The organism is Paenibacillus montaniterrae (genome assembly GCF_018403185.1).
GTDB classification, from domain to species: domain Bacteria; phylum Bacillota; class Bacilli; order Paenibacillales; family Paenibacillaceae; genus Pristimantibacillus; species Pristimantibacillus montaniterrae.
This window is the reverse complement of the sequence record NZ_BOSE01000001.1, coordinates 920,066-977,086: the sequence shown is the minus strand read 5'-3', so window position 1 is coordinate 977,086 and position 57,021 is coordinate 920,066. Positions and strand designations below refer to the sequence as shown.

At 46.6% G+C, this 57,021-nt stretch carries 62 protein-coding genes (2 of these 62 only partly in view); 53 read left to right on the top strand and 9 right to left on the bottom strand.

Going from position 1 to position 57,021, the window contains the following annotated elements:
- The 12 genes from KJS52_RS04690 to KJS52_RS04635 form a co-directional block, all read left to right on the top strand.
- Nucleotides 1–464, top strand: partial view of a DUF3907 family protein gene (locus KJS52_RS04690; protein WP_213513523.1) — the 3' portion only. Its footprint begins 37 nt before the window's first position; 464 of the gene's 501 nt are visible here — the last part of the coding sequence; the start codon falls outside the window, past its left edge; the stop codon is at nucleotides 462–464.
- A gap of 52 nt (nucleotides 465–516) precedes the next feature.
- Nucleotides 517–729 (top strand): DUF1540 domain-containing protein, encoded by a 213-nt coding sequence (locus tag KJS52_RS04685; RefSeq protein ID WP_213513522.1) that lies wholly within the window; start codon nucleotides 517–519, stop codon nucleotides 727–729.
- Nucleotides 730–732: 3 nt separating this feature from the next.
- Entirely contained in the window at nucleotides 733–1,173 is a 441-nt protein-coding gene (locus KJS52_RS04680) for a hypothetical protein (RefSeq protein ID WP_213513521.1), read from the top strand.
- A gap of 99 nt (nucleotides 1,174–1,272) precedes the next feature.
- The gene (locus tag KJS52_RS04675; RefSeq protein WP_213513520.1) at nucleotides 1,273–3,270 is read left to right on the top strand and encodes a stalk domain-containing protein; all 1,998 of its coding nucleotides are present in this window, start codon (nucleotides 1,273–1,275) and stop codon (nucleotides 3,268–3,270) included.
- A gap of 181 nt (nucleotides 3,271–3,451) precedes the next feature.
- Entirely contained in the window at nucleotides 3,452–4,231 is a 780-nt protein-coding gene (locus KJS52_RS04670) for an ABC transporter ATP-binding protein (protein ID WP_213513519.1), read from the top strand.
- Entirely contained in the window at nucleotides 4,207–6,762 is a 2,556-nt protein-coding gene (locus KJS52_RS04665) for an alpha/beta hydrolase (protein ID WP_213513518.1), read from the top strand. Before KJS52_RS04670 ends, KJS52_RS04665 begins: the two co-directional genes overlap by 25 nt.
- Nucleotides 6,743–9,040 carry an RNA polymerase recycling motor HelD gene (gene helD / locus KJS52_RS04660; RefSeq protein WP_213513517.1) on the top strand — a complete coding sequence of 766 codons (2,298 nt, stop codon included), beginning with the start codon at nucleotides 6,743–6,745 and terminating at the stop codon, nucleotides 9,038–9,040. The genes KJS52_RS04665 and helD overlap by 20 nt, the downstream gene beginning before the upstream one ends.
- Before the next feature lie 198 nt (nucleotides 9,041–9,238).
- Nucleotides 9,239–11,170, top strand: a complete 1,932-nt coding sequence (glgB, locus tag KJS52_RS04655; RefSeq protein WP_213513516.1) for a 1,4-alpha-glucan branching protein GlgB — start codon at nucleotides 9,239–9,241, stop codon at nucleotides 11,168–11,170.
- Nucleotides 11,160–12,320, top strand: coding sequence for a glucose-1-phosphate adenylyltransferase (locus KJS52_RS04650; RefSeq protein WP_213513515.1), 1,161 nt, complete (start codon nucleotides 11,160–11,162; stop codon nucleotides 12,318–12,320). Before glgB ends, KJS52_RS04650 begins: the two co-directional genes overlap by 11 nt.
- Nucleotides 12,320–13,435: a glucose-1-phosphate adenylyltransferase subunit GlgD gene (glgD, locus tag KJS52_RS04645; RefSeq protein WP_213513514.1), complete on the top strand. Its 1,116-nt coding sequence runs from the start codon at nucleotides 12,320–12,322 to the stop codon at nucleotides 13,433–13,435. Before KJS52_RS04650 ends, glgD begins: the two co-directional genes overlap by 1 nt.
- 78 nt (nucleotides 13,436–13,513) lie before the next feature.
- Nucleotides 13,514–14,947, top strand: a complete 1,434-nt coding sequence (gene glgA, locus KJS52_RS04640) for a glycogen synthase GlgA (RefSeq protein ID WP_213513513.1) — start codon at nucleotides 13,514–13,516, stop codon at nucleotides 14,945–14,947.
- A gap of 45 nt (nucleotides 14,948–14,992) precedes the next feature.
- The gene (locus KJS52_RS04635) at nucleotides 14,993–16,957 is read left to right on the top strand and encodes a glycoside hydrolase family 15 protein (protein WP_213513512.1); all 1,965 of its coding nucleotides are present in this window, start codon (nucleotides 14,993–14,995) and stop codon (nucleotides 16,955–16,957) included.
- Nucleotides 16,958–17,900: 943 nt separating this feature from the next.
- Here KJS52_RS04635 and KJS52_RS04630 read toward each other — a convergent pair.
- The 5 genes from KJS52_RS04630 to KJS52_RS04610 are packed head-to-tail and all read right to left on the bottom strand — an operon-like array spanning nucleotide 17,901 to nucleotide 19,935.
- The gene (locus KJS52_RS04630; RefSeq protein WP_213513511.1) at nucleotides 17,901–18,329 is read right to left on the bottom strand and encodes a spore germination protein GerPE; all 429 of its coding nucleotides are present in this window, start codon (nucleotides 18,327–18,329) and stop codon (nucleotides 17,901–17,903) included.
- Entirely contained in the window at nucleotides 18,322–18,612 is a 291-nt protein-coding gene (locus KJS52_RS04625; protein ID WP_213513510.1) for a spore germination protein GerPD, read from the bottom strand. The genes KJS52_RS04630 and KJS52_RS04625 overlap by 8 nt, the downstream gene beginning before the upstream one ends.
- The gene (gerPC, locus tag KJS52_RS04620) at nucleotides 18,609–19,472 is read right to left on the bottom strand and encodes a spore germination protein GerPC (RefSeq protein ID WP_213513509.1); all 864 of its coding nucleotides are present in this window, start codon (nucleotides 19,470–19,472) and stop codon (nucleotides 18,609–18,611) included. The genes KJS52_RS04625 and gerPC overlap by 4 nt, the downstream gene beginning before the upstream one ends.
- Before the next feature lie 32 nt (nucleotides 19,473–19,504).
- Nucleotides 19,505–19,714: a spore germination protein GerPB gene (locus KJS52_RS04615; RefSeq protein WP_213513508.1), complete on the bottom strand. Its 210-nt coding sequence runs from the start codon at nucleotides 19,712–19,714 to the stop codon at nucleotides 19,505–19,507.
- The gene (locus KJS52_RS04610) at nucleotides 19,714–19,935 is read right to left on the bottom strand and encodes a spore germination protein (RefSeq protein WP_213513507.1); all 222 of its coding nucleotides are present in this window, start codon (nucleotides 19,933–19,935) and stop codon (nucleotides 19,714–19,716) included. Before KJS52_RS04610 ends, KJS52_RS04615 begins: the two co-directional genes overlap by 1 nt.
- Nucleotides 19,936–20,070: 135 nt before the next feature.
- Between KJS52_RS04610 and KJS52_RS04605 the strand changes: the two genes are divergently transcribed.
- The 11 genes from KJS52_RS04605 to mntR all read left to right on the top strand — a co-directional run bounded on the left by KJS52_RS04605 (nucleotide 20,071) and on the right by mntR (nucleotide 28,465).
- Entirely contained in the window at nucleotides 20,071–20,490 is a 420-nt protein-coding gene (locus tag KJS52_RS04605) for a hypothetical protein (protein ID WP_213513506.1), read from the top strand.
- 62 nt (nucleotides 20,491–20,552) lie between these two features.
- A complete protein-coding gene (locus tag KJS52_RS04600; RefSeq protein ID WP_213513505.1) occupies nucleotides 20,553–20,753 on the top strand; it encodes a hypothetical protein in 201 nt (66 codons plus the stop codon).
- A 14-nt stretch (nucleotides 20,754–20,767) separates the two neighbouring features.
- Entirely contained in the window at nucleotides 20,768–20,992 is a 225-nt protein-coding gene (locus KJS52_RS04595; protein WP_213513504.1) for a hypothetical protein, read from the top strand.
- Between the two features lie 72 nt (nucleotides 20,993–21,064).
- Nucleotides 21,065–21,493, top strand: a complete 429-nt coding sequence (locus KJS52_RS04590; protein WP_213513503.1) for a Fur family transcriptional regulator — start codon at nucleotides 21,065–21,067, stop codon at nucleotides 21,491–21,493.
- Between the two features lie 6 nt (nucleotides 21,494–21,499).
- Entirely contained in the window at nucleotides 21,500–21,760 is a 261-nt protein-coding gene (yidD, locus tag KJS52_RS04585; protein ID WP_213513820.1) for a membrane protein insertion efficiency factor YidD, read from the top strand.
- 405 nt (nucleotides 21,761–22,165) lie between these two features.
- Nucleotides 22,166–24,115, top strand: a complete 1,950-nt coding sequence (gene metG, locus KJS52_RS04580) for a methionine--tRNA ligase (RefSeq protein ID WP_213513502.1) — start codon at nucleotides 22,166–22,168, stop codon at nucleotides 24,113–24,115.
- Between the two features lie 183 nt (nucleotides 24,116–24,298).
- Complete coding sequence (locus KJS52_RS04575; RefSeq protein WP_246563122.1) at nucleotides 24,299–25,525, top strand: metal ABC transporter solute-binding protein, Zn/Mn family; 1,227 nt, start codon at nucleotides 24,299–24,301, stop codon at nucleotides 25,523–25,525.
- A gap of 61 nt (nucleotides 25,526–25,586) precedes the next feature.
- On the top strand, nucleotides 25,587–26,375 hold the full coding sequence (locus tag KJS52_RS04570; protein ID WP_213513501.1) for a metal ABC transporter ATP-binding protein: 789 nt from the start codon (nucleotides 25,587–25,589) through the stop codon (nucleotides 26,373–26,375).
- A gap of 1 nt (nucleotide 26,376) precedes the next feature.
- Nucleotides 26,377–27,186, top strand: a complete 810-nt coding sequence (locus KJS52_RS04565; protein ID WP_213513500.1) for a metal ABC transporter permease — start codon at nucleotides 26,377–26,379, stop codon at nucleotides 27,184–27,186.
- Between the two features lie 21 nt (nucleotides 27,187–27,207).
- Nucleotides 27,208–27,921, top strand: a complete 714-nt coding sequence (locus tag KJS52_RS04560) for a cytochrome c biogenesis CcdA family protein (RefSeq protein WP_213513818.1) — start codon at nucleotides 27,208–27,210, stop codon at nucleotides 27,919–27,921.
- 118 nt (nucleotides 27,922–28,039) lie between these two features.
- Nucleotides 28,040–28,465 carry a transcriptional regulator MntR gene (mntR, locus tag KJS52_RS04555; protein WP_213513499.1) on the top strand — a complete coding sequence of 142 codons (426 nt, stop codon included), beginning with the start codon at nucleotides 28,040–28,042 and terminating at the stop codon, nucleotides 28,463–28,465.
- 110 nt (nucleotides 28,466–28,575) lie between these two features.
- Here the strand turns inward: mntR and KJS52_RS04550 are convergent, their stop codons facing one another.
- Together KJS52_RS04550 and KJS52_RS04545 are read right to left on the bottom strand one after the other, a co-directional pair.
- Nucleotides 28,576–28,875, bottom strand: coding sequence for a hypothetical protein (locus KJS52_RS04550; RefSeq protein WP_213513498.1), 300 nt, complete (start codon nucleotides 28,873–28,875; stop codon nucleotides 28,576–28,578).
- Nucleotides 28,876–28,896: 21 nt separating this feature from the next.
- Nucleotides 28,897–29,823: a DUF1385 domain-containing protein gene (locus tag KJS52_RS04545; RefSeq protein ID WP_213513817.1), complete on the bottom strand. Its 927-nt coding sequence runs from the start codon at nucleotides 29,821–29,823 to the stop codon at nucleotides 28,897–28,899.
- A gap of 227 nt (nucleotides 29,824–30,050) precedes the next feature.
- Between KJS52_RS04545 and KJS52_RS04540 the strand changes: the two genes are divergently transcribed.
- The 5 genes from KJS52_RS04540 to KJS52_RS04520 all read left to right on the top strand — a co-directional run bounded on the left by KJS52_RS04540 (nucleotide 30,051) and on the right by KJS52_RS04520 (nucleotide 34,187).
- Nucleotides 30,051–30,545 (top strand): YqhR family membrane protein, encoded by a 495-nt coding sequence (locus KJS52_RS04540; protein WP_213513497.1) that lies wholly within the window; start codon nucleotides 30,051–30,053, stop codon nucleotides 30,543–30,545.
- Nucleotides 30,546–30,679: 134 nt separating this feature from the next.
- Complete coding sequence (aroQ, locus tag KJS52_RS04535; protein WP_213513496.1) at nucleotides 30,680–31,117, top strand: type II 3-dehydroquinate dehydratase; 438 nt, start codon at nucleotides 30,680–30,682, stop codon at nucleotides 31,115–31,117.
- A 33-nt stretch (nucleotides 31,118–31,150) separates the two neighbouring features.
- Entirely contained in the window at nucleotides 31,151–32,221 is a 1,071-nt protein-coding gene (locus tag KJS52_RS04530; RefSeq protein ID WP_213513495.1) for a M24 family metallopeptidase, read from the top strand.
- Nucleotides 32,222–32,251: 30 nt separating this feature from the next.
- The gene (efp, locus tag KJS52_RS04525; RefSeq protein WP_213513494.1) at nucleotides 32,252–32,809 is read left to right on the top strand and encodes an elongation factor P; all 558 of its coding nucleotides are present in this window, start codon (nucleotides 32,252–32,254) and stop codon (nucleotides 32,807–32,809) included.
- Between the two features lie 124 nt (nucleotides 32,810–32,933).
- Nucleotides 32,934–34,187, top strand: coding sequence for an aspartate kinase (locus tag KJS52_RS04520; protein WP_213513493.1), 1,254 nt, complete (start codon nucleotides 32,934–32,936; stop codon nucleotides 34,185–34,187).
- Nucleotides 34,188–34,296: 109 nt separating this feature from the next.
- Here the strand turns inward: KJS52_RS04520 and KJS52_RS04515 are convergent, their stop codons facing one another.
- Nucleotides 34,297–35,034, bottom strand: coding sequence for a 2-phosphosulfolactate phosphatase (locus tag KJS52_RS04515; RefSeq protein WP_213513492.1), 738 nt, complete (start codon nucleotides 35,032–35,034; stop codon nucleotides 34,297–34,299).
- Nucleotides 35,035–35,207: 173 nt separating this feature from the next.
- Here KJS52_RS04515 and spoIIIAA point away from each other — a divergent pair, with 173 nt between their 5' ends.
- The 25 genes from spoIIIAA (at nucleotide 35,208) to spo0A (ending at nucleotide 56,641) form a co-directional block, all read left to right on the top strand.
- On the top strand, nucleotides 35,208–36,203 hold the full coding sequence (gene spoIIIAA, locus KJS52_RS04510; RefSeq protein WP_213513491.1) for a stage III sporulation protein AA: 996 nt from the start codon (nucleotides 35,208–35,210) through the stop codon (nucleotides 36,201–36,203).
- Between the two features lie 44 nt (nucleotides 36,204–36,247).
- The gene (spoIIIAB, locus tag KJS52_RS04505) at nucleotides 36,248–36,787 is read left to right on the top strand and encodes a stage III sporulation protein SpoIIIAB (protein WP_246563118.1); all 540 of its coding nucleotides are present in this window, start codon (nucleotides 36,248–36,250) and stop codon (nucleotides 36,785–36,787) included.
- Nucleotides 36,788–36,798: 11 nt separating this feature from the next.
- Nucleotides 36,799–37,002: a stage III sporulation protein AC gene (gene spoIIIAC, locus KJS52_RS04500; protein ID WP_213513490.1), complete on the top strand. Its 204-nt coding sequence runs from the start codon at nucleotides 36,799–36,801 to the stop codon at nucleotides 37,000–37,002.
- Nucleotides 37,003–37,011: 9 nt separating this feature from the next.
- Nucleotides 37,012–37,410, top strand: coding sequence for a stage III sporulation protein AD (spoIIIAD, locus tag KJS52_RS04495; protein ID WP_213513489.1), 399 nt, complete (start codon nucleotides 37,012–37,014; stop codon nucleotides 37,408–37,410).
- A gap of 71 nt (nucleotides 37,411–37,481) precedes the next feature.
- The gene (gene spoIIIAE, locus KJS52_RS04490) at nucleotides 37,482–38,684 is read left to right on the top strand and encodes a stage III sporulation protein AE (RefSeq protein ID WP_213513488.1); all 1,203 of its coding nucleotides are present in this window, start codon (nucleotides 37,482–37,484) and stop codon (nucleotides 38,682–38,684) included.
- 35 nt (nucleotides 38,685–38,719) lie between these two features.
- The gene (gene spoIIIAF / locus KJS52_RS04485) at nucleotides 38,720–39,448 is read left to right on the top strand and encodes a stage III sporulation protein AF (protein WP_213513487.1); all 729 of its coding nucleotides are present in this window, start codon (nucleotides 38,720–38,722) and stop codon (nucleotides 39,446–39,448) included.
- An 11-nt stretch (nucleotides 39,449–39,459) separates the two neighbouring features.
- Entirely contained in the window at nucleotides 39,460–40,092 is a 633-nt protein-coding gene (spoIIIAG, locus tag KJS52_RS04480) for a stage III sporulation protein AG (protein WP_246563116.1), read from the top strand.
- Between the two features lie 20 nt (nucleotides 40,093–40,112).
- Nucleotides 40,113–40,733 (top strand): SpoIIIAH-like family protein, encoded by a 621-nt coding sequence (locus tag KJS52_RS04475; protein WP_213513486.1) that lies wholly within the window; start codon nucleotides 40,113–40,115, stop codon nucleotides 40,731–40,733.
- Nucleotides 40,734–40,881: 148 nt separating this feature from the next.
- Nucleotides 40,882–41,385: an acetyl-CoA carboxylase biotin carboxyl carrier protein gene (gene accB, locus KJS52_RS04470; RefSeq protein WP_213513485.1), complete on the top strand. Its 504-nt coding sequence runs from the start codon at nucleotides 40,882–40,884 to the stop codon at nucleotides 41,383–41,385.
- A gap of 48 nt (nucleotides 41,386–41,433) precedes the next feature.
- The gene (gene accC / locus KJS52_RS04465; protein ID WP_213513484.1) at nucleotides 41,434–42,789 is read left to right on the top strand and encodes an acetyl-CoA carboxylase biotin carboxylase subunit; all 1,356 of its coding nucleotides are present in this window, start codon (nucleotides 41,434–41,436) and stop codon (nucleotides 42,787–42,789) included.
- A 153-nt stretch (nucleotides 42,790–42,942) separates the two neighbouring features.
- Nucleotides 42,943–43,347: an Asp23/Gls24 family envelope stress response protein gene (locus tag KJS52_RS04460; protein ID WP_213513483.1), complete on the top strand. Its 405-nt coding sequence runs from the start codon at nucleotides 42,943–42,945 to the stop codon at nucleotides 43,345–43,347.
- Between the two features lie 80 nt (nucleotides 43,348–43,427).
- Nucleotides 43,428–43,985: an alkaline shock response membrane anchor protein AmaP gene (amaP, locus tag KJS52_RS04455; protein ID WP_213513814.1), complete on the top strand. Its 558-nt coding sequence runs from the start codon at nucleotides 43,428–43,430 to the stop codon at nucleotides 43,983–43,985.
- 14 nt (nucleotides 43,986–43,999) lie between these two features.
- Entirely contained in the window at nucleotides 44,000–44,230 is a 231-nt protein-coding gene (locus KJS52_RS04450) for a DUF2273 domain-containing protein (RefSeq protein ID WP_213513482.1), read from the top strand.
- 100 nt (nucleotides 44,231–44,330) lie between these two features.
- Entirely contained in the window at nucleotides 44,331–44,771 is a 441-nt protein-coding gene (gene nusB / locus KJS52_RS04445) for a transcription antitermination factor NusB (RefSeq protein WP_213513481.1), read from the top strand.
- Nucleotides 44,772–44,866: 95 nt separating this feature from the next.
- Nucleotides 44,867–45,721: a bifunctional methylenetetrahydrofolate dehydrogenase/methenyltetrahydrofolate cyclohydrolase FolD gene (gene folD, locus KJS52_RS04440; RefSeq protein WP_213513480.1), complete on the top strand. Its 855-nt coding sequence runs from the start codon at nucleotides 44,867–44,869 to the stop codon at nucleotides 45,719–45,721.
- Between the two features lie 7 nt (nucleotides 45,722–45,728).
- Nucleotides 45,729–47,078: an exodeoxyribonuclease VII large subunit gene (gene xseA / locus KJS52_RS04435; protein WP_213513479.1), complete on the top strand. Its 1,350-nt coding sequence runs from the start codon at nucleotides 45,729–45,731 to the stop codon at nucleotides 47,076–47,078.
- Nucleotides 47,079–47,149: 71 nt separating this feature from the next.
- Entirely contained in the window at nucleotides 47,150–47,398 is a 249-nt protein-coding gene (xseB, locus tag KJS52_RS04430; RefSeq protein ID WP_213513478.1) for an exodeoxyribonuclease VII small subunit, read from the top strand.
- Nucleotides 47,399–47,404: 6 nt separating this feature from the next.
- Nucleotides 47,405–48,319: a polyprenyl synthetase family protein gene (locus KJS52_RS04425; RefSeq protein ID WP_246563114.1), complete on the top strand. Its 915-nt coding sequence runs from the start codon at nucleotides 47,405–47,407 to the stop codon at nucleotides 48,317–48,319.
- Nucleotides 48,320–48,447: 128 nt separating this feature from the next.
- Nucleotides 48,448–50,340, top strand: coding sequence for a 1-deoxy-D-xylulose-5-phosphate synthase (gene dxs / locus KJS52_RS04420; RefSeq protein ID WP_213513477.1), 1,893 nt, complete (start codon nucleotides 48,448–48,450; stop codon nucleotides 50,338–50,340).
- A 23-nt stretch (nucleotides 50,341–50,363) separates the two neighbouring features.
- Nucleotides 50,364–51,194, top strand: a complete 831-nt coding sequence (locus KJS52_RS04415) for a TlyA family RNA methyltransferase (protein ID WP_213513476.1) — start codon at nucleotides 50,364–50,366, stop codon at nucleotides 51,192–51,194.
- Nucleotides 51,195–51,337: 143 nt separating this feature from the next.
- The gene (locus KJS52_RS04410) at nucleotides 51,338–51,805 is read left to right on the top strand and encodes a hypothetical protein (RefSeq protein WP_213513475.1); all 468 of its coding nucleotides are present in this window, start codon (nucleotides 51,338–51,340) and stop codon (nucleotides 51,803–51,805) included.
- A gap of 18 nt (nucleotides 51,806–51,823) precedes the next feature.
- Nucleotides 51,824–52,276, top strand: coding sequence for a transcriptional regulator AhrC/ArgR (gene ahrC / locus KJS52_RS04405; protein WP_213513474.1), 453 nt, complete (start codon nucleotides 51,824–51,826; stop codon nucleotides 52,274–52,276).
- A gap of 42 nt (nucleotides 52,277–52,318) precedes the next feature.
- Complete coding sequence (gene recN, locus KJS52_RS04400) at nucleotides 52,319–54,025, top strand: DNA repair protein RecN (protein ID WP_213513473.1); 1,707 nt, start codon at nucleotides 52,319–52,321, stop codon at nucleotides 54,023–54,025.
- A gap of 111 nt (nucleotides 54,026–54,136) precedes the next feature.
- A complete protein-coding gene (gene spoIVB, locus KJS52_RS04395; RefSeq protein ID WP_213513472.1) occupies nucleotides 54,137–55,465 on the top strand; it encodes a SpoIVB peptidase in 1,329 nt (442 codons plus the stop codon).
- A gap of 360 nt (nucleotides 55,466–55,825) precedes the next feature.
- On the top strand, nucleotides 55,826–56,641 hold the full coding sequence (gene spo0A, locus KJS52_RS04390) for a sporulation transcription factor Spo0A (RefSeq protein ID WP_213513471.1): 816 nt from the start codon (nucleotides 55,826–55,828) through the stop codon (nucleotides 56,639–56,641).
- A 143-nt stretch (nucleotides 56,642–56,784) separates the two neighbouring features.
- Here spo0A and KJS52_RS04385 read toward each other — a convergent pair whose 3' ends face one another.
- Nucleotides 56,785–57,021, bottom strand: the final stretch of a protein-coding gene (locus tag KJS52_RS04385) for a LysR family transcriptional regulator (protein WP_213513470.1). It continues 645 nt past the right edge of the window; 237 of the gene's 882 nt are visible here — the last part of the coding sequence; its start codon lies beyond the right edge, outside the window; its stop codon occupies nucleotides 56,785–56,787.

Here is a 57,021-nt window from a genome sequence, read left to right as displayed (position 1 = left end):
CACGTGAAAAGCTAAAAGAAGCGATTGACATTTTGGAGCAATTTTTGAACGCGCAATCTTTGGAACAGCTTGTTAGTGAGGAGAAAAAGGAAGAAGAGGAGCAATTTTACAAAGGCTTTTTGTCTGACCTTCGTCATTTGCTTGTTTTCTCTGAGGTTTCTTATGAAAAGCTCGGCGTATTATTAAGACGACCTAATTTTGATATTGATTTTGCTGAACGCGCACTTTATGAAGTTTATCATAATTGTGTCAATGCATTTTTCTATCCGAAGAATGAATGCTACTCTGAAGATGGACGTTACGCTTATACTGGACAAGATGCGATCCGCTTCCGTTACAAGCCGAAGCGCGAGGCGAGAAACATCATTATGAACATAACGAAGTACTATGAAGAGCTTCGTGATGAGCTGTCATATTATGAAAGCGACTATATGACGCAGCGTCGCATGATGGGAAAAAAATAACGGAATAGATCACCTCGTCATCAGGGGAAACTGTTGATGGAGGTGATTTTTTATGCCAGAAGGCGTAGCTTGTACTGTGTCGAACTGTCAATACTGGGCAGAAAACAACCAATGCGCAGCAGCAAAAATTTTAATTGAAATTGATGCGCATGCCAATAAGCATTATAATTCGGAATTTTCGTCTGACCTTGATCAACAGCACAAAGATGTTGCTAAAAAATCTGCAGAAACCTGCTGCCTAACCTTTATTCCCAAGGAGGAATAGACAATGGGCAAAGGCAACCGTTTTTCGCGAGGCAATAAGAAGTACAGGCAAACGCCTGTCATGAGACACAAGCAGCTTCCTCGTGATGATGCAGCAGTGCTGCAGCATGAGCCGCTGCCTCCACTAGAGCATGGCGGCGTTAATACGGAAATGGGTGCAGATCTTACCTATGAAGAGCTGCATGCCAATCAAAGCAATCGCTTGACCGATTTCGCTGAAAATCAAGAGGGAAGGCGGGCAGCAGTAAGCTGGTATGCCGGCATGCTGGCACTTGTCGTCTCGATTTTCGCCTTGTTTGTTTGGCCATTTTGGACTGGCTTGTCAGGATTAATTTTGTCGGGCTATGCATACAACCAGGGAACGCGTGCCATTGCATGGGTTTCAGCCACACTATCGGTGGTGGCGATTGTAATGTCCATTATTGAATATTTTTACAGATTATAGCGATAAAATCCCGTCTTTCAGCAATGGAGGACGGGATTTTATTTTGTCTATTCAGCATGGCAAATTTATACTATAATGTCTCCATGAAAGGATGATACGATGAATAGCTTACAGTCAAAAACATTCAAGGTGGCACTCATTATGTTTCTGGTCATCGCATTAATGCCTGGCCTGACCGTACAGGCTGCGACTACTCATCATTGGAAGCATTACACCAATGGGGTCGAGCTTATGAAGCAAGGAAAGTATAAGCAAGCGATTGTTCAGCTGCAGGAAGCAGTCAAGCAAACAAGCAACGCCAGCTATTTGCGCAAGCTGGCCGAAGCCTATGAGAAGGATGGACAATTTCAACGCGCTGCAGACACCTACTATGCAGAGGCCAAAATCCATTATGAGCTTGGCTTGAAGAGTGGGGACATGAATACTTATTTTGCTGTACTGGCGATGGCCGATGCGCTCAACACTGAAATTGAGCTTTATATCGAGGATCAAACGCCAATTCAGCAAAATACAAGCACACTTGGCAAGTTCGAGCCTGCTAACGGGATGTATATCGGCGCATTTGTAGAAAAGGACAGTGGCGTCGAGAACAAAAAAGGAGAAAAATTTGCCGCATTCAATGAGTTGACCGGCAAGCAGCACGCGGTATATTTTAACTATCATCGCTATGGAGCAAGCTTCCCCAATGTTTGGGCTTCTCAGGTTAAAGCTGCAGGCGGCGCGATCCATCTTGCAGTTCAGCCGGAAGGCGGCTTGTCTGAGGTAAAGGATGATGCAACGCTTCGCAAATTTGCCCGCGATGCTCAAGCTGCAGGAGTGCCGATCTTTCTTCGCTTCGCGTCCGAGATGAACGGAAGCTGGGTAACCTGGCATGGCGATCCGAAGCTTTATATTGAAAAATTCCGTCTGGTGGCAAAGGTAATGAAGGAAGAAGCGCCTAATGTCGCGATGGTGTGGTCGCCGGCGGCAAATCCGAAGCGAAATATACATGATTATTATCCGGGAGATGAATACGTCGATTGGGTAGGGCTTAGCATCTACAGCGTCAAATATTTTAATGGCGATGTAAAAAGCCCGGCAGATCAGGTCAATCCGCTGGACTCGCTGGATTATGTTTATGAGGCATATGCCGACAAAAAGCCGATCATGGTCAGCGAGTACGGGGCAACGCATTTCAGCAAGGCAGGCAATACATCAACGGTCAACTTTGCGATTACGAAAATGAATATGATGTATCATGGGGCCAAATTAAAGTATCCAAGGTTAAAAGGAATTAACTGGTTCAGTCTTAATACGTTAACGGATTCGCACAGCGCAGAACGGAGCTTGAACAACTTCAGCTTAACAGAAAACAGCTCCGTGCTGAATGCCTACAAGGCGATGATTAAAGACCCTTATTACTTGAGCAGCGTACCGCAGCTTTCTGCGGGCAGGGCGGCTGCCAAGCAAAGTGTTGTAGCGCTCGCTGATCAAGCTGTGCGCGGCAAGCAATCGAAAATCATTGCCTGGGTGAAAACATATGATCCCTACATTAGCAAGGTAGTATTCGCTATTGATGGCAAGCAGGTAGCTGAAAAAACACAGTACCCGTATCAGTTCACCGTAGATGCCGGCAACTATGCAATCGGCAATCATAAGCTTACAGTCACCGTTTATGACTCCAAAGGACGCGTTGCATCAAGCAAGCAGTCAACCTTAAAAATTGGCGCCGATATTAAGCCGCTGGAAAAAGGGCAGCTTATGATGCACATCAACGAAAAATACGTTTATACAGCGAACGGTAAAATCGAGCTGGCTGTTGCTCCGTTTACGAAGCAAGGACGCACCTTGGTGCCGCTTCGCTTTATAAGCAATGAGCTGGGAGCCGATGTAAAATGGAATAGCGCCAACAAATCGATTACGATTACAGGTGCATCGAAGATCGTATTAACAGAAGGCAGCCGGACGGTTACAGTAAATGGCGTCAAAAGCGAGTTGGACGTAGCGCCCGTTACGGTGCAGGGCAACACCTTTGTACCGCTGCGTTTCGTTAATGACAAGCTTGGCGGGCAAGTGAGCTATGATGCTTCCGCAGGCAGCATAACCATTACAAAATAAATGCAGCAAGCTTAATAAGAAGCAACTTAAACGAATAGTCAGGGCTATGCAGAACAGTCAGATTGATGATCAGGGCTTGCATAGCCCTTCATTTATTTAATCATTGCACAAAAGTAGTGGCGAGCAGCACGATCGTGTTAAAATGAAGAAGTTAGACATGGCTATAAACGGAGGATGAATCATGATCATTGACTTACAGCATATTATTTGGGAAAGAGACGACCGTACAATATTAAATGATATAAGCTGGCAGGTGGAGAAAGGGCAGCATTGGTGCTTGCTAGGCCTGAATGGTTCAGGCAAAACCTCGCTTTTAAATATGGTTAATGGCTATCAATGGCCAACAAGAGGCAGTATTTCCGTGCTCGGTCATCAGTTCGGCACTTATGATTTGCGTGAGCTGCGCAAAGAAATCGGCTGGGTCAGCACTTCACTGCAGCAAAAGCTGTACGGCACAGATTCAGCGTTAAATATTGTGCTTAGCGGGCGCGAATCTTCGATTGGAATTTATGATACTCCAAGTGAGCAGGAGCGCGAGCAGGCTTATGCGATATTAGAAACGCTAGGCTGTGAAAGACTGGCCGATCGCATTTACCAAACGCTGTCGCAGGGTGAAAAACAGCGTGTTTTAATCGGCAGAGCATTAATGAACAAGCCGAAGCTGCTTATTCTGGACGAGCCATGCACAGGGCTTGATCTTATTGCAAGAGAGCATTTGCTGGAGCGAATCACTGCATTGTCGGAGCAGGAGGACTGTCCGGCACTCATTTATGTGACGCATCATGTGGAAGAAATTTTGCCTTGCTTTACCCATAGCTTATTGCTTAAAAATGGAGAGGTATTTGCGCAGGGTCGAACCGAAGAGGTGCTGACTGCGCCGCAGATGAGCTCATTTTTTGAGGTTCCGATCCAATTGGATAGGGAGAATGACAGGTATTGGCTAACGATCAAGCAGCGCTAAATGAACTTGATCAATCCATAGCGCCAGGTTTGACGCGCAAGCAAAGGCTGTTTGAATGGGTGAAGCAACGCTTTAATATTGCCATTTCACTGCCGGGCAAAGTAAATCAAGCTGCAATAGCGATTTTCTTTGCTGGCCTTTGTGTAGAGATGGCATTGACGATTCCAGGGATGCCAACGGGAATCGGCTTATGGTTTGACTATATTATTTTTGGCTTTGGCTATATGCTGGCAATTGCTGTTGTATATGCGGTTTTCGTCATTTTACTTTCATTTTTTTATATGCGCCATGTTGCGGGCTGGCTGACAGGAATTGCTGCTGTAACGATACAAAGCTGCATTATTTTGCAAAAAAGCAATTGGGGCTGGAAGGCAACGGGCTTGATGACTGCAATCATTTTGGCTATACTAATTATCCTTGCCTTATTCGTCGCATATTTGCATGCTTTCAAAAGAAAGTCTCCGCGTTCGATTGTATTGACGCTAGCCTCATTATTGCTGCTTGTAGCATGCGGCTTAATCGGCAAAGCCTATTGGAACAATGTGCAGCAGCAATCGTATTTGGCGCAGTACTCGGCGTTATTGCTGCAGGATACAGCTGATGGAACGGACCAAGCGGAGGATCGGGCAGACAGCGCATATGATGCAGACGCTGATACGGCAGACCATGCGTCAGAAGATGCAGCTCCTGCGAGTGAAAATGGGCTAAAGCTGCAAACGTTAGCCTCTAATTTGTCGGAGCAGGGAAGCTATTCATTCCAGCATTACATGTACAGCTCGGATGAAAAATGGCTCGAGGATGGCGATGACTCAACGATTTATACGACGCCCACCGACGGGTCGACGCTGCTGAAGGATTGGTCATGGACGAAGGAGCAGTTCTGGGGTTTTACCGAGCAGGAGATTGCGATTAAAGGCCAGCTATGGGTGCCGCAGGGCGAAGGCCCGTTTCCAATTGTATTCATTATGCATGGCAATCACTTAAGTGAAGCGGATTCTTCGGATGGCTATCATTACTTGGGAGAGCTGCTAGCGTCGCATGGGATGATCGTCAGCTCAATCGATGCCAACTTTTTAAATTATTCCGTATGGTCAGGCATTGTTGATGATGATCAGCTGCTGCGTTCGTGGCTAATGCTGGCCCATATCGCCAAGCTGTACGAGGAGCAGCAGGAGCTGCTGCATGCAGATTGGGACAATGTAGCGCTAATCGGGCATTCGCGCGGCGGGCAGGCAGCGGCGATGGCTGTCGATGCGCGAAAGTGGATTGCCAACGAGCCGGTCACAACGATTCTCGATGAAATCGACATCAAGGCGGTTATCGCGATAGCTCCGACTGACTACCGAGTAGACAGCAAGCAGGCTTATTTGAGCAATGTCAATTATTTAACGCTGCACGGCACGATGGATTCGGATTTGACGGAATCGTTTGGCGAGCGGCAGTATGAGCGGACTAATTTTACACGAAGCGGTCATTTTAAAGCGACGGTCGAGCTTTATCATGCGAACCATGGTCAGTTTAATACGGTATGGGGCAAATATGATGAGCAGTTTCCCGGTGCGCTTGCTTTAAATACGGCTGATTTAATGAGCGGTGACGATCAGCGGCTCGCTGCCAAGCTGTTTATTCACAGCTTTCTGCAAGCAAGCTTTACAGGAGAAGCGCGCTACGAAGCGGTGTTTCAGGATTTTAGAACAATCGGCGAATATTTGCCGCTGACCGGCTATGTAAGCCGTTACTCGAGCTCAAGCACTAAAATGTGGTTCGATTTTGAAAAGCCGCAGCAGGCGGAGGAACAGGTTACAGCAGCTGATGGAATGATCGTGAAGAGCATTGACCTGAAAGGCCGCAGTGGCGGGGACAAGCAAAATCGCGTATTGTATGCTTCCTGGGAGCAGGCGAACAGCACGCTGCAGTTTCCTGTTAAGCCGCAGCAGCGTAGTCAAGATCGGCAAATTGGAGCGCTCGTCGTGTCGCTAGCGCGAGCTGAGCGGTTAGTGTTGGAGGAGGAAGAAGCGGATCAAGATCAGGCGCAACAGGAAGATGCAGCGACTAATGAGCAGACGCAAGAGCTGGGAGCACAAGCTGAACGCGAGTCTGAGCCAGCCGAGCGCGAGCTCGATCAGGAAGCTGGGCAGTCGTCTGATCAGGAAGCTGAGCAAGCGGAGGAAGAGCCGTATACAGGTCTGCAGCTTATGCTGCAGCTGAAAGCGACGCAGTGGGGAACTGAGACGATAGATCTGGAGCCTTATTTTCATATTTTGCAGCCAGCTGCTCATGATTTTACGAAGCTGGAATGGCTGGAGCAAAACATTAAAAAGGGCAAATATGATGTGTCGGTTGAGCCTTTACTGCAAACATATGTTATACCGATTTCCTTAATTGAGCAAAACCATCCGCGAGAGGGCGCTTTGTTTGCGTCAGATGTAGAGTCGATTTCGTTCATATTCAAGCAGGAACAGGGAAGCATGATAATAGATGCGCTAGGGTATATCACAGAAGGAGGTACTTATGTCGAATATCGAAGATGATTATGCACAAGAGGAACGGCGCGTGCAGGCCGTAACCGAGCTGATTCGCGAGCGCTTGGGACGGCTTACGGATGAAACGGGAGATATAAAATCGGAGATTGTCGATATCAAGCGTAACTTTTGGGATGATGTGACGGTCAATTTTGAGGATGCCGCAGAAACGGCTGAAACGTATGCGAGCATGAAGCAGCAAGCAGAGCTGCTGTCGGAGCGTGAGCGCAGCCACCGTGTGCTGCATAACGAGGTCAAGCTGCTGCAGAAGCTGGAGATGTCGCCTTACTTCGGCAGAATTGATGTGGCAGAGGAAGGGGGACAGGCCGAGACGATTTATCTCGGCGTCGGATCACTGCTCGATGATACTAATGAAAACTACCTGGTCTATGACTGGCGTGCACCGATTTCCAGCGTCTATTATGATTACGGCCCTGGCCCAATCGCCTATAAAACGCCCAATGGCACAATAACAGGCGAAATGACGTTAAAACGCCAATATATTATTCGCTATGGCAAGCTGCTGAGCATGTTCGATACAGGTGTAACAATTGGCGATGAAATATTGCAGGAGGTGCTCGGCAAGCACTCGGATGCGCAGATGAAAAGCATCGTCGCGACAATTCAGCAGGAGCAAAATGCGATTATTCGCAATGAGCAGGCGAAGCTGCTCGTTGTGCAGGGGGCGGCAGGCAGCGGGAAAACATCAGCCGCGCTGCAGCGAGTAGCCTATTTGCTCTATCGCTTCAGAGAGTCGCTTACCGCTGAGCAAATCGTGCTGTTTTCACCTAACCCGATGTTCAACAGCTATGTATCGACCGTACTGCCAGAGCTTGGCGAGCAAAATATGCAGCAAACAACCTACGGCGAATATTTGGAGCATCGCTTAGGAAAGGCCTTCCAGCTTGAGGATCAATTTCAGCAGATGGAATATTGCCTGACCTCCTATGATGATCCACAATATGCCGCCAAATTAGCGAGCATTAAGCTGAAGGGCACAGCGCAGTTCATGGATGTGATCGACCGCTATGTGGAAAAACTGGCGCATGAGGGCATGCAATTTAAAAATATTGTATTCCGCGGCAAGGTACTCATTTCGAAAAAGCGGATTGCTGAGATGTTTTATGAGCTGGACCCTTCTCTTAATATTCCGCTGCGCCTGCAGGAGCTTACAGGCAAGCTGCTTAAAGAGCTGACAGTCTTAAGCAAGGAGGAGCAAAAGGAAAGCTGGGTTGATGAGGAGCTGGAGCTGCTTGGCACAGAGCAATTTGTTGAGGCGTTTCAGCAATTGAAGCAAAAAAATCAGTTCCATGACAATTCCTTTAATGATTACGAAGCTGAGCGCAATTATTTGGCTGCCCGCATCGTGCAGGATCAATTTAAAAAGCTGCGTCGTCAGGTGAAGCTGCTGAAATATGTCGATACGACAGCGATTTATATCGCGATGTTCCAGCAGGAGCAAGCGCCGGAAAGCAGTGAGCACTGGCAGCAAATTTCAGAATTAACGCTTCAGGCTATTATGAATAAGGTTATGCCGTATGAGGACGCTACTCCGTATTTATATTTGAAGGAACGGCTAGAGGGCTTCCATACGAATACGACAGTCAAATATGTATTTATTGACGAGGGGCAGGATTATTCTCCATTCCAGCTTCATTACTTAAAACGAATTTTTCCACGCAGCCGCATGACGATTGTGGGCGATATTAATCAATCGATTTTTGTTCATGCCAGCTTGCAGGAAAATTTCAATCCTTTCGAGAATGTATATGATAAGAATGAGACTGAGCGCATTACATTGCTGCGCAGCTATCGTTCCACAAAGGAGATTGTCGAATTCACCGCGAAAATGATTGAAGGCGGCGATCAAATTATTCCGTTCAACCGTCACGGCAAACAGCCGGTTGTAACAGCTTTAGCCTCTGAGGCAGAGTATGATCAGCATGTGGATGAAATTTTGCACAGCTGGCTGCGCGAAGGGTATACGTCAATCGCGATTATTTGCAAGACAGCGAAGGAAAGCAAGGCGGTATACGCTCGCTTTATTGAACGCTGGAAAACGCTGCGCCTTATTACGCAGGAGACGGTTACCTTTGAGCAAGGCATTATGGTCATTCCGGCTTATTTGGCCAAAGGGGTAGAATTTGACGCAGTTATCATTTACGATGCGAGTGACGACAATTACCATTTGGAAAGCGAAAGAAAGCTGTTTTATACGGCTTGCACAAGAGCGATGCATGAGCTGCATTTGCTGCTGGTAGGCAAGCCAAGTCCATTTTTGCCGTAATAGCCTGTGACGATACAGAGACAGGTGCTGGGAAGCAGATTTGCTTTTACAGGCTTGTCTCTGCAAAGGCTTGCTGCTTGCACTAATTTCCTCTTAAATAAGAAGTAGAATGCAAAATTAATGTACATACCTTCATGTATCCACGCAAACGTACATAGTATACTTCATGTATCAGATCCGCATCCTGGAGGTGAAGTGATGAAAAAATCGTATTGGGGCATTAAGCTGCAAGACCTTTTCCTCTTTAATTGTGGTTCATCACATCACAGCTACCGATTTATGGGCGCTCATCCGTTGAAATGGAGAGGCAAGCAAGGCGTTCGCTTTGCAGTATGGGCTCCGACTGCACAAGCAGTTTCGGTAGTGGGCGACTTTAACGGCTGGAACAGCGCTGGGGCTTCGCTGGAGCGAGCGGGCGAAACCGGTATTTTCGTCGGGTTCATTGAAGGGCTTGAGCAAGGAGCACTTTATAAGTACCGTATTGTATCCAGTGAGGATGAGGTCCTCCTGAAAAGCGATCCTTACGCATTCTATAGTGAACGACGACCGAATACCGCCTCCATCGTGTACGGCTTGCCCGAATTCGAGTGGAGCGATGCAGCATGGTACTCGTCCCGGCAAAAAATTCCCTCCTATGAGCGACCGCTGCTCATTTATGAAGCTCACGCAGGTTCCTGGAAAATAAAAGGCAAGGAAGACTACTATACGTATGCCGAGCTGGCAAATATGCTCGTTCCTTATGTTGTGGAATGGGGCTATACTCATATTGAATTTTTACCGCTTATGGAGCATCCGCTTGATCAGTCATGGGGCTATCAGGTAACAGGCTTTTATAGCCCGACAAGCCGCTACGGCTCGCCAGAGCAGCTTAAGCAGCTGATCAATGAATGCCATATGCAAGGAATTGGCGTCATTCTCGACTGGGTGCCCGGACATTTCTGCAAGGATGAACACGGCTTGAGGCGCTTTGACGGCAGTCCGCTGTATGAAGGCGCGGATTGGAAGCGAGCCGAGCTGCCATTGTGGGGCACGCTAAGCTTCGACTATGCGCGAAGCGAGGTGCGCAGCTTTCTAATTTCCAATGCGATTTACTGGCTTGAGCAGTTTCACTTTGATGGATTGCGCGTTGATGCAGTCGCAACGATAATCGATCTTCACATGGATAAGCCGCCAGAGCTGCACACTTTAAATGCAGATGGCGGGCATATCAATTTGCACGCAATTGCCTTCCTCAAAGCTTTAAATGAAACAGTTTTTCATTATTACCCCAACCTCTTGATGCTGGCTGAGGATTCCTCCTCCTACGCATCGGTTACGAAGCCGACTTATATGGGTGGCCTAGGCTTTAACTACAAATGGAATATGGGCTGGATGAACGATATGCTGCGCTATATGGCATTGTCTCCAGCAGACCGCACACAACAACATCACTTACTTACATTTTCAATTTGGTATGCATTTTCAGAAAATTTTGTTCTCCCTTTATCGCATGATGAGGTCGTGCATGGCAAGCGCTCCTTGCTTAATAAAATGTGGGGCAGCTACGAGCAGAAATTTGCCCAGCTTCGCATGTTTTATGGCTACTGGATTGCACATCCTGGCAAAAAGCTGCTCTTTATGGGCGGTGAATGGGGCCAGTTCGACGAATGGAAGGACCAGGATATGCTGGACTGGGATGTGCTGCAGTACGATTCCCATCAAAGCATGCATCAGTACGTCAAAAAATTAAATCATATGTATCGCAATCAGCCGATTTTGTGGGAAAACGACTTTGATCCTGCTTGCTTTCAATGGATTGACGTCAACAATAGCGAGCAATCACAAATTTCCTTTATCCGCAGAAGCAAATCAGGACTGCTGCTTGCAATTGTTAATTTTTCAGGAAATGATTACTCCCATTATCGGATTGGAGCTCCAGAATATGGTATTTATTCCTTGCTAATGCATAGTAATGAAGTTGAGCATGGCGGGACAGCAACGGCTGTAACCAGGGAGATTCATAGTGAAGAGATACCGATGCATGGACAGGCTTTCAGTATCTCGCTTGAGCTTCCTCCCTTTACCTTTATGCTTTTTTCCTTCACAGCGAAGGACATTGAACCAAGAGGGGATGATGTTGATGGCTCGTAAAGAGATGATTGCAATGCTGCTCGCAGGTGGAGAGGGCAAGCGGCTCGGTGTGCTGACCAAGGATTTGGCGAAGCCGGCTGTCTATTTTGGAGGAAAGTATAGAATTATAGATTTTACGCTAAGCAATTGTGTTCACTCAGGCATTGACACGGTAGGCGTCTTGACGCAATACCAGCCGCTTGAGCTGAATCGCTATCTAGGAATCGGTACGCCTTGGGGGCTTGATCGCCGAGATGGGGGAATGACGATTTTGCCGCCCTATATGCAGAAGGAAGGCGGCGTATGGTATAAAGGCACTGCGAATGCGATCTATCAAAATATCCCTTACATCGAACGCTATGAACCGGAGTATGTGCTTGTCATTTCTGGCGACCACATTTACAAGATGGACTATGAATTGATGCTGCAGCATCACAAGGAAACTGGCGCAGCTGTGACGATTGCCGGCTTCGAGGTTGACTGGAAGGATGCGAGCCGCTTCGGCCTTATGCATATTGATGAGCAGCAGCGGATTACCGGCTTTGAGGAGAAGCCGGTCATTCCAAGCAGCAATTTGGCATCAATGGGCGTATATATTTTCAACTGGCAGCTGCTCAAGCAGTATTTGATTGCTGATGAAGCTAATCCGGCGTCGAGCAACGATTTTGGCAAGGATCTCATTCCGGCGATGATGAACGATAATTTGCTGCTAAGCTGCTATATTTTCAACGGCTACTGGAAGGATGTCGGGACGATTGACAGCCTGTGGGAAGCGAATATGGATTTGCTGGAGCTTAGCCCTTCACTTGATCTTGGCGATCCGGAGTGGAGAATTTATTCCGTCAATCCGAATCAGCCAGCTCAATTTGTAGCAGAGCATGCCAAGGTTGCGTCCAGCTTAATTTCCGAAGGCTGCTTTATTGAAGGCGAGGTTAAGCGCTCCGTTTTGTTTTATGGCGTGGAAACGGGAGCAGGCTCGATTGTGCACGAGTCAGTTATTATGCCGAAGGTTAAAATCGGCAGCAATGTGAGCATTTATCGGGCAATTATCGGAGACGGCGCAATCATTGAGGACGGAGCAACAATTGGCAAGCCAGACAGCACGGAAATAACGGTAATCCCGGTTGGCAAGCATGTTTATGCGCAGGATCAATTAATGGGGGTGGAGTAATGAATAAACAGAAAATTATGGGCGTCATTAATCTTATTCATGAAACAGATGAGCTGGACAAATTAACGCATGGACGCTGTACCGCTACCGTTCCATTCGGCTCACGCTACCGGATTATTGATTTTACGCTGTCCAATATGGTCAACTCGGGTATTCAAGAGGTTGGCATATTTGTCCATAAAAAATACCGTTCCCTGATGGACCATATAGGAAGCGGGAAAAGCTGGGATTTGCAGCATCGCCAAAGCGGATTATTTATATTGCCGCCCATCACTGACGATGTGCAGGAGCTAAGCCGCGGCGATCTGTTCCATTTCTATCAAAATCGCGATTACTTTTTGCGCTCCAAGCCCGAGTATGTGCTCATTACGCGCAGCCATATGGTATGCAACATTGATTTCCGCAAGGTGCTCGACTTCCACCTGGAGAAGGAAGCCGACATTACGGTCGTCTGCCACCAAAGCACAGAGCCTGTGCTCGGCAAAGCTCGCAAGGTGCGAATGGATGGCAGCGGGCGTATTGTGGAAATCCAGGATTCATATGGACGAATGCTGAGCGATTACTCCAATATGGAAATGTATTTGATGAAAAAGGATTTACTAATGGATTTGGTGGAAACGTCCTTGGCAAAAGGGCAGGATCATCTTGTGCGCCATGCGATTTTTTCCAAGCTCGAGCAGCTAAACGTGTACGGCTATGTGCATGATGGCTTTCTGGCTGTGGTCAATACGATCAACAGCTACTACGGCAACAGCATGAAGCTGCTCGATTCAGACGTTTGGCGCAAGCTGTTTTATGAGCCAGGCCCTATTTTTACAAAGGTAAAGGATGGTCCCCCTGCCCGTTATTCGCCTGATGCAATCGTTTCTCGTTCGATTATAGCCAATGGCTGCTTGATTGAAGGAACGGTACGCAACAGCATTCTGTTCCGCGGCGTGCATGTCCACAAGGGAGCTGTCGTCGAGGATAGCATCATTATGCAAAATGGCGTCATACTGCCAAACAGCATCGTGAAATGCAGCATTTTCGACAAGGATGTTGTAATCGAGGAAAATCGCGAAGTAAAAGGCGTCAGCTCTGGCCCTTATTTGGCAGGCAAGCGCAAGGTGATTTGATCGCAGTTGCTGACTGGCGAGCTTGCTCAGGCGAGCCGCCAGCTCAAATATATAGAAAAATGATAGGAGGTAGAGAGGATGAATGTTCTGTTTGCTACTTCTGAGGCTGTACCTGTTGCCAAAACTGGCGGCCTCGCCGATGTGGCGGGGGCACTTCCGAAAGCGCTGGAGGAGCTTGGCGTCCATACGGCTGTTGTTATGCCCAAGTATGGTCTGATCAAGCAGGAAATGCTGCAAGATTTCACCCGTATTGCAGAGTTTGAGGTAGCCTTTGGCTGGCGAAGTCAATACGTTGGCTTATGGAAGGGAACGCTGAATGGCGTAACCTATTACCTCATTGACAACGAGTATTACTTCAAGCGCGGCGGGCTCTACGGCTATGGCGACGATGCTGAGCGTTTTGTATTTTTCAGCGTAGCCGTTCTTGCCGCGGCATATTTCTATGAGGAGGAAGGGTTTGAGCTTGTGCACTGCAATGATTGGCAGACGGGGCTCATTCCTTTTCTGTTGAAGCAGCGCTTTGCGGATCACGATTATTGGCGCGGCACCGGCAGCATCTTTACGATTCATAATTTAATGTACCAGGGGATTTATGGAATTGAGCAAATGAAGGAGTTGCTCGGCGCAGGCGATGAATGCTTTACCGCTGAAGGGCTGGAGTTTTACGGCGATGCGAGCTGTATGAAAGCCGGCGTACAATTTGCGGACAAGCTTACAACGGTTAGTCCAACCTATGCGCTGGAAATTCAGACACCCTACTACGGCGAGCGAATGGACTCCTTGCTGAGCTATCGGCGCGAGGATTTGTTCGGCATTATTAATGGCATTGATACCGAGCACTATGATCCGATGAAGGACCCGCATATTAAGATGCCTTATCGTAATTCCTTGCCTCGCAAGCGTAAAAACAAGCTGGATCTGCAGGAGGAAATGTCGCTGCCGCTTGATGAGCGCATTCCTTTGATTGGGCTGGTGTCGAGGCTGGTCGAGCAAAAAGGGCTTGATCTCGTTATTGCAACGCTCGATGAGCTGCTGCAGGAGCAGGTGCAGATGATTGTGCTCGGTTCTGGCGATGAAAAATACGAGCGTTATTTTTATGAGGCTTCGCTTCGCCATCCGGACAAATTTCGCTTTTGGCTGGGGTACAGTGATCGCATGGCCAGCCGTATTTATGCCGGTGCTGATATGTTTGCGATGCCATCGCGGTTTGAGCCATGCGGCTTGAGTCAGCTAATTTCATTGCGCTATCGCACTGTGCCGATTGTTCGCGAAACAGGCGGACTTAAAGATACTGTCACGCCATACAACGAAGCTGCATATGAAGGAAATGGCTTTACTTTTGCAAATTATAATGCCCATGACTATTTGTTTACTGTAAAACGCGCCCTGCATTTCTATCAAGCGCAGGAGACTTGGCAGCGCATTGTAGATAATGGCTCGCGTGATGACTATAGCTGGCGCAGCTCAGCCAAGCAGTATAAGGCACTATATCAAAAACTAGGGCGTATCTGAACGGGTATCAGACACGCCTTAAGGAAATAGGAGAGGGGAATCTTCATGGCTCGTCATTTAGTTGTAGGAAACGGTAAGCTGCTCATCAACCTTGATCAACATGGCTTTATTCGCGATATTTATTATCCGTATGTTGGTCAATTGAATCATGTAGGTGGACACTATTGTCGTGTCGGGATATGGGTGCAGGGCGAATTTTCCTGGCTGGATCATCCTGAATGGAAGTTCAAGCTCGATTATTTGGAGGACTCGCTTGTTACGAACGTATTTGCCAGTCACGAGCGCCTAGGCATCCAGCTCCAGATTAATGATGGTATTCATCAGCGCGAATGCATTTTCTTAAAGCAGGTTACAATTCGTAATCTCCGTGACGACGCACGTGAAGTAAGGCTTTTCTTTCATCAGGATTTAATGATTGAAGGAACCGAGGTTGGCGACACAGCGGTCTATTATCCGGACAATCATACGATTTTCCACTACAAGCGCTCCAATTACTTTATGTTTAACGGCTTTTCCGATGAAGGCGGGATCAAGCAATATTCAACCGGGGTCAAGCGGTTCAATACCGCGGAAGGCACGTGGCGTGATGCTGAGGACGGTACATTGATGGGCAACAGCATCGCACAAGGCTCGGTAGACAGTACGTTAAGCTTTGGCACAACCGTTGCAGGGCAAAATAGCAAGACAATTTACTACTGGATGTCAATCGGAGAAAATCTTGAGGAAGTGAAGCGGCTTGATCAATATGTGCGCGAGCATCATCCCGAGCGCTTGCTCAGCAGAGTTGTAATTTACTGGAACCACTGGCTGCAGCGCGCCGAATCCGATCTAGGCGACTTAACACCCGAGGTTCGCAAGCTGTTTAAGCTAAGCCTGCTGCTTGTTCGAACGCAAACGGATGAGCGCGGCGCCATTCTTGCAGCCAATGATACGGATATTTTACAATATAATCGCGATCACTACAGCTATATGTGGCCGCGTGATGGCGCGCTTGTCGCGGACGCGATGTCGCTGGCGGGGTATCAGAGCATGATCGCTCCATTTTTTCAGTTCTGCGCCAATGCAATTTCCAGTGAAGGCTATTTGTTTCATAAATACAACCCTGACGGGACGGTTGGCTCAAGCTGGCATCCGTATATTGTACAGGGCAGCCGCCGATTGCCGATTCAAGAGGATGAGACAGCGCTCGTTCTGTTTGCGCTATGGCAGGACTATTCACGCCATCAAGTAATCGAGCTGCCGCAGGGCTTATACTCCAAGCTCATTCGCAAAGCTGCAAACTTCCTTAGCAGCTTTATCGAGCCAGAGCTGAATTTGCCAAAGCCAAGCTATGACTTATGGGAAGAGCGTTACGGGATTTGGACGTATACCGCAGCAAGCGTTTATGGCGGTCTAATGGCAGCGGCTTATTTTACCGATTTGTTCGGCGACTATGAGCGCAGCGATCATTACCGCAGCACAGCAGAGCGCATTAAAAACGGGATGCTTGAGCATTTGTGGGATGAGGAAGCGGGACGCTTTGCACGGGGCCTTATTCAAAAGGACAATGTCTGGGTCAAGGATATGACGCTGGAAAGCAGCATGTTTGGCGTACTGGACTTTGGCGTTCTGCCCGTCGAGGATGAGCGGGTGCAGAAGACAATGCTGTCAATTAAGCATGGCTTGCAGGTCAAGACCGAAATCGGCGGGATTGCCCGTTATAAAAATGATTACTATTTCCAGCAAACCGGCGATATAGAACGGATTCCGGGAAACCCCTGGATCATATGCACGCTGTGGGTAGCAAATTTTGAAATCGAATCGGCCAAGTCGCTTAGTGAGCTGGAAAGTCCGAAGAAAACATTGGAGTGGGTAACAAGACATGCCTTATCCAGCGGATTATTGCCAGAGCAACTAAACCCATTCGACGGCAGTCCGTTATCGGTAGCACCGCTAACGTGGTCGCATGCAACAGTTGTGCAAACCGTATGTAAATATGCAGCGAAATATAAGCAGTTAATGAGCAATTAATGAGCGAGAGCGTAGTTTTTCGCTCGTAAGTGCAGCGCTGCGGATCAAACCACCCTCCAGCCGCTTTTTAAATCGTAATGCTATCTTATTTGAATTTTTAAGGTTGCATTACGATGTTAAAGGCGGCCCACTTCGTTTTTCGGATGCTTTGCTCCTCCGCTGGTGCTTTTTTTGTTTTGAGTATGCTACGCTGCTCTGCAGCGTCATCAAAGAAGTTGAGCTTTATCAGCGCTGCGGAGCAAAGCACCTCCAACCGCTTTTTAAATCGTAATGCTTTCTTATTTGAATTTTTTAAGGTTGCATTACGATGTTAAAGGCGGCCACTTCGTTTTTCGGATGCTTTGCTCCTTCGCTGGTGCTTTTGAGTGCAGGACCAAGAAGATGGCACGATACTAGAAGGCAAGGAGCACAGCGTAGGCGATTGCTACGTGAGCACCTACAATGTTTCCGTAGGAAACATACTTCGGAAGCATAATCTCTTCGGTAGCGTGCCATATTCGCCGTCGACTACGCTACAACGAAACCACTTCGTCATCAAAGTTGAGCTTTTTGAGCTTCCATTCCAATAAGGTTCAAAAAGCTTGGCTTTCAGGACCAAGAAGATGGCACGATACTAGAAGGCGAGGAGCACAGCGTAGGCAACAAGCTACGTGAGCACCTACAATGTTTCCGTAGGAAACATACTTCGGAAGCATAATCCCTTCGGTAGCGTGGCATATTCGCCGTCGACCACGCTACGATAGCAACAACCTCGTCATCAAAGTCGAGCTTATTGAACTTCCATTCCAATAAGGTTCAAAAAGCTTGGCTTTCAGGACCAAGAAGATGGCACGATACTAGAAGGCGAGGAGCGCAGCGTAGGCAACAAGCTACGTGAGCACCGGAGCCTTCGGTAGCGTGCCATATTCGCCGTCGACTACGCTACAACGAAACCACTTCGTCATCAAAGTTGAGCTTTTTGAACTTCCTCTTCCCCAGACAAATATTGTTTGAAGCTTTTTTCCCTGTTAATAATCGCCAGTTTGCCGCCGTTGCCGATTTGGATGTTGGAAGCATCGGAGTTCGATATAATATTGATGCTGTCGATTTCGATCGTATGCGTTTGCTGCGGCAGTGGTACGAGCTTTCCAAGCATGCAATGGTCAACCTTTCCCGCAGGGAGCATCCAATCGAGCGCTGGCACAGCGGAATAAAACAACGGGTAGCTTTCGAAATATGGCTCATCTGTGCCGTAAATGGTTTTGTCGCGTTTTATCGTGATCGCCTGGTTGTATAGGCAAGTATGTTCACGGTCGCCGATTTGCACAATCGAAGCGGTGGAGTTATCGACGACATTGAGTCGACACACCGAAACGAGCGTATCTCTACTCACGCGATCCCGCCTTTCTTGATGCTGACGAAGCTTTTTTCCGCTGAAGAGCATCCAATCCCATTGTAAATGGCGCGTTGTTCCCGCCGACTTTTGTTAATCCGCCCGAATTATGGTTAGGCAGACGGGGAAATGGTCCGATTTGAATGCCATTCGGCGGGACCTCAAGTGTTGAGTAAAGCAGCACCTGATCATTGTCTCCAACCTGAAAATTGGAGCCCGAAGAAACCGCAATGACTTCTACCTGTCCGACTTGAAGCAGCTGCTGATGGATATGAATGTTCATCCTTTTTGCTCCTCCTCATGCTGATTGCTTAAGCTTAGCTGATAAATATATTGATCAACTGCACTTTCTATATCATCCTTCGTCAAGCGCAGCACTTGCTCGCGCAGCTGTTCAATGCTGGAAAATTCACGCTTTGCTCGCTGGCTCTCGATGTAATAATGGATGCGGGCGGGCAGCTGACGTTCAATATCGTCAACAATAAGCTTGATATGCTCATCATCAAGTGCAACCTGCATCAGCGAGCCCTGTCTGCTAATATAGCTGACAAATTGCTGGTACAGCTCGCTGCGCAGCATGCTCAAACAAGAGTCGGCTAGCTCGCTATGCTCTGACCAGCGATTTGTTGCTACATCATAATGAGGCTGCGGAGCTGCCAGCTTATTGTGCTCAGCATCCTTCCTTGGTCGTTGAAAGCTATTCAAGCCATTGTAATTAGAATTGGAATTGGGCTTGGCTACATATGGCGCTGCATTTGCTTGGGCGTTGGCATTGGCAAAGGGAGAGTTGGATGTTGAGTAATGCGGCCCGTTCATTTGATCATAGGGTGAAGGCTTGCCGCCCTGCTGCATCATAATATCCTCGATCATCATTGGCAGCTGCTCGGGATTGCTGGTGGAAAGGCCGATTTGCAGCGAGCCTTCTAATGTATCTACCTTTAACTGATCAAAATGATATTCAATTTTTTCAACATGCAAGGTTGGCGCAGGCTCTTGCCTGCTAAGCTGCTGTTTGAGCAGCTCCAGCTCTCGCTGCAGCTGCTCAATTGTATCTTGCTGCTCCTGCATGCGCTGCTCGATACGAAAAGCCCATTGCTGCCAAGCATTCAAGTGCGTATTAGAAGGAGGATCAGAATTATACATAGTGATCAGAGCCCTTCATTATGGATTTGAATTTAAGTTGGATTAGGCAGAGGCACGATTGAAGGACTGAAAAATTCAGTAGGATAGGTTCCATCAGCAGGAGTACCCGCTGCCGCCTGGTCAGTTGTATAGGAAGTCGCATTCACCCCTCCGGAAGTTCCGATCTGCAGCATAGAGCTGTTGCTGATCGCCTCAATTCGCAAGCTTCCAATGTAAATATGCTGTTGAACATTGATTGTCATTATGATGTAGCTCCCCCTAGATTACCAACAACCTCGTTATCCAAGGAATTTGTAGCACTCGCGCCAGTATTGGAATTGGCCAGGCTGCCAGTTAAAAAGGATCCAGCACCTGCAAATGTTTTTGAGGAGCTGGTTGGTGTGACTCCTACCGCATCACCGAATTGTACAACTGCCCCTGAACCATTGCTGACGATATTAACAAATCCTACAAAGGCCGGCATAGCCTCACCTGCTTTCAACGTTTTATAGTAGTCTATGCAGCATTCGCCCAGACGTGACAATGCAAAGCATCGTAGCCCATGGGCAGATCATTGCATATGCTGTATCAGTTAAAATATGAATGCGAAGGTGAGCGTATGAATAGATGGTCTGATATTGAAAAATGGTTGAATGCAACCAATTTTGAAAAAGGAATGGAGGCGTTTAAGGACATTCCTGTTGTTGAGCAGTTTTTCAGCAGCTTAAAAAATGCCTCAAGGGATAGCAAGGAACGAACAGCGACGCAAAACTACCGGTTTAAAGAAGGAAAGGAGCATATTGATGTACTATATGCGTTGCCGCTCCATTACGAGCCTGAGGAGCTGAAGCTTTTCGTTAGAGAGGACTATATTCGAATCGAAGGACTGCCTGATGAAACGATTGAAATGATCAAGCTGCCCAAGCTGGTAAAGCCCAAATATTGCCGCGCCAAAATAGTAGAGCACGAGCTTCAGGTGCGGCTGGCAAAGCGCCCGCGTCCGAGAAAATTTTTCGAGCATTATATTCAAACTAGCTAATAGAGCTGCGATTTAGTATAATGACAAGAGATTGCGATATGTAACGTGAGGGAGTGTAAACATTGTCTGTAGTAGATGTCAGTAATGTTTCAGCGGATTTCTTTATATTTGCTGTCGTATTTATTCTGCTTGTTTTTGGTCTGCTAAGCTTCGGGATTTTAAAAATGTTTCAGCAGCGCTATCGTGCTGGCTGGATGAGCTTTGGTGGTGCAGTTGCAAGCTCCATACTATTTGTCATTATGCTTAACATATGGTATATCTAGTTGGAGGTGACAGCATGAATTTGACGGCAGTTTGGTTTGTAATCAACATCTTTTTTGTGGCATCCTTCATCGTAACGCTATTTATGCAGCGTGCTGTCACAATGGCGGCTCTGGAGCAATCTAACCCGCAAAAAGTTGGCAAGTTCAAAAGGATTCGCAACATGTTTATTGCCGTAACCGCAGTTCTGTTTATTGCAATGAGCGTGGCATTTTTAAGCAATATGCGTATTAATGGCTAGGCTCTCTTGAAAATAGAGAGCTTTTTGATACCGCAAGAAGAAATAGAATTTGTATAGTTTGGAGGAGCGTTTATGCAAACGATCGACGAAATCGTCTCGCTCATGTCTTCCAATGGCTTAAGAGTAACCGATCAGCGCAGAACGTTGGCGAAGCTGTTTTTTGAGACAGATGGCTACTTATCGCCTAAGGATGTTTATGAATATATGGGCAGAACGTATTCTGGCCTCAGCTTCGATACCGTGTACCGAAATTTGCGCGTCATGGAGGAGCTTGGTGTGCTTGAACAGGTAATGTTTGAGGAAGGAGTCAAGTTCAAGCTTCATTGCCGTGAGCATGATCATCATCATCATATGATTTGCCTCGGCTGCGGCAAAACGTATCCGATCAAATTTTGCCCGATGGAGCAGACGGACGTGCCTTCCGATTTCAAGGTGCTTCGGCATAAATTTGAAGTGTTCGGACATTGCCAAAGCTGTGCAGCAGAAGAAGGAGCGCAATAATTGGCTATGGCTAGCGCATCCACAAAACAATCATGGCCCAAAAAAATAGCTAAGGCGCCGATTCTTGCTTATCGCCATATCATATCGCCGCACACGCCGCCGTCCTGTCGTTTTTATCCGACCTGCTCCGCGTATGGGCTGGAAGCGATAGACAAGCATGGAGCGTTGAAAGGCGGCTGGTTGACTGTGAAGCGAATTTGCAAATGCCATCCGTTTCATCCAGGCGGCGTAGATTTTGTGCCTGAGCCAAAGCCGAAGAAGCGATGAGCGCCGGTGAACAACTGGAACGGCAGCAGTGCTTCATGTTGCTAGGGGAATGCCTTCTCGACTTGACTTTGCCAGTCAGTTTTTTTATATTATAGGTAATATAGTAAGCCAAGGAACAGATGAGTACTTTAGTCGAGTCATATAGAGAGCACGACGAAGGGTGGAAGTCGGCGGACAAAGCTATTGGAAGATGGTCTGGGAGGCACTTTTTTCGAGCATTCTCGAGCAGGATGTAAGGGAGAAGCGTAGGTCTGCGATAAAGACATTGCCTGTTGGCATAATGAAGCAAGCCCGCTTAGTTTAACCTGCGGCTTGGAATTTGGGTGGTACCACGTGAGCAGAGCTCTCGTCCCATGTTGGACGGGGGCTTTTTTGCATTTAAAAATGATTTTGGGAGGTCTTGAGATGAGTAATAAAACGTTTTACATTACAACACCAATTTACTATCCGAGCGACAAACTGCATATCGGGCATGCGTATACAACCGTTGCTGGCGATGCGATGGCTCGCTATAAACGACTGCGCGGCTATGATGTATGGTATTTGACAGGAACAGATGAGCATGGGCAAAAAATTGAGCGCAAGGCTCAGGAAAAAGGACAAACGCCAAAGCAATTTGTAGATGAAATTGTGAAGGGCATTCAAGAGCTGTGGAAGAAGCTTGAAATTTCCAACGATGATTTTATTCGCACGACGGAAGAGCGCCACAAAACGGTTGCTGCGAAAATTTTTCAACAGCTGCTTGATCAGGATGATATTTATAAGGGAACGTATGAAGGCTGGTATTGTACTCCGTGCGAATCATTTTTCCTTGAGCGCCAGCTGCAGGACGGAAACTGTCCGGACTGCGGACGTCCAGTCGAGCTAGTTAAAGAGGAAAGCTATTTCTTCAGAATGAGCAAATACGCCGATCGCCTGCTTAAATATTATGATGAAAATCCGGGCTTTATTCAGCCGGAGTCAAGACGCAACGAGATGATCAACAACTTTATTAAGCCTGGGCTAGAAGACTTGGCAGTTTCACGTACAACGTTCGATTGGGGTATTAAAGTGCCTGGTGATCCGAAGCATGTCATCTATGTATGGATCGACGCACTGACAAATTACATCACAGCAATTGGCTATGGCGATGAGCAAAAGCAAGCGATGTTTGAAAAATATTGGGCTGCAGATGTTCATTTGGTCGGCAAGGAGATTGTTCGCTTCCATACAATCTACTGGCCGATAATGCTAATGGCGCTCGGCTTGCCGTTGCCGAAAAAGGTATTTGCGCATGGCTGGCTGCTTACGAAGGAAGGGAAAATGTCCAAGTCCAAGGGTACGGTTGTCGATCCGGTTGTGCTGATCGATCGATATGGTCTTGATGCTTTGCGCTACTATTTGCTGCGCGAGGTCCCTTTTGGCGCGGATGGCGCTTTTACGCCTGAAAATTTTGTTGAGCGGATCAACTTTGATTTGGCAAATGACCTCGGGAACTTGCTCAATCGTACTGTTGCGATGATCGATAAATACTTTGATGGCGTCATTCCGACGCAGGCCAAGCAAACTACAGCATTCGACGGCGAGCTGGAGCGATTTGCAGCTCAAACGCTACAGCAGGTAGAAGATGCAATGGAAAACATGGAGTTTTCCGTAGCGTTGACGGCTATATGGCAATTTGTTAGCCGCACCAACAAATATATTGATGAAACACAGCCGTGGACGCTTGCCAAAAGCGAGGAAAATCGCGAGCAGTTGGCTTCAGTGATGAGCCATTTGGCAGAGTCGCTGCGCTCTATCAGCATTATGCTGCAGCCATTTCTTACCCATGCTCCACAACAAATTTGGCAGCAGCTCGGCTTGCAACAGGGAGAGCATACCGCTTGGGACACTGTTGGCAGCTATGCGATCATTCCTGCAAATACGAAGGTAGCAAAGGCGGATCCGATCTTCCCGCGCCTTGATCTGGAGCAGGAGACAGCTTATATTGCCGATTCAATGAGCGGCGGGACAAAGCCTGCAGCGCTGGAGGAAAAACCGGCAGACGCCAAAGATGAAATTACGATTGATGAATTTGCCAAAGTAGAGCTGCGCGTAGCACAAGTTGTCGCTGCAGAGCCGATTCCTAAAGCAGATAAGCTGCTTAAGCTGCAGCTTGATCTTGGCTATGAGCATCGCCAGGTTGTTTCTGGCATCGCCAAGTATTACAAGCCGGAAGAGCTTGTTGGCAAGAAGGTTATATGCGTCGTAAACCTGAAGCCGGTCAAATTGCGTGGAGAGCTGTCACAAGGAATGATTCTTGCAGCATCCAAGGATGATCAATTGACACTTGCCACCGTTCCAGACGCAATGCCGAATGGCGCGATTGTAAAGTAAAATAATATATGTGGGGAAATTGGGATTGCTCAGATGGTCAGTTTTCACTGACTTTCTGACAATCTCATTTTTTATGGAATCGAATTGCAAGTAAATAGTTGACATTACGATTAACAGATCATATAATAGTTTTCGTAATTGTAACGATTACTATTAATCTATGAAAATAGGAGTCAGAGAAAAATGATGAACAAAAAGATCTTTTCTGTACTGTTGATTGCTTGCTTGCTGTTTGTGGCTGCATGCGGCAATAATGAAAAAAATTCGGCTGAAAATAGCAGCGACGCACGACTAAATGTTGTGACCAGCTTTTATCCTATTTATTATTTGACACAGCAAATTGGCGGAGACCAGGTTAAGGTGACGAACCTGATTGCTACTGGTGTTGAACCGCATGATTGGTCGCCAAAAAGCAAGGATTTGCTAACGGCTTCTGCAGCTGATTTGCTGCTATACCATGGAGTTGGCCTGGAAACATGGATTGACAGCTTTGTCAATGGCCTGGAGAAGGATAGCAAGGTTGTGATCAAGGAAGTGAGCGGCGGCATTGATATTATTGATACGACTGCCGCTGAAGAAGAGCATGACCACGCGCATGAAGGCGAAGCTGCAACCGAGGAGCATGACCATGCACATGAAGGCGAGGCTGCAACTGAAGAGCATGACCATGCACACGAAGAGGAAGCTGCAACTGAAGAGCATGACCATGCCCATGAAGAGGAAGCTGCAACCGAGGAGCATGACCATGCACATGAAGGCGAGGCTGCAACTGAAGAGCATGACCACGCGCATGAAGGCGAGGCTGCAACTGAAGAGCATGACCATGCCCATGAAGAGGAAGCTGCAACTGAAGAGCATGACCATGGGCACTCTCATGACCACAGTCATGGATTAGATCCGCATACATGGGTATCTCCAAAATCAGCACTTATACTTGCAAGCAACATTAAGGACAGCTTGGTTGAAGTTGACCCGGAAAATTCCGCTGTTTACGAGCAAAACTATGAGACGCTAAGAGAGAAGCTGGCAGCGTTGGATGAGCGATACGAGCAGGAGCTTGCTAATGTGTCGCTGCGCACCATCGTTGTATCGCATCAATCATTCGGTTATGTGGCGCGTGATTATAATTTGAAGCAGATTTCGATTATGGGGCTGTCGCCAAGCGCTGAACCAAGAGCACAGGATATTAAAAATATTGCTGATCTTGTAAAAGAAGAGGGAGTCAGAGTCATTTTCTTCGAAGAGCTGGTATCTGATAAATTAGCTAAAATGCTGGCGAGCGAAGCGAAGGTGGATACGAATGTCATCCATTCTCTAGAGGGCTTGACTACTAAAGAGGAGCAGGACGGTCAAGATTATTTGACACTTATGGAACGGAACTTGCAAAATTTAGTTGAAGCATTACAATAGATATAATGGAATTGGCTGCGGAGCTTGCGAAAAGCTCCGTTTTGCTGTGAAGGAGGAAAAAATGAGCATAGGAACAGCAGATTGTCACCGGGACATCATTACAGTAGATTCGGTATCGTTCTCCTATCAGCAGAGAAATGTGATCAGCAATATTAGCTTTAGTGTTAAGGAACGCGACTTTATCGGCTTGATCGGCACGAATGGCGCTGGCAAAACGACGATGCTTCGAATAATTGTTGGCTTGCTTAAACCGACCACAGGAGAGGTAAGGCTGTTTGGCGAGCCGATTTCACAGTTTAAAGCATGGAATAAAATCGGCTACGTTCCACAGAAAAATAACTTGAATCCTCTTTTTCCAGCGACAGTCAAGGAGGTTGTGCTTTCCGGTCTGGTAGGAAAACGCAAATGGTTTGGCCGTCATTCACGCGAGGATGAAATAAAGTGCAGCGATGCATTAATGGCTATGGGCGTTGAGGATCTTGCAGGCAAGCGGATCGGCGAGCTTTCGGGCGGGCAGCAGCAGCGTGTTTTTCTTGCACGAGCGCTTATTAATAATCCTTCCTTATTAATTTTGGATGAACCGACTGTTGGGATCGACTATGAAACACAGGAAAGCTTTTTTCATATGATCAAGCATATGCATCAGCATCATAATATGACGTTTTTAATGGTATCGCATGATATGGAAATGATTAAGGGGTACTTGGGGGAAGAGCCAGTCTCAAGTGCAGGAAAGCTTAATTTTTATATTCGCCATTCTCATGAAACACAGGATTGCGTTGAGCAAAATCTAGCGCATAGTCTGAAGCATTTGCGTGCCCAGATGGAAAGCCAGAAAGAAGGAAATTAGCTTGGATATCATAATGAGTGGATTTTTTCAGCGGGCTTTGATTGGCGGCCTGCTAATCGGCATTACCGCCCCGTTGATCGGTATATTTTTAGTGCTGCGCCGACTGTCGATGATCGGCGACACATTGAGCCACGCTGCGATAGCTGGGGTAGCATTAGGCTTTGTCATCGGTGATTTTCCGATTGTGTTTGGACTTATCTTTTCGCTGCTTGCATCATTTGCAATTGAAAAGCTGCGCAAATCATATAAAAGCTATGCAGAGCTGTCGCTAGCGATTATTATGTCGGGCGGAATTGCGCTCGCCTCGATATTTTTTACACTTGGACGGGATTTGAGCATGGATCCGAACAGCTTTCTATTCGGCTTTATCTATACGTTAACACCAACTGATTTGTGGGCGATGCTGGCAGTTACAGTTGTTGTTCTACTTATTGTCGGCAGACATTTGCATGGCTTGTTTTTAATTACCTTTGATGAGGAAGCGGCTTCGGTAAGCGGCTTGCCTGTCAGCTATTATAATGTTATGATCAGCGTGTTAACTGCACTTGTCATTAGCATTTCCATTAAAATTGTCGGTGGTCTGCTCGTATCGGCGCTGCTGACGATTCCGGCTGCATGCAGTTTGCTGCTGGCAAAAAGCTTCAAGCAAAGCATTGTTATCGTTGTACTTGTCGGAGAGCTTGCAGTGATTGCGGGCTTGCTGATCGCAGGGGTATGGAATTTGGCGGCAGGAGGAACGATTGTTCTAGTTCTGATCGCTGTACTGCTGCTTATTTTGCTGGGACGCAATATCATCTCGCGTGTGACGTAAACTTATGAAGAGGTGAATCAATTGAATGAGGTTACGCTGTGGATCGCTTTTGCAGCAGGGATAGCATCGTTTATATCGCCTTGCTGCCTGCCTTTATATCCATCCTATCTTTCCTATATTACGGGGATATCCGTTTCTGAACTAACTTCCTCTGAGGTGCAAGGAAAGAACCGCTGGCTAATGCTAAGCCATACGCTCTTTTTTATTTTGGGCTTTAGCACGGTTTACTATGCTTTAGCTTATGGAGCGAACGCTTTTAGCGAGCTGTTTCAGGAATATAGCGGTCTGGTCAGACGTTTGTCTGCGATATTGATCATCCTGATGGGCTTGTTCCTGTTAGGCATTTTTCAGCCGCGGCTGCTTATGAAGGAAGCGCGCTTCAACCTTATTCCGAAAAAGACGAGCTATGTTGGCTCGTACATTTTCGGGCTTGGCTTTTCGGCAGGCTGGACACCGTGCATGGGGCCAGCGCTTACTGCAATAATGGGAATGGCAGCAGCTCAGCCTGGCACATGGTTTTCCTTGACAACAGCCTATGCGCTTGGCTTCGCAATTCCGTTTTTTGTAATGGCTTTTTTCCTTGGCTCATCTCGCTGGATACTGAAGTATTCGAATCGCATTATGAAGCTTGGTGGAGCAGTTATGATTTTGATGGGAATATTGCTGTTTACCGATCAGATGACGAAAATTACGGTTTGGCTAAATATGATTACGCCTGATTGGTTGAAGTTTTAACATACCATTTCCGTAGTCTTTTCTTCCTGCAAAAGTTGCAGAATTATGCCAAAAAAGTGTATGATAGATCAAGTGACACCAATGTAACGGTGAAGAAGCAATGATAGGGGGTTCTTCAATGCCGACTCCGAGCATGGAAGACTACTTGGAACGAATTTACAAATTAATGGAAGAAAAGGGGTACGCGCGCGTATCAGATATCGCGGAAGGCTTGTCTGTCCATCCATCTTCAGTAACGAAAATGATTCAAAAGCTTGATAAGGACAACTATCTGATCTATGAAAAGTATCGTGGACTTATACTTACGCCAAAAGGAAAAAAGATGGGCAAGCGCTTGATGGAGAGACATCAGCTTCTGGAAGCTTTTTTAACGACAATTGGTGTACAAGCTGAAAATATATATCGTGACGTGGAAGGTATCGAGCATCATTTAAGCTGGGATTCTATCACTTGTATTGAAACGCTGGTTGAGTATTTCCGTAGAGATGGTTCGAGATTGGAAGATTTGCAGCAGGTTCGCAAGGAAATGGAATCTGAGGAATAAGCAAAAGCAAGCAAATAAAAAATGCTGAACGGGAAGGGTTGCTTCCTTGTTCAGCATTTTTTATTCCTTGGCTTTAAGCCCTATGTGCCGCAGCCATCTTCGTCAAAAGTTTAATGATAACGCGGCGTATCATTATCGTCACGGCCGCCTTCAATTACTTTGAACGGTACAGTTTTGGAGCGTGGACGTTCTTTCTTGGCTTTACTTTGCTTGCTTGCAGCACGGTAATAGCCGTTATCTGCTTGCCGCCCTTTATTAAGAAAGGCAGGCGGTTTTTTGATCCAGTACACGATCAGCCCAAACAGCACGAGCGGGATGATAATGAGCAGCGGATGCTCGATTAGAGTCACCACTACGCCAAGCACAATCAGCAGAAGCACGATATAGCTGATGATGTTTCTCGATTTCATGCTGCATTGCTCCTTTCCAAATTACGAGTTGTGAGTAGTACCGTTAGCATATTGCTTTTCTAGTTCTAGCATACGTTTGAAGGAAGCGATTGATACTTCTACCTGATCATTTTTCGGTTCTTTCGTTGTTAGCAGCTGCAGCCACAGGCCTGGATACCCAAGGAAGTGCAGCCCAGGAATGTCGCGCACAGCGTTGGTTGCACGCAGCACTTCATAGGAAAAGCCTAAAACGACTGGCAGCAGCAGGATGCGAATCCAGATTCTTTCCCAGATTGAGTCCCATTCAAAAAACGGCATCGAATAAATAATAACGCCGACAATGACGGTGAACACAATAAAGCTTGAGCCACAGCGATAATGCAAGCGGCTGAAGCGCTGTACATTTTCAACGGTCAGTTCGACGCCAGCCTCATAGGCGGAAATGACTTTATGCTCAGCGCCATGATACTGGAAGAGCCGTTTAATTATAGGGGTTAGCGTCATCAAGTATAAATAAACGAGTAGAAAAATAATTTTAATAAGTCCTTCAAGCAAATTATGGCCGAGCTTGCTTTCAAACATATTTTTGAATAGCAGCTCTTCGACAACAGCAGGAGCTGCGGTAAAGATAAGCTTGCCAAAAACAAAGGAAAGCACGCCGATTGCAGCAACGCTTAAAATCATCGTCAGATCGAACTTGCCCTCTTTTTTCTTCGCTTTGGCAAGCTCCTTGGCGCGCTCTTCCTCCGTCATGTCATCCATTTCATCCTCAGCATATTTGTCCGCAGAGAAATTCAAGTGAACCGACCCTTTAGCACTAGATTCCACAATACCGACTACTCCGCGGATAAGTGGGATCTTTTTCAGCTTTTGTACCCAAGAGATCGTCGTTTTGGGCACTTCCAAATATTCGATTTCTTTATTTTTGCGACGAACTGCAGTGACGTTTACATATTTGCCTGCAAACATGACGCCTTCAATGACAGCTTGTCCGCCATACAAATTGCGTGATTTGTCTGACAAGAATAAGTCCCCTTCCTTTGCTACAAATACGATTTCTTAAAGCATCATTATAGTTCTATTGTACTTGATTTTAATCAATATTGCCAACGAATAGCGGATAAGCAATCTGGTAAACGTTTATACTAGTGCAATAGCGAATTGACAGCTTAGAAGCAAGAAAGGGGTTTGACGGCATGAGCGCAATATTTCGCAATTTGCAGCAGACAGGTGTAACGAGACCGATCCGCTACGCTTTGAACATCGGCTTTTTTGCAGGCGTAATATGGGGCGGGCTAAGACTGATCGCTTACTATCTTCACTTTACGAAGGAGCCTGCATCTTTTTTAATCCGTACGTGGCTTACCGAGCAAGCGGCAATTGGTCCCTTTGGTCATATTACGGGCACGTTCAGCTTTATTATATTTTCTATGCTGGCAGCATTTTTATATCTTTGGTTTTTTCGCAAGCTGGAAGGACCATGGCCTGGTGTGTGGTACGGCATCGGCTGGTGGGGGATTCTATTTGGAGTATGTCCGCTGCTAGGCATTACGAAAATGACTCTAAATGTGCCGTTCACGCTTGCAGCAACGGACTTTTGCTTTTTCGTTGTCTGGGGACTATTTATCGGCTACTCGATTGCCTTTGAGTTTACAGATGAAGCTTCGAGAGAACCGGCAGCCTCGACTTAGGGTGCGTCTGAAAAGCTGTCCTCGGAGTTCTCAGACGCGCCCGCAAGTTTGACTTCTCAAACTGCATATTTTTGTGGTAAAATGTCAAAGGCTCATTGTATGGGCTCAATTGCGCAGATTGGGAGGTGCTGAGCATGCATCGTATTGAAGTGTTGAATGGACCTAATTTGAATATGCTTGGCATTCGCGAGCCAGGCGTGTACGGCAATCAATCCTTGGCGGCAATTGAAGCTGAACTGTCCAGCAAGGCTGCTCAGCTTGGCGTCGAGCTGCGCTTTTTTCAAACGAATCATGAAGGTGAAATGATTGATCGGATTCACGCATGCTATGGTCAAGCGGATGGAATTATCATTAATCCTGGAGCTTGGACGCATTACAGCTATGCGATTCGTGACGCACTAGGCGCTGTTTCACTGCCTGTCGTTGAAGTGCATCTATCGAATATACATAAGAGAGAAGCGTTTAGACATCATTCGGTTGTTGCGCCAGTCGCTCTGGGTCAAATTGCCGGCTTTGGAGCTTTTGGCTACATTTTAGGCCTGCAGGCTTTGCTTGATCATCTTAAGCAATAACCACAGCAGCCTGACGAAAGAGAGGGAATATGGATGACAAATGAACGAGTTGCCAAGCTGCGACAAGCGATGTCAGAACAGCAGCTGCAAGCGATAATCATCGACAGCGGGGTTAATCGCTGCTATTTAAGCGGGTTCAACGGTTCTGCAGGCACGCTGCTTATTACAGCGGAGTCAAGCTATCTGCTAACTGATTTTCGATATCAGATCCAAGCTGCCCAGCAGGCACCTGGCTTCGAGATTATCATTTATAAGGCGCATCCATTAGATGATATAAAATCGCTGCTTAACAAGCATGGCATTACTCAGCTTGGCTTTGAGCAGGATATCATTTCCTTTGCCCAGTATAAACGCTATGAGCATGCTTTAAGCGGTGCAACCTTAGTGCCAACCTCTGGTCTGGTTGAGAAAATTCGCGAAGTAAAGGATGCGCAGGAGCTGGCTATTATTCAAGAGGCAGCAGAGCTTGCGGATCGTACCTTTGCCCATATTCTAAACTATATCAAGCCAGGCGTGCGCGAGCTTGATATTGCGCTAGAGATGGAAATGTTTATGCGCAAGCATGGCGCGACTGGCACTTCATTTGAAACGATTGTCGCCTCGGGCGAGCGCTCGGCGCTGCCGCATGGCGTGGCAAGCGAGCGTACTATCGGGCAAAATGAGTTTGTCAAGCTCGATTTTGGCGCATATTATAAAGGCTATTGCTCTGATATTACGCGAACTGTTTTTGTTGGCCAGCCGACAGAGAAGCATCTTGAAATTTACAACATTGTGCTTGAGGCGCAGCTTCATGGTCTAAAGCATATTAAAGCTGGAATGTCCGGACTTGAAGCGGATGCGCTGTGCCGAGATATTATTGCCGGCTACGGCTATGGCGAGCAGTTTGGCCACAGCACTGGGCATGGAATCGGCATGGAAATTCACGAGGCGCCGCGACTTTCTCGCTTAAGTGATACATTGTTAACTCCCGGAATGACGGTTACTGTAGAGCCTGGTATCTATATCCCTGGTTTTGGCGGAGTAAGAATCGAGGATGACATCGTAATTACGGAATCCGGAAATCAAATATTAACCTCATCGCCGAAAGAATTAATTCTTTTGTGATTTGGATCAAAATTCAGGAGGGAATCATTAATGATTTCAGTAAACGATTTTAAAACAGGTTTGACGATTGAATTTGAAGGCGACATTTTCACAGTTTTGGAATTCCAGCACGTTAAGCCTGGTAAAGGTGCGGCATTCGTTCGCTCCAAGCTTAAAAATCTTCGCAACGGCAACACCGTTGAAAAAACGTTCCGTGCAGGCGAAACATTAAGCCGCGCCATGATTGAAAACCGTGAGGTTCAATATCTGTACAGTGCTGGCGACGAATACACATTTATGGACAACGAAACGTATGATCAGTTTACGTTAACACGCGAGCAGCTGGAGTGGGAGCTTAACTTCCTGAAAGAAAATATGAATGTTAACATTACTAGCTACCAAGGTGAAATTCTTGGCATTCAGCTTCCTAACAACGTTGAGCTTAAAGTTATTGAAACTGAGCCTGGCGTAAAAGGCAACACGGCTCAAGGGGCTACGAAAAACGCGAAGGTTGAAACCGGCCTTAACGTTCAAGTTCCATTGTTCATTAACGAAGACGATGTATTGCTGATCGATACACGCGAAGGCAAATATATTTCTCGCGCATAGAGGCTTGGCAAAAGCTGCTTGATACTAATCAAGCAGCTTTTTTTACTGCAGCTGTATTCATTTAGCCTAATGGATGATATAATATATAACCGTATGCATATGTCAAGGTTGGGAGTGAGCAGCTTTGTCTTTGATCGTGATGAAGTTCGGCGGCAGTTCCGTAGGAACGCCAGAGAGAATGCAACTTGTTGCACAACGGATCATAGAAAGACAGCAAGAAGGTAATGAGATCGTGGTAGTCGTATCCGCTATGGGAGATACAACAGATGACTTGATTGACCAATCAAAATTGTTGAATCCAAATCCATCGGCGCGTGAAATGGATATGCTACTTACAGTAGGAGAGCAAATTTCTATTGCATTGCTAGCGATGACGATAGAAGCTGCTGGCGGCAAAGCTATGTCCTTTACAGGCTGGCAAGCTGGCATGAGAACGGATGCTGTACATGGAAAGGCGAAAATTGCAGATATTCAGCCTCAGCGAGTATTGGATGCGCTGAAGTCAGGTCATATTGCAGTTGTAGCAGGCTTCCAGGGTACAAGCGAAGCAGGAGAAATTACGACATTAGGTCGTGGCGGCTCTGATACGACGGCTGTAGCGCTTGCGGCGGCAGTCAAGGCGGATTTATGCGAAATTTATACGGATGTTGACGGTGTATATACAACGGATCCTCGTGTTGTAAAGCATGCACGGAAGCTTAATGAAATTTCTTATGATGAAATGCTGGAGCTTGCGCATTTGGGAGCCGCGGTATTACATCCGCGCGCGGTTGAGTATGCAAAGCACAATAATGTTCAATTAGTCGTTCGTTCTAGCTTTACGAAGAATGAGGGTACAAGCGTGAAGGAGGAAGCAATTATGGAGCAGGGCGTAGCAGTACGCGGCATTGCCTTTGAAAAAAATGTTGCAAGAATTAAAATCATGGGCGTTGAGGATGTTCCAGGCGTTCTTGCAAATGTATTTGGGGCATTGGCTGAAAACAGCATTGATGTGGATATTATCGTGCAAAGCGGAACGCAAAACGGCAAGGCTGATTTTGCTTTTACCGTATCAAGCAACGATAAGGATAAAGCTCTTGCTGTAATTGAAGGGATGAAAGAGGTAGTGCCTTATCGCGAAGCTGTGTCTGAAGGAGATCTTGTTAAGGTTTCGATCGTTGGCGCAGGCATGGTAAGCAATCCTGGAGTAGCTGCTAAAATGTTCTCTACCATTTCTTCACTTGGAGTCAGCATTAATATGGTTAGCACATCTGAAATTAAATGTTCCTGCGTCATTGCAGCGGATAAGCTTAATGAAGTAGTTGTGGCGCTTCATACAGCATACGGCCTTGATGCCAATGAGCAGGCCTTTGTAGGCGGACCAGCTGAAAGACGCTAGTACTGCAATTACAGATTGATCATCTATATGAAAATGCCCGTTATGCGAGGGGAATGCTCCTCGGCATGACGGGCATTTTTTCTTGTGCCGCATAGATATGTCTGACCGATCAATTGTTCTCTGTCAATGTTCTGTGAGCGATCACAAGCTCTCCTTTGCTGTAGCGCGGCACGACTGGCAACGTGTCGATTTCCATGCAAACAGCCAGGTCCTCCTGCATGCCAAGCTCCGCCAGTCTTTTCCCCGACAAGCATTTTAGCGCCAGCTCTTTCATGCTGCTCTTGTTATGCTTGTATAATGCAAGCATCGCATAGCCAAGATCATCGAGCTTCAGCTGCTCCGCAGGCAATTTTTCCTTCAATCTAGCAATCATATAGCCTGCGCAAAACCCGTCCTCAATCGCAAACTGATCATGACTGCCAGCACATAGTATGACTATATCCTTTCCTGATTGCCTGGCCAAATCGATGCAAGCAGCTGCATTGACCAAGCCTGCTACATAAAGCTCGGCAGCTCTGGTAGAGCGAAGAATAGCACTTGTGCCATTAGTCGTTGTAAGAATGATTCGTCTACCCTTCACAATATCGCTGCGGTATTCAAACGGAGAATTTCCTAAGTGAAAGCCAGAAATGCGCTTGCAAAATCGTTCGCCGCCCAGCAAGTCATGCTCCTGCTTAATCGTGTTTGCCTCCATAATGGTCTCCACGGGAACGATGCTGCTTGCACCAGCTTCCAAGGCAGAAATAATCGTAGTTGACGTGCGAATCACATCAATTACGATGGCGACTTTGCCAATAAACTGCGCATGGTGAGTATCACTAGCATTCGAAATGACCTGCACCTTCATGAATAGCCCTTCTTTCTTAGCTGCAATCGGTATGATACTTTATGCAGCTAAAGCTAGGCAGGTGCAATACGCCCTAGTAAGCTATCAATTGCGATAAAAATTTGGGATATTTTCGTAAAGACAAGCATAGACTTGTATCGTCAAGAGCAATTTGCAAGGAGTGACCTCAAGCTATGCTAGAAGACATCGTTCATATTTTGCCGCAAGAGCTGAAAGCTATCATTTATCATTTGCCAATGGAAGTAAAACATAGCTTGGAGGAAATACGAATCCGGGAGAATCGGCCGCTTGAGATTTCACATCGCGGCAGCTTCCATTATGCAACCGAGCAAGGGAAGCTAGTGCTTGATCCAAGACAAGCTTATCAACCCTCGCACGAGCAGTGCCGCAAGCTGCTGGAGCGCATTACCAATTACTCCTTGTATGCAATGGAGGAGGAGCTGCGCCGAGGTTATATTACGATTGCTGGCGGACACCGCATTGGCATTGCCGGCAGAACGATTCTCGATGGCGGCTCAGTAAGAGGCATTCGCGATATTGGCGGCTTCAATATTCGTATTGCACGCGAAGTGGTAGGCGCAGCCAAGCAGCTGCTGCCGAAGCTTTTTGCAGGACCAGGAGGCTCTTTGCAATCGACGCTAATGATTTCACCGCCGCAGCAAGGGAAAACAACGATGCTGCGTGATGTGGCCCGTTCGTTAAGCTACGGATCACATGGCAAGCAGCTGCCGATGAAGGTGGCAATCGTTGATGAGCGCTCCGAGATAGCCGCAAGTGTGCGGGGAATACCATCCTTTGACGTTGGACCAAGAACAGATGTAATGGATGCTTGTCCCAAGGCTGAAGGAATGATGATGCTGCTCCGCTCCATGTCTCCGGACGTTATTATCGTCGACGAAATTGGCCGGGTAGAGGACGCGCTGGCGATTCGCGAAGCCGCGCATTGCGGTGTGAAGGTGATCGCAACAGCGCATGCCTATGATGTTCAGGAGGTATTGGGACGCAGCGAAATTAGAGGGCTGATTCAGGAAAAGGCGTTTGGCAGCATCGTTGAGCTGAAGCGCAGTCAGCATGGCTTTATGCATCGCATTATCGCTGTTGATCGTTTGCTGGAGCATAGCAGGCAAAATAGCGGCTTTTTCTCTTTAAGCAGAAAAGCCGGTTCTTGAAATCGCAGCCTGAAACGAGGTGAATCGCATGTACATCGGACACTATGATCGTACAAGCACTGATGATGATTAAGCTGCTTGGCGCAGTGCTTATCTTATTTGCCGGAACTGCAATCGGTTTTGTACAGGCTTCCTTTTACGTCAATCGCAGCAAGCAGCTTCGCCAGCTCATTCATGCACTGCAGCGGCTGGAAACCGAAATCGACTATGGCCAAACCGAATTGCCAACGGCGCTAATTAAAAGCAGCGAAGGAATAGAACAGCCTGTCAGCAGATTGTTCACTCTTACAGCTGAGCTGTTAACAGCGGAGCAAGAGCTTTCCATGAACGAAGCCTGGCAGCAGGCGATTCATCAGGTATGGGATGTAACTTCACTTCGCGCACGTGAAAAAGAGGTGCTGCTGCGGATGGGCAGTGTACTGGGCATGAGTAATGCGGAGGATCAACTGAAGCATTTGCAGCTGGCCCAAATCCAATTGAAAAGCGAAGAGGCGCTAGCTCGTGAAGAGCAGCAGCGCTATGCCAATATGTGGCGCAGTCTTGGTACACTTGGTGCAATATTGATCGTCATATTGATGGTATAGAGGGTTGGAGGATGACTATGGAAATAACAGCAATTTTTCAAATTGCGGGCGTTGGAATTATTATTGCGATCATGCACACCGTGCTGAAGCAAATGGGCAAGGAAGATATTGCGCATTGGATTACGGTGCTTGGATTTGTGATCGGAATATTTATGGTGATAGATGTAATCGCTCAGCTCTTTCAAGAGATTAAGTCGATCTTTTTATTCCAGTAGGTGAATGCCGTGGAAATCATCCAAGTCGTTGGTATTGGCTTAATTGCTGCGCTGCTAGTCATATTGGTGCGAGAGCAGAAGCCGCAGTTTGCATTTTTAATAACCGTGTTTACAGGTGTATTTCTGTTTCTGCTCGTAATTGGTCAAATCGGCGCAGTTATTAACGTAATCAATGAGCTGGCTACTCGCTCTGGCATTCCAGACGTGTACTTAAAAACTATTTTGAAAATTATCGGAATCGCTTATGTTGCGGAGTTTGGCGCACAAATGGTGAGAGATGCTGGTCAGGAAAGCATCGCTTCAAAGATCGAGTTCGCCGGAAAAATATTTATACTTGTGATGGCAATCCCGATCATCAACGTTATTATTGAAACCTTGCTTTCCTTATTACCGCTTGGAAGCAGCTAGCTTTCAAATTGCTTTTCATGCATCTGGCTGCGACATATCCCGTCTGCATGAAAGGTTTCAGGAGGTGTCGGATGAAGCGATCCTGTTGGAGCGTAATCATAGTCAGTTTCATGCTGTTCATTGCGAGCGCTCATTACGCACATGCATCTCCACCACAGCAGGAGGAATCACTGGATCTGAGCAACAAATGGATTGAGGAACAGGTTAATGCGCTGGATACAGATACAATCGAGCAATACTGGAATGAGCTTAGCAGAGACTATGCGCAATATTTTCCGGGGCAGGAGCTGCCATCAATAACGGAGCTGATGTTTACAGATCAAGAGCAGGGCTTTAGCGTATGGGCCTTTCTTAAAGGCATTGCAAGCTTCTTTCTGCAAGAGGTCATTTACAACGGCAAGCTGCTGCTCATTATCGTGATGCTGGCTATTTTCAGCATGATGCTGGAAACGCTGCAAACCGCATTTGAGAAAAATGCAATCAGCAAAATTGCTTACTCGATTATTTATATGGTGCTGGTAACAATTGCGATTAACAGCTTTATGGTCGCAATCGATTATGCGAGAGAAGCGATTGAGAAAATGATTTCCTTTATGCTGGCGATGGTGCCGCTGCTGTTAACGCTGCTCGCTTCAATGGGCGGAGTTGTTACCGTTTCGGTCATGCACCCGCTTATCATTTTCATGATTCATATTGTCGGCTCACTGATCTATCTTGTCGTATTTCCGCTCCTGTTTTTCTCTGCCGTGCTTCATATCGTCAGCGCGATTACAGATCGCTTCAAGCTGACCCAGCTGGCCAATATGCTGCGCGGTGTAGCGATCACAGTACTCGGTATACTGTTGACTGTGTTTCTGGGCGTAATTTCTGTACAGGGAGCGACCAGCTCCGTAACCGACGGCGTGGCGCTGCGGACAGCCAAGTTTATTACAGGAAATTTTGTTCCCGTTGTCGGCAAAATGTTTTCGGATGCAGCCGATACGATCTTGTCGGCATCGCTTGTCGCCAAAAATGCAGTTGGCATCGTGGGGGTTATCGTGTTGCTAGTCATCTGCGCATTTCCTGCGATAAAAATTGTTGCACTAGCATTCATTTATCATATAGCAGGCGCGATTATGCAGCCGCTTGGAGATTCTCCAATTGCCGTGTGCCTGCAAACGATCGGCAAAACGATGCTGTACGTATTTGCAGCGTTGGCGGCCGTAAGTCTAATGTTCTTCTTGGCGATTACAATCATTATTACAGCTGGAAATACGACCGTGATGGTGCGCTAGCATGATGCAGAACTTTTTAAGGAGGTGAGGGAAATGTGTTAGGTTGGTTGGGGGAATGGCTGCAAAGCATTGTCGTTGTCGTGCTATTGGCCATTGTCGTGGAGCTGGTGCTGCCAAACAGCAAAATGCTCAGATATTCGAGACTTGTAGTCGGACTTATTCTATTGCTTACGATTCTCAACCCTGTTTTGCAGGTGTTTCAGGTCGATTTTCAAGACAAGCTTCATGCAAGCTTTTCACAATGGGAAAAGGAGCTGAACGCAAAGCAGAGCGAGGTGCTTTCCCTCGAGCAAATTACAAAGGAAGCAGAGCTGCTTAAACAACAAAGAGAAGGGGCAGCACTCGATGTTACGCGCGCCAGTATTGAGCAGTCGATGCAGCAGGAGCTTCAGGCGGCCGTCGATGCCAATATCGTTGATGTATCGCTAGAGATAGGCTGGGACGAAGCTGCAGGCAAGCAGACGCTACCTTATATCGCTTCTGTAACAGTTACGATTGCCGAGCAGCAGCAGGAGGCTGAGCATTCGAATGAGATAGAGTCAGTCGCCGAAGTAGCAATCGAGGATATATCCATCCCGGCGATAAGCACGGGAATCGCGCAGCAGGCAGATGAAGACAGTGAGCCGCCAGTACCCAAGCAGCATGTTGAAGCGAATGAACAAGCGATGGAGCAGTTTCACAAGCACGCTAAAGAAATTGTTACGATACTATCATCAGGCTGGAATGTTAAAGCGGATCACATTTTCGTACAAGCGAGCAATTAGGAGGATTTGATGTGGGAAATTGGTATGCCAGTTTTGAAAAATTAATCGGTGGAGGTCCAGGCGGCAAGAAGCGTTTAACTGTCGTCAGAATGCTTATTATAGTCGGAGCCGTCGGCATTTTTTTCATGCTCATTCAATCCTACCTTCCATTCAAGCGAATTGAAACGATCGAGCAGCTTCCTCAGCCAGAGCTTGGCAGCGAAGAAGTATTCAAGGGCGGCGCCTCGTCCGACAGTCCATTTGCCAGCATTGAAGCGACACTGGAGGACCGATTAAAGGAAATGCTGGAGAAAATGGTCGGCGTCGGCAAGGTGGACGTGATGATTACGGTGGAATCTACCGAGGAGAAGGTTGTGGAGCGCAACGTGAACAGCAGTGAAAGTACGACGGACGAAACCGATCGCAATGGCGGAAAGCGCCATATGACCACAGTCACCTCTGACGGACAGGTCGTGCTTTATCAGGCTACAGATGGACAGCAGCCGCTCATAACCAAGGTTATCAACCCTCGCATTCGCGGTGTGCTTATCGTTGCCGAGGGAGCTGAAGACGCAGCTGTACGAAAATTGATTATACAAGCAGTTGAAAAAGGGATGAATGTCGTTCCAACTCGGATCTCAGTTGTTCCGAGCAAAAAATCATAAATCATGTTGGAGGGTTTATTATGAACACTAGAAGACAAACAATTTGGCTTGTTTCAATGCTCAGCTTAATGGTTATTCTGTCCGCTTACTACCTCTTCACCCAAGATATTACCGGCAAGGATGAGGTAAGCGATGCAACACATCTGGAAAACAGCGCAGAGGTAAGCTCAATGGGGGAAAACAGCGGGACAGTCGCCAGCAATACGGCAGAGGATGGCAGCGAATATACGATTAATGACGCCGATCAGCAAGTATTGAGCCAGCTGGAAAAAGAAGGATACTTTGAAAGCAGCGGCCTTAGCGAAATTTTGACCAAGCGTGAAAACCGCATTGGAGATGAAGAAAATCGCATCATGTCAGTGCTGGCAGATGTAACGAACGACTCCGATACATCGCTTGAAGCGATTGAGGAAATGGCACAGCTTGAAGAAAAAATGGAGAAGTTCAGCCAGCTTGAAAACAGCTTGATGGAAACCTATGAGGTGGCAGTTATTTCAGAAGAAGTGAATGACAAATACAAAGTAGTGGTGACGAGCGATACACCAGAGAAAAAGCAGGCTGCGGAAATTTTAGACCGCGTCATTACCGAGCTGGATGTTCGTCCTGATCAGGTATCTGTAGAATTTGTTGCTAATCCATAATAAAAGTGCATAACTCCATTAATGCGATTGTTCGCAAATTAATGGAGTTATGTTTTATTTTCACAGGCTGTAGTAAAAAATAATTCGTGTTATGATAAGAATGTGATATAATGTTAGACGTTATGTAAAAAAAGGAGTGATAACGTTCATGTTTAAGTTGAGCGAAATTAAAGAGTTAATCAAATTAGTTGATCAAACATCCGTTGAAGAGCTCGAAATTGAGAACGAGGGTGCTCGACTCCATATTCGCAAGCCAAAAAATTCTGAAGTGGTTACGGTGCAAACGGCTCCAGTTATGCATACATATACACAGCCAGCTGCTGCGATTGCTGCACAGCCGACTGCTCCACAGCCTGCAGCTGCTCAAGCTGAAGCACCCGCTCCTGTACAACCGACAGCAGCTTCGGAGAACTATCACAAAATTACGTCTCCAATGGTAGGTACCTTCTATAGCGCTCCTTCGCCTGATGCGCCACCATTTGTTAAAGCTGGCGATCGCGTCAATACGAAAACTGTTGTATGTATTCTTGAAGCAATGAAGCTAATGAATGAATTAGAAGCAGAAGTAAATGGTGAAATTGTAGAAGTTCTAGTATCCAATGGACAACTGGTTGAATTCGGACAGCCATTATTCCTTGTTAAAGCGGACTAGCTGTTTGCCACTGTCTGAAATAGATGGTTGAAAGGGGTTCTCATTAAAGTGAAATTCCAAAAAATTCTTATTGCCAATCGTGGTGAAATCGCGGTTCGAATCATTCGAGCATGCCGTGAGCTTGGCATTCAATCTGTAGCGGTTTATTCCGAGGCTGATCGCGACTCGCTGCATGTGAAGCTGGCAGATGAGGCATATTGCATCGGACCTGTAGCATCCAAGGACAGCTACTTGAATTTGACGAATATTATGAGCGTGGCTACGCTGACTGAATGTGATGCCATTCATCCAGGCTACGGCTTTTTAGCTGAAAACGCTGACTTTGCGGAAATTTGCGAGTCTTGCAATATTACATTTATCGGTCCGTCCCCGGAAGCGATTAGCAAAATGGGAGACAAGGCTGTTGCGAAGCAAACGATGAAGGATGCCAATGTGCCTGTCATTCCTGGCTCTGACGGACTAATTGAGGATATTGACGAAGCGATTATGGTCGCGCGCGATATCGGCTATCCGGTTATTATAAAAGCAACTGCAGGTGGCGGCGGAAAGGGCATTCGTATTGCCGAGGATGAAGCGAGTCTTATTTCGCAAATTACGACTGCGCAGCAGGAGGCGTTAAATAATTTCGGCAATGGCGGCGTCTATTTGGAAAAATATTTGACAGGCATGAAGCATGTCGAGGTGCAAGTAATGGCTGACAAGCATGGCAATGCCGTTCATTTGTTTGAGCGTGATTGCTCTGTGCAGCGCCGTCGGCAAAAGCTGATTGAAGAGGCGCCTTGCTCGACTCTGTCGCCTGAGCTGCGTGAAGCAATGGGGCAGGCTGCGGTTCGTGCTGCGCTTGCCGTTCAATATTCAGGTGCCGGCACGCTAGAGTTTTTGCTTGGACCTGACGGCAAGTTCTACTTCATGGAAATGAACACGCGCATTCAGGTTGAGCATCCAGTAACCGAAATGATTACGCATGTTGACTTGATCAAGGAAATGATTTCAGTCGCTGAAGGGAATCCGCTATCATTCAGCCAAGAGGATCTTAGCATCCATGGCTGGTCGATTGAATGCCGTATCAACGCAGAGGATTCGGAGCGGAACTTTATGCCGTCGGCTGGTCATATTCCATTCTACCTTGCTCCAGGCGGCATCGGTGTGCGTGTGGACAGCGCGGTTTACCCGGGCTATACCATTTCCCCGCATTACGATTCGATGATTGCCAAGCTGATCGTCTGGGGAGCAACGCGCGAGGAAGCGATTCAACGAATGAAGCGCGCGCTGCATGAATTTGCGATTGATGGGATTAAAACGACGATCCCGTTCCATTTGAAAGTGTTGGATCATGAGAAGTTTATTAGCGGCGATTTTGATATCAAATTCCTGGAGGAGCATGATATTAACGGTGCTTCCTAAAAAAATCAGTACATTATAAACGATAATTTGAACATGCATTCCAAAAAGCAATATCGTTTGTCATAATTCTTACGCAATGTTATAGTATAGAAATAAGTAACATTGGTAAGCATGACCATATGCATGTATTGATAATTTGGAGGTGTAACTAACATGAGTATAATCGCTGAATACGAGAAAACAGACATGGGTACGATTCAAATTGCTCCAGAGGTTATTGAAGTGATCGCAGGGCTCGCTACAATTGAAGTGGATGGCATTGCAGGCATGAGCGGTGGTCTTGCGGGAGGTATCGCGGAACTGCTTGGAAAAAAGAATGTTTCCAAGGGCGTGAAGGTCGAAGTTGGGCAAAAAGAAGCGGCAGTTGATGTTTCTGTAATTATTCAATACGGCTACAAAATTCCAGAGGTTGCGAACAGCGTGCAGGAAAACATTAAGCGTTCCATCGAAACGATGACAGGCTTGAATGTTGTTGAAGTGAACGTGCATGTGCATGATGTTCATTTGAAGGCTGAAGAAAAAGCGGAGTCAGAGGATCAGGCGGCACGCGTGAAGTAATACATGATATTGACCCCCTTGAAGCCTGAGCTTTCGCTCGGCGCAGGGGGTTGATTACGTTAGATGAGAGGATGAAGAACTTGATCAGAGTTGTGGACAAGCTACTATTATTTTTATACAGCATCATTATTGCGATTATTTCGGCTGTTGCTGTAAGTGTCGGCTTTAAATGGATCACGGGCTCTCTAGCAATCGATGCAATAGACAGATTGTATGGCAGCAATCAGTTGCTGTTAACGGTTGCAATTGTCGGGATCGTAATGTTCTTGATTAGTCTTCGTTTCTTTATTGTCTCACTTTCTCGTGGCACAGTCACTTCTCAATCTGTAGATCAGCGCACAGAATACGGCGATATTCGGATTTCAATCGAAACGATGGAAAATTTGGCGTTAAAAGCAGCAATGAAGCAGCGCGGTGTAAAGGATTTGCGCGCACGCGTTCATGCAACCGATGCAGGCATGGATATCGTGCTTCGAACCGTTGTGGATGGAGAAGCATCCATTCCGCAATTGACTGAAGACATTCAAAAAGCTGTAAAAAGCTATGTTGAGGAAATTACAGGGATTCCCGTAACGAACGTTTCCGTATATGTGGCGAATATTATTCAGAACAATACAATTAAAAGTCGCGTAGAGTAGAGGTGAATCTATCTATGTGGAACGAGCTATGGAATCAGTATTGGAAACGGATCATTGGCGCAGGAATCGGTTTGTTTTTTGGCATCATTTATTTGTTTTTCGGATTTTGGGATATGATTGTTGTAGCGCTTCTCGTTGGAGCTGGCTATTGGCTGGGCAAGCAGAGAGAGTTTGCATCGGGTCCAATCATTCCGTGGGATCGCATATGGCAGACGATAGGAAAGCTGTTTAAACCATATCGTTAGGCTGTGGTCTCCTCCGTGCCTCGGATCATCAACCAGATTCGCAGCAGGGACGAGATCATACGGATATGACAGCATTAAGGCATAATGACGTGGAGGATACATGAAACGGAGATTAGCAAGAGAGATGGTAATATCAAGCTTGTACAGCATGGAATTGAATGAAGTGCAGGCTTATGAGGCGCTGCAAAGCGTAATAGAAGAAGTAATGGCTGACAATGAAGTTAGCGATAAAACGAGCGACGAGACTACGAATGAGTTTGCACGCAAGCTGCTGCTGGGAGTTGTTGAGCATCGAGCGGCAATTGATGATCTATTGACCAAGTTTTTAACAGGCTGGCAGGTGGATCGTCTGTCCCGTGTTGACCGTCAAATTTTGCGTCTTGCTTGCTTTGAGATGGTATTTGCCAACGATGCGCCGCCAAAGGTTGCAGTGAATGAAGCAATTGAGCTGGCCAAGCATTTTGGAACCGAAGAATCCGGGAAATTTGTTAACGGCGTGCTGGCAAAGCTGCTGCAAAATTTAGATTCGACAAAAGCGTAAGCTTGTCGCCTTGGCTGCGATAAGCTTCTTTCATTGCCTTGCGACAGGCTTGCATTTACATATAAAGAATGGATCAATAAGAGGAGAGATGTACAATGACTACTAAAATTATTGATGGGAAACAAATTTCTGCTGAAATGCGCAATGAAATGATTGCTGAGGTTGCAGCTCTGAAAGAAAAAGGGATTACTCCAGGCTTGGCTGTCGTATTAGTCGGAGAAGACCCGGCGAGCAAAGTATATGTAGGCTCTAAGGAAAAGGCGTGCATTCAGCTTGGCATGTATTCCGAGGTTCATCGTCTGCCTGAGCAAACAACGGAGCAGGAGCTGCTGGCGCTTATCGACAAGCTGAACAATCAAGCGTCAATCAATGGAATTTTGGTGCAGCTGCCACTGCCGAAGCATATTAACGAAAAAGCGGTTATCGATGCGATTAGCGTGCAGAAGGATGTAGACGGCTTTCATCCGCAAAGCGTAGGAAATCTCGTAATCGGCGACGAGAGCCTACTGCCTTGTACGCCAGCAGGGGTGATCGAGCTCATTAAACGCAGCGGCATCGACATAGCGGGCAAGCATGCTGCTGTAATCGGGCGCAGCAATATTGTCGGGAAGCCTGTAGCTATGCTGCTTTTAAGAGAAAACGCTACAGTTACGATTTGCCATTCTCGCACAGCGAACCTGCAAGAGGTCGTGAAGCAGGCTGATATTGTAGTTGTTGCGATTGGACGAGCTAATGCAATCGACGCATCTTATATTAAGCCAGGCGCTATTGTCATTGATGTTGGGATTAATCGCCTTGACAACGGCAAGCTGGCAGGCGACGTGGACTATGAAAGCTGCTTGAGCGAAGCGGGCTATATTACTCCTGTACCTGGCGGCGTAGGTCCAATGACGATTACGATGCTGATGAAAAATACGATTACTGCGGCTAAGAAAGCGAACGGGATGTGATTAGCCAATGGCGATGCAGCCACATATTTATACGATCAAGGATATAAACAAATATATTCGAATGAAGATGGACAGTGACGCCGTATTGTCTGATGTATGGCTTCGTGGTGAAATCTCGAATTTTACACATCATTCCAGCGGACATATGTACTTCACATTGAAGGATAAGGATAGTCGTATCAAATGTGTGATGTTTTCCTCCCATAATGCTCGTCTAAAATTTGTTCCAAGGGAGGGCACCAAGGTGATCGCCAGAGGAACAGTCTCTGTTTTCGAACGCGATGGTGCCTACCAGTTTTATGCGAATATGATGCAGCCGGATGGTCTAGGCAGCTTGTATCTTGCATATGAACAATTGAAAGCGAAGCTTGAAGAGGAGGGGTTGTTTGCAGCATCTCGCAAACGTACACTTCCTCTTTTTCCTGTTACGGTTGGTGTTGTCACATCGCCTACAGGAGCAGCAGTGCGAGACATTATTACGACGATCAAGCGGAGAATGCCCTCCGCACATATTTTGCTGGCGCCTGTGCAGGTGCAGGGTGAGCTGGCAGCCCCTTCAATTGTCAAGGCAATTACGGCGATGAATGAGCATTGCGGCTGCGATGTTTTAATAGTTGGGCGCGGCGGCGGTTCACTGGAGGAGCTATGGGCGTTTAATGAGGAGGCCGTTGTCCGGGCAATCGCGTCCTCGGCAATTCCTGTCATTAGCGCTGTTGGCCACGAAACAGATTTTACGCTATCAGATTTTGCTGCTGATGTGCGTGCTGCAACGCCGACTGCTGCAGCAGAGCTTGCGGTGCCGCATATCCAGGAGCTAAGCGGAATTGTATTCAGACAGCAGGAAAAGCTTACACATGCGCTGCGCAGATATATTGACGGGCGCGCAGAACGGTTGCGTCGCGTGCAGCACAATCCGATATTTGCACAGCCTAAGCGCTACTTTTTACAGCAGGCGGAGCGGGTTGACTATTTGCAGCTGGCATTGCGCAACAGCTTGCAGGCCAAGCTGCAGCAAAATCAACGGAAGCTGTCGCAGGTTGAAAGTAAATTGGCACGTTTGCACCCCGAGCAGCGTATAAAGCTATTGGATAATCGCTTGCAGCATTTGCAGCAAAAGCTGAATGAGCAAATGCTTTCTGGCTTGAAGCACAAAAAAATGCAAACAGGCGCTCTGATTAAGCAATTGGATGCACTAAGTCCGTTAAAGGTTATGGCGCGCGGCTATAGCTTGACTTATACGGGCGATGGACAATTGCTTAAAAAGGTTGACCAAGCGGAAATCGGCGATACGGTAGAAGTGAAAGTAAGCGATGGAAGCTTAGTATGCAAAGTAGAAGAGATTAAAGACCAGGCTTGAACAGATTGATTAGAAGTTGAACTAATAGTATAATAGCAGGCTTTCTATGAAATGGTTTAGGAGGTATTATCATGTCAGCAAATGAGACTATGAGCTTTGAGCAAGCGCTGGAGCGATTGGAAGCGATCGTGAACCAGCTAGAGAACGGAGATGTGCCGTTAGAGCAGGCGATAGAGCTTTATCAGGAAGGGATGAGCTTGTCCAGCCTCTGCAGCGGGAAGCTAAAGCAGGTTGAAAGTAAAATCGAAATGCTGATCGAGACAGAGCAAGGCTTGGCGACAAAGCCGTTTGCCTCCTCAAGCTTGGAAAAAGGGGAGTAATAGACTGTGGAGCATTCTGTGTCGATACATAATCATATTCAGCTAGTAGCAGGAGAAATTACCGAGGAGCTGAAGCGTTCGCTTGCTCAATTTGATGGCGCGCCAAGCAAGCTGATTGAAGCGATGGAATATTCCTTGACCGCTGGCGGGAAACGGCTGCGTCCTTATCTCGTGCTGGCTGCTGCCTATGCAGTTAATGCCGATGAGGCAATGGTGCGAAAAGCGATTGCTCCCGCCTGCGCAGTAGAATTTATTCATACCTATTCGCTGATTCATGATGATTTGCCGGCAATGGACAATGATGATTTGCGTCGCGGCAAGCCTACCAATCATAAGGTGTTCGGAGATGCGATGGCTATATTGGCGGGCGATGCATTGCTTACAGCTGCCTTTGGCTTCATTACCGCGCTGGTGAAGCAGGGGCAAGTAGATGCTGCAGTCGGCATTGAAATTATTGATGAGCTTTCGCGCTATGCTGGTGCGCTTGGCATGGTCGGAGGACAGGTAGCAGATATGCAGGGCGAGCAGGGAATTACATCCATTGAGCAGCTGGAGTACATTCATCAGCATAAAACGAGTGATTTGGTTGTATTTTCTGTAAAGGCTGGTGCAAGAATTGCAGGCGCCAGCGAATATCAACTGCAACAACTGGAGCAGTATGGGCGTAATATAGGTATGGCCTTTCAAATTCAGGATGATATATTGGATATTATTGGCGATGAGCAGAAGCTGGGGAAGCCTGTGCATAGCGATATCAATGAGCAAAAGGTCACGTATCCGTTTTTGATTGGTCTTGAAGAGAGTAAAGAGCTCGTAGCCAAGCTGACAGAGGAAGCCAAAGCAGCTGTTATGGATGCGGATCTAGCCTATACGGACCAGCTGCTAGAACTTGCGGACTACCTGGTGCATCGTGAGTATTAAGTAGCAGCGCCCTGAGTATTAAGTAGCAAGTTGGCTGTAATTATGTTGGATGTCAAAGATTGTGATATAATACGAATAAGTGTCTGTTACTTTACGGTTTACAACTTTTTGAAAGCGAGGAAAGCGATGTGCTTTTAGATAAAATAGATGGCCCGGAACAATTAAAAACATTAACAGTTGAGCAACTGGATCAATTAGCAGAAGAAATTCGTCAATTTCTAATTGAGAAATTGTCTCTTACTGGTGGTCATCTTGCTCCTAATCTTGGAGTTGTCGAGCTTACCTTGGCGATGCATTATTTGTTTGATAGTCCAAGCGACAAGTTTATTTTTGATGTTGGTCATCAATCTTATGTTCATAAAATTATTACAGGGCGCAAGGATCAATTTGATACTTTGCGCAAATATAAAGGGCTGTGCGGCTTTGTGAAGCGCAGTGAAAGCCAGCATGATGTGTGGGAAGCCGGACATAGCAGCACGTCGTTGTCTGCTGCAATCGGCATGGCGATGGCGCGCGATTTCAAGGGTGATTCCAACCGCGTCGTTGCGGTTATTGGCGATGGTGCGCTGACGGGCGGCATGGCGTTGGAAGCGCTCAACCATATCGGGCATGAGAAGCGCAAGCTGATTGTTGTGCTTAACGACAACGAAATGTCGATTGCGCCTAATGTCGGAGCCTTGCACCATTATTTGGGCAAAATCAGAACAGGTCGCCAGTATCAAAAGGTGAAGGAAGACGTCCATCAATTGCTGAACAGAATTCCAGCAATTGGCGGCAAGCTTGCTGATACCGTCAGCCGCTTTAAAGACAGCATCAAGTATTTATTAATGAGCGGTATTTTGTTTGAGCAGTTTGGCTTGTCGTATCTCGGACCGATTGACGGCCATGATACAGAAGCGCTGCTGGAGGTTTTGAAGCAGGCAGACAATATTAACGGCCCGGTGCTTGTCCATGTTATTACGACAAAGGGTAAGGGCTATAAGCCAGCGGAGAACGATTCGCATACTTGGCATGGCGCCTCTCCTTATAAAATTGAGTCAGGCAAAATGGTTAAGGCAGTTGGACCGCCAATGTATACGAAAGTATTTGGCGACGTGCTGATCGAGCTTGCGGAGCAGGATGAGCGAATTGTTGCTGTAACGCCAGCGATGCCTAGCGGTTCCGGCTTGCTTGACTTTGCAAGCAAATTCCCGACAAGAATGATTGATGTCGGGATTGCCGAGCAGCATGCAGCAACGATGTCGGCAGCGCTTGCTATTGAAGGGATGAAGCCAGTCTTTGCCGTATATTCAACCTTCCTGCAGCGTGCTTACGATCAGGTTGTGCACGATATTTGTCGGCAAAACCTGAATGTTGTGTTTGCAATTGACCGTGCCGGATTTGTTGGACCTGATGGCGAAACACATCAAGGCGTATATGATATTCCGTATTTGCGCCATGTGCCGAATATGGTGCTGATGATGCCGAAGGATGAAAATGAGCTGCGGCACATGATGAAGACGGCGATTGAGTACAATGACGGACCGATTGCTGTACGTTATCCGCGGATTAATGCAGAAGGTGTGGAGATCGATCCGCTGCTTAAAACGATTCCAATTGGAACATGGGAAGTTTTGAAGGAAGGCGAGTCTGAGTATGCGCTGCTGGCTGTTGGTCCGATGATCAAGATCGCCAAGGAAGCTTCAGAGCTGCTTATTCGCGACGGCATTGATGTTGAAATTATTAACGCACGCTTTATAAAGCCGCTGGATGAAGCGATGCTGCTTCGTCTTGCAGCACAGCATAAAAAGCTTGTCGTTATTGAGGAGAGCGCTGAGCTCGGAGGCTTGGGCAGCGCTATACTTGAATTTTACGCCAAGCAGCAGCTGGACGATGTTGTTGTCCGCATTAAAGGGATTCCGGATTTGTTTATCGAGCATGGCACGATTGCCCAGCAGCGTGATGAGGTTGGCTTGAATGCTGTTAACATTGCAAATTTGGTCCATGGGATGAAAGCAAAGCGCAAGAAAAATGCGAATTAGCATAATTGATAGGTAGGGATATGATGACAACAGTACCGAAGGAGCGAATAGATGTATTGCTCGTTGAGGGTGGGTATTTTGACAGCCGCGAAAAAGCGAAGAAAGCGCTAATGGCTGGACTTGTGCTTGTCGATGAGGTTCCGATCGACAAGCCAGGCATGAAGGTTCCAAGATCTTCTGCGATCAAAGTAAAGGGAGCCTTGCATCCTTATGTAAGTCGCGGGGGATTAAAGCTGGAGAAAGCCATTAAATGCTTTGACATCGCGATGCAGGATGTGGTCATGCTTGACATAGGCGCTTCCACAGGCGGTTTTACCGATTGTGCCTTGCAGCACGGAGCGAAATACGTGTATGCCATTGATGTCGGATATAATCAGCTTGACTGGTCGCTGCGCCAGCATGAACGGGTTAATGTAATGGAGCGGACTAATTTTCGTTATTTAAAGCTCGAGGAGCTGGCTGGTCCTGCCCCTAACTTCGCAAGTATTGATGTGTCATTTATATCGTTAAAGCATATTTTGCCGAATTTATCGACCTTGCTCCCGCTTGGCGCACATGTTGTGGCGCTAATCAAGCCGCAGTTTGAAGCTGGACGGGAAAAGGTTGGCAAGCTAGGTGTCGTGCGCGAGCCGGCAGTGCACAAAGAGGTGCTGCAGCAGGTGCTGGGCTTCGCCGCTGAAACAGGCTACAAGCTGCTGGGACTTACGTTTTCACCGATAACGGGCGGAGAAGGAAATATTGAGTTTTTGGCGCATTGGAGCTGGGAAAATCAAGCTGCTCCAGAAGTGCTTCCAGTGGAGCAAATTGAACAGGTTGTGCAGGAAGCCAACGCCACCTTCAAGCTGCAAAAATAACGATTGTAATACAATAATGAACAGCAAAGATGCCAATCGATCAGATCGTGAGGCATCTTTTCTCTTTACAGCTAATCAGCTCATTTGATACACTATAGATGCAAACAAGTGTTCTCTATTATGAAAAAAGGGGAGACTCTCTTATGGATAACCTTGTTGAAATAGTCATTATGCTTATCGCTGGCTGCTTCTTGCTAGCCTTGCTGTACCGGTTTATATACCGCTGGCTGCATACGCCATCGACCATGTCAAGAATTAAGCTTGGTCGAGGTGGGAAGCTTAAAGATAATGATCCCAATGTCAATCTGCTTGAACGGCATGGCTATGCTGTCATTTCAGGACGGCATCAAATACCGGTCGTAGTTGAGCTGGATGGAGAGGTGCTGGAGCGCTCTGCCACGATCATTATCGATTATGTTGCAGAAAAAAAGGGCTGTTCATACATTGTGAAAACAGAAAGAGAACGCCAGCCAATTGATTTAACGACTGCAGATTTGAAGAAGCATTTATTAATGTACGCTTTACTGCTGCCGGATATGAGTGGCATTTTATACATAAATCACAAGGAGGGCAAAATTCATCGTATTGCCTTCCATCTTGCAGAAAAATGATGATAAGGAGCCTTGTATATGAAAGGAATCAGGCAATTCAGGATAAAGGAAATTATTGCAGAGCGCGATATTGAAACTCAGGATGAGCTGGTTGACGCGCTAAGGCAAAGCGGAATGAAAGTTACACAGGCAACGATTTCACGAGATATTAAGGAATTGATGCTGATCAAAATACCTTCCGCTTCAGGCGGATACAAATACGCCATGCCTGGCGAAACGCAAAAAACGAATCCGATCTTCAAGCTAAAGCGCGCTTTGCAGGATCATTTTACTAGCATAGACTATACGGACAACCTCGTCGTTATGAAATGCTTGCCGGGAACGGCCAATACAATCGCTGCGTTAATTGACAGCATGGAAACAAGCGATATTATGGGCACGATTTCAGGTGATGACACGATTTTAATTATTTGCCGCTCCAAGGAACAGAGCAAAAACGTTGTAGAGCGTTTTCTCGATATGCTGAAATAAAGCTGAATTTATGTAAAGGTTTGATCAAGGAGGCGAACGAAAATGCTGCATGAACTGTCTATCCGCAATATGGCAGTGATTGAGGAAGCAAACATTCATTTCCATCAAGGATTTCATGTATTAACTGGTGAGACAGGGGCGGGGAAATCTATATTAATCGATGCTTTAAGCCTTGTAGTTGGCGGGCGAGGCTCTGCCGATATGGTGCGCTACGGCTGCGATAAGGCTGAGGTAGAGGCGTTATTTGATTTGTCCGGGGATCATCCTGTATGGCAGCGCCTGCAAAGCCTCGGCATTCAGCATGACAGCTCGGAAATGCTGATTGTGCGCCGGGAGTTGACTGCTACTGGAAAGAGCAGCAGCCGAGTTAATGGACAGCTGGTGACGATTACGATGCTGCGTGAAATTGGTGAAAGCCTTGTAAATATTCATGGTCAGCATGAGCATCAGTCGCTATTGAAGAGCGAGCAGCATTTGGAGTGGCTCGATATGTACGGCGGTGCCGAGCTGCTTGATATTAAGCGCCAGTACAATGAGCAGTACGAGCAGCTGCTGCTTGTTCGCTCGCAGCTCCATGAGCTGGAGAACTCTTCGCGTCACAATATGCAGATGCAGGATCTGTATCATTTTCAAATTGAAGAGATTAGTGCTGCCAAGCTTAAGCCAGGCGAGGATGAGGAACTGTTGGAGCAGCGCAAAATGTTGATGTATGCAGAGAAGCGCTCCGCCTCGGTTAATGAGGCGTATGGCTTGCTTAACGATGGACAAGGCCTGGATGCAATCAGCCGCGCAATTAGCCGCTTGACGGATATTGTGAGCTATGATGAAAGCGCATTGGCGCCGATGCTGGAGCAGCTGCAAACAGCGTATTATGCGGCTGAGGATGTGATGTATCAGCTAAGAGGCTATCGCGACGGTATTGAATCCGATCCTGAGCAGCTGCAATATGTAGAGGACCGTCTTGATCTGATTCGCGGCTTAAAACGCAAATATGGAGAAAGCATTGAGGAAATTAACGCTTATTTGGCTAAAATAACGGAAGAGCGCGACAAGCTTGAAAATCGCGATGAGTTGCTGGCGGAGTTGAAGGAGCGAGAGGCAGACATCTATGCCGCGGCTTATGAGCTGGCCCAACAGCTTTCAAGTCGGCGTCGCGAGGTTGCAGAACGGCTGGCTAAAGAAATCAAGGTTCATTTAATGGAGCTGCAAATGGGTGCGGCTAATTTTGAAGTGGATTTAGTTTCAATGCCTCATGGCGAAAGCTCGCCAGTCAGATTGAGCGCTACGGGCATTGATCAAGCGGTATTTATGATGAGCACGAATCCCGGCGAGCCATTAAAGCCGTTGCATAAGGTTGCTTCGGGCGGGGAAATGTCGAGAATTATGCTTGCCTTGAAAACGATCTTTGCTGCGATTGACCAAATTCCAGTGCTTGTGTTCGATGAGGTTGATACAGGTGTAAGCGGCCGGGCTGCTCAAGCTATTGCGGAGAAGCTGTCCAAGCTGGCAAAGGGTTGTCAAGTGTTCTCGATTACACATTTGCCGCAGGTGGCGTGTATGGCCGATCATCATTATGAAATACGCAAGCAGTTTGTAGCGGAGCGTACCTATACATCAGTAACCGAATTATATGGCGAGCAGCGAATAAATGAGCTTGCGCGCATGCTTGGCGGAGTGGAAATTACGGAAAAAACAAAGCATCATGCTCAAGAGATGCTTGATTTGGCGATTGGCTTGAAAGGTGCTTGAATAAAGGAAATTTGGGATGTTTTTGTGGTCATAAATCTTTTTGCTCGGGGTAACTTAATGTTACGCCATTGGCGAAGACGTTAAGCGATCAATGACAGGAGCGTGAAAAGATTGAACCCAAAGCAACCTAAACGTATTTTTGGATTAATTCTTGTCATAATAGTCGGTCTAATCGGGGTTTCAACACCGATGCAGCAAATTGCTGCCTTTCCCAATGAGCTGCGACTATTTACTGGTCAGTCAAAAAACGTACAGCTTAGTGTACCCGTGCATGCCGAGCTGTCGTATGATCCGAAAAGTTTGCAAGTGAATGGTTCAACACAGTCATCATTATCCGTAAGTTTGAAAGAACCGTTATCATTACATTCTTATCAAATTGGTCAAACGCACATGAAAGTAAAGCTGTTTGGCAAAATTCCATTCAAAACGGTTAAGGTTGATGTTGTTCCTGATTTAAGAGTAGTCCCGGGAGGACAAACGATTGGAGTAAAAGTCAATTCAGCAGGCGTTTTAGTCGTTGGACATCATCAAGTAGTAAATGAAGATGGAACTAAGCTTTCGCCTGGCGAAGAAGCTGGTCTCAGGCTTGGAGATTTAATTGTAGCAATTAACAAGGTGGAGGTCAGCAATGTCAGGAAGCTCGGCGAGCTGTGCGATAAACTGAGCTCAAACAAAAAGCCGCTTACCGTCTCATTTGTACGCAATGGTAAAACAATGACAACAAAGCTGAAGCCGATCTTTGATAATCAAGAAAAGGAATGGAGAATCGGCTTATACATTCGTGATTCTGCCGCAGGTGTTGGAACGTTGACCTTCTATGCTCCAGATCAAGGCGTCTACGGTGCGTTAGGTCATGTCATTACGGATATGGATACTGGAACTCCGATAGTTGTAGGTCGTGGCGAAATTTTGCAGGCGAGCGTTACGTCGATTAACAAAAGCCAAAACGGAGATCCTGGCGAGAAGCGGGCTCATTTTGTTAAAGAAAAGCAAATTTTAGGCAATATCGAAAGAAATACACCGTTCGGGATTTTCGGAAAAATGAGTGAGATGCCTACACACAGCTATGCTGAGCAAGCTATTCCAGTTGCCTTTGCAGAGGATGTCAAGGAAGGTCCGGCGCAAATTTTAACGGTTGTAAATGGACAGAAAGTCGAAAGCTTTGACATTGAAGTTTCTCATGTCGTTAAACAGTCGTCACCAGCAACTAAAGGCATGGTCATTAAAGTAACGGATGAGCGATTGATCAGCAAAACCGGCGGCATTGTGCAAGGGATGTCGGGAAGCCCGATTATTCAAGACGGCAAATTGATCGGCGCTGTTACTCATGTATTCGTCAATGATCCAACTTCAGGGTACGGTTGCTTTATCGAATGGATGCTGCAAGATGCTGGAGTATTGCTGCACTCTAATAAAGAGCAGGCTGAACAAGCCTCATAAACAAGAAAATGCTATCCGTATCAGTGGGATTCGGACAGCATTTTCTTGTTTGTCGCAATGAATTTCGCTACAAAGCAGCAATGATTTGTGCAGAAGTTAATCAAATTTTTCGGCTTTATGTACTTTTTAAGCATGATCAGGTAAACTCAAGCATATAATGATTTCAACAATGGATAGCGAAGAGTGGCAAGCTTTGTCGAAAGCAATTGGATTATGTAGCAAAATCTTAATTATAGCGAAAAAGTGAAAAAAAATAAAGAAAAAAGATTTTCGACAGAAGGAAATCATGTACTGGTGTCGAAATTGTAAAGAGCAGAGAACAACTCGACATTCATATTTAATTAAAGGGAGGCAAGCATCTTGCAGAAGATCGATGTATTGTTAGCAGATGACAACCGAGAATTTACTAATTTATTATCGGAGTATTTCGCCAGTCAAAGTGATATGAATGTATGTGGAGTAGCTTACAACGGTGAAGAAGTGCTGAGACATCTGGAGAACGCTAGAAAGCTACCAGACGTACTTGTCCTAGATATCATCATGCCTCATCTTGATGGTCTTGGAGTACTGGAAAAAATTCGTGAGATGGATCTCAACCCAATGCCGAAAGTAATTATGCTTACAGCATTTGGCCAAGAGAATATCACTCAGCGTGCTGTCCAATTAGGCGCTTCGTATTATATGCTGAAGCCATTCGATATGGATATGCTTTCTAACCGAATCAGACAGCTGGTTGGAGTGCCTGCTACAGCAGCGACTTCATCTTCATTCAGTGCAAGTCTGGCTACGAGCAGAGCGAATGTTGTTCCGATCGGCAAGCATAAAAATCTTGATGCCAATATAACAAGCATCATTCATGAAATTGGAGTACCCGCACATATTAAAGGTTACCAGTACTTACGCGAAGCCATTACGATGGTCTATAACAATATTGAAATTTTAGGCGCAATTACAAAAACGTTATACCCTGCAATCGCAGAAAAATTCAAAACGACACCTTCCCGTGTCGAACGCGCGATTCGTCATGCCATCGAGGTTGCCTGGACACGCGGCAACATCGACAGCATCAGCCACTTATTCGGCTATACTGTCAACATAAGCAAATCCAAGCCAACCAATAGCGAATTCATCGCTATGGTGGCAGATAAGCTAAGAATTGAGCATAAGGTGTCGTGAAAGGATAAGGAATAACTGATAGGCTGCAACATAAAAGGAATTGATCTAACAAGTGACCGTTACCTTTGCCGGGGGCGGTCTACTTGTTTTTAAACAGTAAATTGTAGTGCAAGCTTACTTATTTTTCAACAACATAGCAGCAATCAAGCTTCAAACTGTTTAATACAAAACGTAATAAATTGCTCCATTGTATTAGATATAAATTTATTTTTGTGGTGGACCAGCTTGAACAGGCGCTTGAACGTTATTCCCTCTACATCGACGATATGAAGCATGCCTGCTTCGAGCTCTTTATTTACAGCACTGCGAGAAATAACGGATACGCCAAGTCCTTCGGCTACTGCCATTTTGATCGTTTCAGTATTGTGGCAGGTCCATGT

Coding starts and splice junctions, on each gene's coding strand:
- glgA (WP_213513513.1), top strand. CDS start 13,514: ATGAATGTTCTGTTTGCTACTTCTGAGGCTGTACCTGTTGCCAAAACT.
- KJS52_RS04475 (WP_213513486.1), top strand. CDS start 40,113: ATGAACACTAGAAGACAAACAATTTGGCTTGTTTCAATGCTCAGCTTA.
- KJS52_RS04625 (WP_213513510.1), bottom strand. CDS start 18,612: ATGAACATTCATATCCATCAGCAGCTGCTTCAAGTCGGACAGGTAGAA.
- spoIIIAB (WP_246563118.1), top strand. CDS start 36,248: ATGATCGTACAAGCACTGATGATGATTAAGCTGCTTGGCGCAGTGCTT.
- glgB (WP_213513516.1), top strand. CDS start 9,239: ATGAAAAAATCGTATTGGGGCATTAAGCTGCAAGACCTTTTCCTCTTT.
- KJS52_RS04540 (WP_213513497.1), top strand. CDS start 30,051: ATGAGCGCAATATTTCGCAATTTGCAGCAGACAGGTGTAACGAGACCG.
- KJS52_RS04615 (WP_213513508.1), bottom strand. CDS start 19,714: ATGACAATCAATGTTCAACAGCATATTTACATTGGAAGCTTGCGAATT.
- KJS52_RS04595 (WP_213513504.1), top strand. CDS start 20,768: ATGAATTTGACGGCAGTTTGGTTTGTAATCAACATCTTTTTTGTGGCA.
- KJS52_RS04450 (WP_213513482.1), top strand. CDS start 44,000: ATGTGGAACGAGCTATGGAATCAGTATTGGAAACGGATCATTGGCGCA.
- spoIIIAC (WP_213513490.1), top strand. CDS start 36,799: ATGACTATGGAAATAACAGCAATTTTTCAAATTGCGGGCGTTGGAATT.
- efp (WP_213513494.1), top strand. CDS start 32,252: ATGATTTCAGTAAACGATTTTAAAACAGGTTTGACGATTGAATTTGAA.
- KJS52_RS04515 (WP_213513492.1), bottom strand. CDS start 35,034: ATGAAGGTGCAGGTCATTTCGAATGCTAGTGATACTCACCATGCGCAG.
- spoIIIAE (WP_213513488.1), top strand. CDS start 37,482: ATGAAGCGATCCTGTTGGAGCGTAATCATAGTCAGTTTCATGCTGTTC.
- KJS52_RS04590 (WP_213513503.1), top strand. CDS start 21,065: ATGCAAACGATCGACGAAATCGTCTCGCTCATGTCTTCCAATGGCTTA.
- KJS52_RS04670 (WP_213513519.1), top strand. CDS start 3,452: ATGATCATTGACTTACAGCATATTATTTGGGAAAGAGACGACCGTACA.
- mntR (WP_213513499.1), top strand. CDS start 28,040: ATGCCGACTCCGAGCATGGAAGACTACTTGGAACGAATTTACAAATTA.
- xseA (WP_213513479.1), top strand. CDS start 45,729: ATGGCGATGCAGCCACATATTTATACGATCAAGGATATAAACAAATAT.
- KJS52_RS04680 (WP_213513521.1), top strand. CDS start 733: ATGGGCAAAGGCAACCGTTTTTCGCGAGGCAATAAGAAGTACAGGCAA.
- KJS52_RS04650 (WP_213513515.1), top strand. CDS start 11,160: ATGGCTCGTAAAGAGATGATTGCAATGCTGCTCGCAGGTGGAGAGGGC.
- xseB (WP_213513478.1), top strand. CDS start 47,150: ATGTCAGCAAATGAGACTATGAGCTTTGAGCAAGCGCTGGAGCGATTG.
- KJS52_RS04460 (WP_213513483.1), top strand. CDS start 42,943: ATGAGTATAATCGCTGAATACGAGAAAACAGACATGGGTACGATTCAA.
- KJS52_RS04415 (WP_213513476.1), top strand. CDS start 50,364: ATGACAACAGTACCGAAGGAGCGAATAGATGTATTGCTCGTTGAGGGT.
- KJS52_RS04610 (WP_213513507.1), bottom strand. CDS start 19,935: ATGCCGGCCTTTGTAGGATTTGTTAATATCGTCAGCAATGGTTCAGGG.
- KJS52_RS04685 (WP_213513522.1), top strand. CDS start 517: ATGCCAGAAGGCGTAGCTTGTACTGTGTCGAACTGTCAATACTGGGCA.
- accB (WP_213513485.1), top strand. CDS start 40,882: ATGTTTAAGTTGAGCGAAATTAAAGAGTTAATCAAATTAGTTGATCAA.
- folD (WP_213513480.1), top strand. CDS start 44,867: ATGACTACTAAAATTATTGATGGGAAACAAATTTCTGCTGAAATGCGC.
- metG (WP_213513502.1), top strand. CDS start 22,166: ATGAGTAATAAAACGTTTTACATTACAACACCAATTTACTATCCGAGC.
- gerPC (WP_213513509.1), bottom strand. CDS start 19,472: ATGTATAATTCTGATCCTCCTTCTAATACGCACTTGAATGCTTGGCAG.
- nusB (WP_213513481.1), top strand. CDS start 44,331: ATGAAACGGAGATTAGCAAGAGAGATGGTAATATCAAGCTTGTACAGC.
- KJS52_RS04545 (WP_213513817.1), bottom strand. CDS start 29,823: ATGTTTGCAGGCAAATATGTAAACGTCACTGCAGTTCGTCGCAAAAAT.
- KJS52_RS04530 (WP_213513495.1), top strand. CDS start 31,151: ATGACAAATGAACGAGTTGCCAAGCTGCGACAAGCGATGTCAGAACAG.
- KJS52_RS04410 (WP_213513475.1), top strand. CDS start 51,338: ATGGATAACCTTGTTGAAATAGTCATTATGCTTATCGCTGGCTGCTTC.
- KJS52_RS04570 (WP_213513501.1), top strand. CDS start 25,587: ATGAGCATAGGAACAGCAGATTGTCACCGGGACATCATTACAGTAGAT.
- KJS52_RS04675 (WP_213513520.1), top strand. CDS start 1,273: ATGAATAGCTTACAGTCAAAAACATTCAAGGTGGCACTCATTATGTTT.
- yidD (WP_213513820.1), top strand. CDS start 21,500: ATGGCTAGCGCATCCACAAAACAATCATGGCCCAAAAAAATAGCTAAG.
- KJS52_RS04550 (WP_213513498.1), bottom strand. CDS start 28,875: ATGAAATCGAGAAACATCATCAGCTATATCGTGCTTCTGCTGATTGTG.
- spoIIIAA (WP_213513491.1), top strand. CDS start 35,208: ATGCTAGAAGACATCGTTCATATTTTGCCGCAAGAGCTGAAAGCTATC.
- helD (WP_213513517.1), top strand. CDS start 6,743: ATGTCGAATATCGAAGATGATTATGCACAAGAGGAACGGCGCGTGCAG.
- KJS52_RS04575 (WP_246563122.1), top strand. CDS start 24,299: ATGATGAACAAAAAGATCTTTTCTGTACTGTTGATTGCTTGCTTGCTG.
- KJS52_RS04605 (WP_213513506.1), top strand. CDS start 20,071: ATGAATAGATGGTCTGATATTGAAAAATGGTTGAATGCAACCAATTTT.
- glgD (WP_213513514.1), top strand. CDS start 12,320: ATGAATAAACAGAAAATTATGGGCGTCATTAATCTTATTCATGAAACA.
- recN (WP_213513473.1), top strand. CDS start 52,319: ATGCTGCATGAACTGTCTATCCGCAATATGGCAGTGATTGAGGAAGCA.
- aroQ (WP_213513496.1), top strand. CDS start 30,680: ATGCATCGTATTGAAGTGTTGAATGGACCTAATTTGAATATGCTTGGC.
- ahrC (WP_213513474.1), top strand. CDS start 51,824: ATGAAAGGAATCAGGCAATTCAGGATAAAGGAAATTATTGCAGAGCGC.
- KJS52_RS04635 (WP_213513512.1), top strand. CDS start 14,993: ATGGCTCGTCATTTAGTTGTAGGAAACGGTAAGCTGCTCATCAACCTT.